Below are 56,267 nucleotides of genomic sequence, written 5' to 3' on the forward strand. Positions count from 1 at the left end.
GCTCCCGACGATCGCGCAAGGGGTTCCTCGAAAAAATATAAGGCCCCGCACGCTACCGCGTGCGGGGCCTTATATAGAGGCAGCCGAAGCGTCAGACCATACGCGCCTGGCGCGCCACTATCTCCATATAGTGATCGAGACCAGGCGTCACCTTGCCCTCTTCCTTCGCGGTATCGTCCCAGCGGCGCAGGCGCAGTGCGTCCTCCGCGAACGGGCGCCGCAAGAACGCCGCCGTTTCCTCTTCACTGAAGATGCCTCCCTGCAGCGCGAGGCTGCGCACCGAATCCGGCGACAGGCTCTCGAAGTAGCCGGCGTCCGTGCGGCACAGGCAACGCTTGGCGTCGACGTGCAACCGGATCGGCTCCAGCACCGCCTCGTTGAACAGCGGCCGCAGAAACGGCAGCACGTAATACTGATGCAGGTCGTCGATCCCCCGCGCGCTCGGCGTCTCGCCCTGCCGATTCAGCAGATGCCCAAGGTCGTGCAGGAACGCGGCCGCAACCAATGCGTCGTCGGCGCCCGCCTCCTCCGCCAGCAACCCGCTCTGCAACGCATGCTCCAGCTGCGTGACCGGTTCGCCGCTATACGCGACGTGACCGTGCTCACGATACAGCCCGTGAATCTCTTCCACCGTCAGTGCCATCCGCTCACTCCCAAGGCAGCGAAAACGTCTTCAGGTTCGTGAAGCTCTTCATCGCTTCCTGAACGCCTTCCTTATAGCCGAGCCCCGAATCCTTGATCCCGCCGAACGGCGACAGCTCGATCCGGTATCCGGGCACTTCCCAGACATTCACCGTCCCGACGTTCAGCTCGTTCACGAACCGCACGACCGCGGCCGTACTGTCCGTACAGACACCCGACGACAGCCCGAATGCCGTGCCGTTGCTGATCCGGATCGCGTCGTCGATCGTGTCGAACGCGATGACGGGCGAGACGGGGCCGAAGGTCTCCTCGCGCACGATCGTCATCGACGGATCGACGTTGTCGAGCACGGTCGGCGAATAGAGCGCCCCGCGACGCACGTTGCCGATCAGCAGGCGCGCCCCCCGCGCGACCGCCTCGCCGACCCGCGCCTCGAACAGTCGCGCCGCCGCGGCGTCGATCACCGTGCCCATTTCATTCGCGGCATCGAATGGATCGCCATATTTCCATGCACGCGTCTTCTCGACGAGCAACTCGGTGAACACCGGCGCGATCGAGCGCTGCACCAGGATCCGCTTGACGGCCGTGCAGCGCTGCCCCGAATTCCGGTACGAGCCGAGCACGGCCAGCGATGCGGCACGTTCCAGATCGGCGTCGTCGAGCACGATCAGCGGATCGTTGCCGCCGAGTTCCAGCACGATGCGCCGATAGCCGGCCCGCGCGGCGATCGCCTTGCCGATCGACACACCGCCCGTAAAGGTGATCAGCGATGCGTGCGGATGCGTGACGAGTTCGTCCGAGATTTCGCGCGGGTCGCCGGTCAGTACCTGCAGCATCGGCTCGGGCAAGCCGGCCTCGTAGAGCAGGTCCGCCAGATAGAATGCCGACAGCGGCACCTTCTCCGACGGCTTCACGATCACGCGGTTGTTGGTCGCGATCGCCGGCGCGATCTTGTGTGCGACTTGATTCATCGGATGATTGAACGGCGTGATCGCGACGATCACGCCGTCGAGCGGCTGCCGCTGCGAAAACACGCGGCGCGCCTTGCCGTGGGGCGTCAGGTCGCACGAGAAGCTCTGCGCGTCGTCGCGCAGCGCCTCCACCGCCGCGAACTTCAGCACGTCGGCAACGCGGCCGATCTCGTAGCGAGAATCCCGTTTCGACAATCCCGATTCGAGCGTGATCAGGTCGGATGCCTCCTCGGTCCGCTCGCGCAGCAACGCCGCCGCGCGTTCGAGAATCTGCGAACGCTCGTAGCGCGTGAGCGCCGGCCGGTACGCCATCGCGTAGTCGAACGCGGCGCGCACGTCATCGACGCTCGCCAGCGGCACCGTGCCGACACGCGTGCCGGTATACGGATCGGTGACGTCGAGAACACGGTCGCGCGTCGCACGCGTGCCGCACCAGCGCAGCGCCTCGGCGCGAAAGGCGGGGTGATCCTGTCGAGGATGAGCCATCATGACGCGACCCGGTTCAGCACGAAATCGAAGACGTCGAAATTGCGCGGACGACGTACAGGATCGTCCCGCTCGATCCGACGGTTGAACAGCAACGGCACTTCCTGCTCGGACACGCCGCCGTGCGAACGCAGCGGCACGGTCAGGCCGGACAGGTCGTGTTCGCGCTCGCGCGTGCCGAGCGTCATGTCGCGCCGTGCGATCACGACGAGGTCGCCGATCCGGTCGGCCGGCAGCTCGAAGCGCGCGGCGGCTTCCGCGTTGTCGAGCACGAGCTCGACGCCGTCGATCCCGCCGACGCGCCACATCGCTTCGGTCCGGTCGACGCCGGGCGCCAGGTAGACGGTCGCGAACGAGCCAAGCGCGCCGTGGTGCACGACGTACGGATCGGTGATCGGCAGGATCACGCGAGCGGCCCGCGCGCCGAACCAACCGTCGAACGCGTCCTGCAGATAGATCACGTTCGGGCGGCCGGTTGCCGGATCGTGCTTCGCGTTCATCCCGTGGTCGGCCGTGAGCCCGATCGCCCAGCCGAGCGCGTCGAGCTGCGCGAGATAGCCGTCCATCATTGCGTAGAACGCGTTCGCGCCGGCACTGCCGGGCTCGCACTTGTGCTGCACGTAATCGGTGGTCGACAGGTACATCAGGTCGACCTGGCGCGTTTGCGCAAGCCGCACGCCGGCCGCGAACACGAATTCGGAAAGCGCCGCGCTGTACACGTCGGGCGACGGCAGGCCGACCCAGTCGAGCACGTCGACGATCCCGTTTTCCGCGAGATTCGCCTGCGCGGCCTTCTCGGCGGAAAAACAGATGCCCTTCATCTGCCAGCCGAGCAGCCGGCGCAGCTTGTCCTTCGCCGTGACGACGGCCACCCGCGCGCCGGCGTCGGACGCCGCCGCGAGCAGCGTGCCGGCGCGCAGGTAGGCCGGGTCGTTCATCATCACTTCGGCACCGCGTCCGCCGTCGGCGGCCGGATCCCAGAAATAGTTGCCGCAGATCCCGTGGACCGCCGGCGGCACGCCGCAGACGATCGACAGATTGTTCGGGTTGGTGAAGGTCGGCACGACGCAGTCGGCGCGCCAGGCCGTGCCTTCCGCGATCATCCTGCCGATGAACGGCGCGACGCCCGCATCCACCGCTCGCTCGAGATAATCGTACTCGCAGCCGTCGACGCAGACGACGACGGTCGGTTCGACCGGCAGCCGGTAGCGCCGGCCGTTGACGTCGACGGAACGCCCCGCGAGATCCGCCGATACCTTGCCGGCGGCCGGTTGCCCGCCGGGCTGCCGCAATGCGAACGCGGCGTTCATGATGCCGCCCGCTTGCCGCGCGGCACCCGCGCGGCGATCAGCAGCAGCGCCGCGAGCGACGCACCGAGCATCAGCAGCGACAGCGCCGACGCCGGAAGGTAGTAGCCGCGCTCGACCTGACCGATCACGACGATCGGCACGGTCGCGAAACCCGGCGGGTAGACGGTCAGCGTCGCGCCGAGTTCGCCGAGCGACAGCGCGAAGCCGAGCGCGAGACTCGCGCGCAGCGCCGGCACGAGTTGCGGCAGCAGTACGCGGCGCAGCACCATCGCGGGCGGCGCACCGAGGCTCGCCGCGGCTTCGCGCAGCACGGTCAGCTCCGGGCGCAGCGCGGCGGCCGCGCAGCGATAGCAGAACGGCAGAATCAGCGCGAGTTGCACGAGCACAACGATCGCGGCGGAACTCGACAGGTCGAGCGGCTTCTGGTGATACGCGATCAGCACCGCAAGCCCGAGCACGACGCTCGGCACGCCGTTCGGCACCATCACGAGCGCATCGACCACCGCGCCGAGACCGCGCCGGTCGCGCCCTTCGAGCGCGAGTGCGAGCCACAGCCCGAGGATCGTGCCGATCGCCGACACGCCGAAGCCGATCTCGAGGCTCGTCAGCAGCGCGTCGTATTCCGGCGAACCGAGCCGCTCGAACCAGCGCAGGCTGTAGCCGGCCGGCAGGATCGTGCCCGACCACTGCGTCGACACGCTCGACAGTGCAACGACGATGACCGGCAGCACGAACAGCCAGAAGCAGGCGAACGCGGCCAGCGCGAGCGCCACGCGCGACGCATGCTTGAGCAGCGTGTCGCCCCAGCCGATCCGATGGCGCGGCACGGCTTGCCCGATACGAAATTCAGCGGACATCGTTCCCTCCCGTCGCACGCCGGTTTACCCGGCGATAAACCGCATAGAGCGCCAGCGACAGCGCGAGCATCACGACCGCGCCGGCCGATGCGGTCGGCAGGTCGAGGTCGACGGTCGCGCTGCTGTAGATCGCGACCGGCAGCGTCACGAGCCGCGCGCTGCCGAGCACGAGCAGGATGCCGAACTCGTTCAGCGTCAGCAGGAAGCACAGCACGGTGCCGGCGGCGATGCCCGGCCACGCGATCGGCAGCACGACGCGGCGCGCGAGCATCCAGCCGGACGCGCCGAGGCTGCGTGCCGCCTCGATCAGGCGCAGGTCGAGCGTCGCGAACGACGCGAGCGTCGGCCGCACGACGAACGGCGTATAGAACACGGTCTGCGCGAGAATCACGCCGCCGATGCCAAACAGGAAATCGAGCGGCGCGGTCTCGAGATGGAACAGGTGCTGCAGCGCGATGCTGATCGAGCCTTGCGAGCCGTACAGGAAGATCAGCGTGAACGCGACGAGGAACGACGGGAACGCGACGTACAGTTCCAGGAAGCGCGTGACGAGCGATGCGCCCGGAAACGGCTTGAAGAACAGCAGCGCGGCCAGCAGCACGCCAAGCACCGACGCCGTGCCGGCGCTCGCGAACAGCACGCCGACGGTCGTCAGCAGCACGTTGCGCGTATCGGGGTTACCGAAGAACGTCCGGTACGCGGCAAAGCTCAGCCCGTGATCGCCGGACACGCTCAGCAGCACGAGCCGCACCAGCGGATAGACGACGAGCGGGCCGAGCACGACGATCGCGAGCGCGGCGAGGTGCAGATCGCCCATGCGCTTGCGGCGCAGCGTGGCGGCGGCATGCGCGGCGGCCGACGCGAGCACGTGCGGCGGCAGGCCGGCTTCAGGGCGCGATAAGGACGACATCGTGTGCCTCGCAATGCAGGGAAACGCGCGCCCCGCGCTCGGGAGCCGCGCCGCGGCCGCGTTGCATCGTGACGCGCACGGGTTCGTCGGGCGCCGCGTCGATCACGACCGCGATCGACAGGTCGGCGCCCTGCCATTCGACCGACGACACCGTGCCGTGCAGGCCACCCGCCGCGAGCGGCATCACGGTCAGGCGCTCGGGACGCACGCATGCGACCTTGCCGCGCACATCGTGACGCGGGTCGCCGAGCGGGAAGATCACGTGCGGCGGCAGCAGGTTGGCCGGGCCGAGATAGCGCGCGACGTAGCCGTCCCGCGGCGCGTCGTACAACTGCTGCGGCGTGCCGAGCTGCGCGATGCGGCCGTCGCGCATCAGCAGCGCGCGGTCGGACAGCACGAGCGCGTCGTCGCGGTCGTGCGTCACGCAGACGACGGTCAGGTTCGGCAGGCGCTCGTGCAGCGCCTTCAGCTCGCTGCGCACCGACGCGCGCAGGTTGGCGTCGAGCGCCGACAGCGGTTCGTCGAGCAGCAGCACGTCCGGCTCGATCACGAGCGCGCGGGCCAGCGCGACGCGCTGCTGCATCCCGCCCGACAGTTGCGCGGGCAGGTGGTGGCCGGCCTCGCCGAGCTGCACGAGCTTCAGCGCGTCGGCGACGCGGCGCGTCACTTCCGACGAGGCCATCCCACGGGCGCGCAGCCCGAATGCGACGTTCTCGAACACCGACAGGTGCGGGAACAGCGCGTAATTCTGGAACAACAGACCGAGATTGCGCTTGTGCGGCGGCGCATGGGTCAGGTCGCGTCCGGCCACGGTCAGCGTGCCGGTCAGGCCATCGGCCTTCACGAACCCAGCGATGAAGCGCAGCAGCGTGGTCTTGCCGCAGCCGCTCTTGCCGAGCACGGTCAGAAATTCACCGGCGCCGATCGACAGCGACAGATCTTCCAGCACCGTGCGTGCGCCGTAGCGCACGCTCAGGTGCTCGATCTGCACGCCGCCCGGCGCGCCGGACCGCAGCGTGGCGCGCGGTTCGGCGGCGCCGAATGCGCCGGGATGGGTCAGGGTGGTTTCCACCGGGTTCATCCTCTTGCTCACTAATACAGGCGGCGTGTGCCGATCACTTCGGCTTGACGACGTCGAGCTGCTTGCCCGAGCTGCCGATCACGTCCTTCTTCCAGCGCTCGATCCACACCGGCTTCTTCGCCATCACCTGCGCCCAGTCGACCGGGATCAGCTTCACGCCCGCGATCGCCTTCTTGACCGCTTCGCCGTTCTTGCCGGCCAGCGGCACGTCCGTGCGGCCCGGGATGCCGTACATGTCCGGCACCTTCGACTGCACGTCCGTCGACATCAGGTAGTCGATCAGCTTCTTGCCGGCATCCTGGTTCGGGCCGCTCTTGACCAGGCCGATGCCGTACGGCAGCTGGAAGGTGGTCGGCTGGTCGCCGTCCTTCGCGGCCAGGAAGATCGGCTTGACGGCCAGCGCGCCGTGCTCGGCGTCGTCGAGATCCATCTGCAGGTCGCCGTTCGCGACACTGATCTCGTTACGCGACAGCAGCACGTTCAGGTAGCCCGTGCCCTTCGTGTGGAATTTCACGCTCTGCGACAGCTTCGCGAGGTAGTCGAACGCCTTGTCCTCGCCCATCAGCGACGTCGTCAGGATCAGCACGGCCATCCCGTCGCCGGCCGTGGCCGGGTTCGAGTACGCGACCTTGCCCGCGTAGGCCGGCGACAGCAGGTCCGCGAACGTCTTCGGCTGGTTCTTCACGACATCCGGGTTGATCGCGAACGAGAAGTAGTTGTTCACGAACGTCGCCCACGTGCCGTCTTCCGCCTTCGCGATCGCCGGCACGTTCTTGTAGTTGACGCTCTGGTACGGCTGCAGCAGGCCCATCTGGCCGGCTTGCTGGATGAACGGCGGCAGCGTGACGATCACGTCCGCCTTCGGCGAGTTCTTTTCGATGTTCGCGCGGTTGACGACCTCGCCGCTGCCCGCCGTCACGATGTTCACCTTGACGCCTTCCTTCTTCTCGAACGCCGGCAGCACATCGCGATAGAGATTCTCGAGACCGTCCGCCGTATACAGCACGACCGCGTTCGCCGCATGCGCGGGCATCGCGGCGCCTTGCAGCAGACCGGCGGCGCAGGCGGCCAGCGCGAGCTTGCGGAACGCGCCGGCAGCGGCGCGCGAGGAATTCTGCAGTGTCATCTCACTTCTCCGTAGGCGGAACACCAAACGGCCGGGGCACGATCCGGCTCCTTTCAGTCGGACAGACCGACGACCGGCCTGCCTCGCTGCCGCGCTGCAGGTGGTCTCGCGCGGCAACCGAAGGATCACAGCGTTCGATGACAACGCCGTGACGCGCGCCACAATTTCCACAAAATGACACATTTTGCCAATATCATGCAAGTCGCCCAGAAATGCCAACCCGGCGTTTCGTCCGATCTTTGCTGGAGAAAAAGCCATGCCCGCCCCGATTCTGCTCACGCCCGGCCCGCTCACCACGTCCGCCACAACACGCCACGCAATGCAACATGACTGGGGCTCATGGGACGCCGCTTTCAATCAATTGACGGCCAGCGTCTGCGCGGATCTCGTCACGATCGCGCGCGGCGGCGACGAATACGCGTGCGTGCCGATGCAAGGCAGCGGCACGTTTTCGGTCGAGGCCGCGCTCGGCACGCTGGTGCCGCGCGACGGCGTCGTGCTGGTGCCGGACAACGGCGCGTATTGCGCGCGCATCCTGAAGATCCTCGGCCGGCTCGGCATCGAGGCGATCGCGCTGCCGTTCGGCGAGGACGCTGCAGTCGCCCCGGCGGCGATCGAAACCGCGTTCGCGCGCGAGCCGCGCATCACGCACGTCGCGCTGGTGCATCTGGAAACGAGCGCCGGCATCCTGAATCCGCTCGACGCGATCGCGGCCGCGTGCCGCCGGCACGGCAAGCGGCTGATCGTCGACGCGATGAGTTCGTTCGGCGCGTTGCCGATCGCGCTGGCGGACAGCGGGATCGACGCGCTGATCTCGGCGAGCGGCAAATGCCTGGAAGGCGTGCCGGGGATGGGGTTCGCCATCGTGCGGCGCGATGCGCTCGACGCGTGCGAAGGCAACTCGCCCTCGCTCGCGCTCGATCTCCATGATCAGTACGCCTACCTGCGCAAGACGGGCCAGTGGCGCTTCACGCCACCGACCCACGTGATCGCCGCGCTGCGCGCCGCGCTCGACCAGTACCTGGCCGAAGGCGGCCAGCCCGCGCGCGGCGCGCGCTATGCGGAGAACTGCCGGACCTTGATCGAATCGATGCGCGCGCTCGGCTTCACGCCGTTCCTCGACGCCAGCGTGCAGGCGCCGGTGATCGTCACGTTCCATGCGCCCGACCATCCGGCCTACGATTTCCGCCGCTTCTACGACGCGGTGCGCGACGCGGGCTTCATCCTGTATCCGGGCAAACTGACGCAACGCGAGACGTTCCGCGTCGGCTGCATCGGCGCGATCGATGCCGACGACATCCGGCGTGCGGTCGCGGCGATCGCGCTCGCGGTCGAATCGCTCGGGATTGCCGTGCAGCGCGCGTGAGCGCTGATGCATGCCCCGGCCCGCAAGCGGGAAACGCAGAAACAAAAAAGCCCGGCGACCCACAGGTCGCCGGGCGAACGCACCGAGAGTGCGTGGAGCCGGTACTTACAGTTCGATCCGCTTGATGTCGCCGACGACGAAGATGTACGACAGCGCACCGATCAGCGCGATCACGCCGATGAACACGAGCGCGCCGACGAACGACCCGGTCGTTGCGACGATGAAGCCGACGACGAGCGGCGTGATGATGCCCGCGAGGTTCGCCGCGAAGTTGAAGATGCCGCCGGTCACGCCGAGCAGGCCGTCCGGCGCGATGTCGGACACGAGCGTCCAGCCGAGCGCGGCCATCCCCTGCGCGAAGAATGCGACCGACATGATCGCGATCACGGCTTCGTTGCTTTGCACGTAGTTCGCGAGAATGATCGTCGACGCGAGCAGCAGGCCGGCGATGATCGGCAGCTTGCGCGCGAGGTTCGCGGACTTGCCGCGGCGCAGCAGCCAGTCGGAGAAGATCCCGCCGAACATCACGCCGACCGACGCGGCGATGAACGGCATGATCGCGAAGAAGCCGATCTTCAGCCAGCCCATATGACGCTCGGTCGCGAGATAGGTCGGGAACCAGGTCAGGAAGAACACGAGCGTCGAGTTGCCGGCGAACTGGCCGAGGCAGATACCCGCGAGCTGGCGCTTCTTCAGCAGCCGGCCGGCCATCGACCAGCTGAACTTGGCCTGTGCGGGCTTGCCACTCTTGTCGCCGTCCTTGCGCGCGCCGTGCACGAGACCGCCGCCCGCTTCGATGTACGCGAGTTCCTCCGAATTAGCGGCCGGATGGTTGCGCGGCTCGTGATAGAACTTCCACCAGACCAGACCGAACACGATGCCGACCGCGCCGACGACCCAGAACAGCGAGCGCCAGCCGAACGCACCCATCAGCGCGAACAATACGGGGCTGAAGAACGCGAGGCCGATGTACTCGCCGACGGTGTAGGTGCCGGTCGCCATCGCGCGCTCGTTCTGCGGGAACCACGTCGCGACGACCCGGCTGTTGGTCGGGAAACACGGCGCTTCCGTCACGCCGAGACCGAGCCGGCATGCGAGCAGCGTCCCGACACCGGGCACGAAGCCCTGCAGCAGCGTGCACAGCGACCACAGCGTCATCGACCAGTAATAAGTGATCTTGCTGCCGAAGCGGTCGAGGAACAGACCGCCGGGCACCTGCATCGCGACGTACGTCCACGAGAACGCGGAGAACATGATGCCCATCACCGCTGCGTTGATGCCGAGCTCCTTGGTGAGCTGCGGCGCAGCCACCCCCAGCACGGTACGGTCGAGATAGTTGATCATCGTGCCGATCGCGAGCAGCGCGAGGATCTTGTAGCGCGCCGAGGTCCGCCGGACCGTACCGGCCGCCGCGGGCGCGGCGTTCGTGTGGGTGGTGTGCTGCATGGTTGTCTCCTGGTCTATTTTTCAGCTAGTCGGTAGAAGGGTCAGCGTGCGACGAGCGACTGAAAGTGTTCGAACATCCGCTCGTCGTCCGGCGTTCGTCCGGTGAAGATCTCGAACGCATCGACGGCCTGGTACACGGCCATCCCGCCGCCCGGCAGCGTCGCGCAGCCGGCCGCGCGCGCGGCGCGGATCAGTTCGGTTTCGAGCGGGAAATACACGATGTCGGCGACCCACATTCCCGCGCGGAGCAGCTCGGCCGGCAGCGGCAGGCCCGGATGCTTGGCCATGCCGGTCGGCGTGCAATGAATCAGGCCGGTCGCGGCCTGCATCGCGGCCGCGAGATCGCTGCCCGGCGTGACCCGGGCGGCCGGGAAGCGCTGCTGCAGCTCACCCGCGAGCGCGACGGCACGCGTGCCGTCGACGTCGAAGATCGTCAGCTCGGCGGCGCCCATCTGCAGCGCAGCATGCGCGACGGCCGCACCCGCGCCGCCCGCGCCCAGCTGCACGACACGCTCGAGCGACGCCTCGGGCAACCCCCGGCGGAACGACTTCGCGAAACCCGACCAGTCGGTGTTGTGGCCGATCCGCTTGCCGTCCTTGAACAGCACCGTGTTCACCGCGCCGAGCGCGCGCGCGTCGTCCGACAGCGCGTCGAGGTGCTCGATCACGCGCTGCTTGCACGGATGCGTAATGTTGAGCCCGTTGTAGCCCATCCGCTGCGCGGCATCGAGCAGCTCCGGCAGCGCGTCGGCGGTCACGCCGAGCACGTCGAGATCGATGCGCCGGTACACGTAGCCGAATCCCTGGCGGAAACCTTCTTCCTCATGCATCGCGGGCGACAGCGAACCGCCGATGCCCTGGCCGATCAGGCCGATCAGAAAAGACGGGCGGCTCATCGTGCGGCTCCCTGCGCAAAAAGGGTCGACAGGCGCTGCAGCGCGAATACGTAGCCTTCGGTGCCGCAGCCGCAGATCACGGCTTCGGCCACCGCCGACACATACGAGTGGTGACGGAATGCCTCGCGACGATGCACGTTCGAGATATGCACCTCGATCACGGGTTTCGCGATCGCGGACAGCGCGTCGGCCAGCGCGACCGACGTGTGCGTATACGCGGCCGGGTTGATCACGATGCCGTGCGTATCGTGACGCGCGGCGTGCAGCCAGTCGATCAACTGGTGCTCGGCGTTCGACTGGCGAAAGTCGATCTCCAGTCCGAGCCCCTCGGCCGCCGTGCGGCAGCGCTGCTCGACGTCGGCAAGGGTTTCCGCGCCGTAGATGTGGGGCTCGCGGGTTCCCAACAGATTCAGGTTCGGGCCGTTCAGCACCAGCACCTTGTGCTTGCTCATGGTGTTTCTGCTCCTAAAACGGGGGCGCATCGCTAGCCGACTTCGCCCCTTGACGTCAAGATTTGGCGCTAGTGTGCGCTTGCGCAAGCGCAATGTCTTTTCGGGTTTTCGCTAATTTGTACCATCTAGTTAGTTTGTATAATTCGCCATACTCCCCTAGTAAATTCGGGATGTGGCGCCCGCAGGTCGTTCAACGACTGGTTCATTCCGGCCCGATCCGGCCGACGCCACGCCCCGCTCACCCGCAGGATTCGCCCATGCAGCGCTCGATCGCCACCGTGTCACTGTCCGGCACGCTCGCCGAGAAGCTCACCGCCATCCAGGCCGCCGGCTTCGACGGCGTCGAAATCTTCGAGAACGACCTCGTCTACTTCGATGGATCGCCCGCCGACGTGCGGCGCATGGCCGCCGATCTCGGCCTCGACATCGTGCTGTTCCAGCCGTTTCGCGACTTCGAGGGCGTGAGCCCGGCCCAGCTCGCCCGCAATCTCGACCGCATCCGCCGCAAGTTCGACGTGATGCACGCGCTCGGCACCGACCGCATCCTGGTGTGCAGCAGCGTGTCGCCCGACACGATCGCGGACGACGCGCTGCTGGTCGACCAGCTCGGCACGCTCGCCGAAGCCGCGCGCCAGGCCGGCGTGGTCGCCGCGTACGAGGCGCTCGCGTGGGGCCGCGTCGTGAACCGGTACAGCCACGCATGGCAGCTCGTGAACGCGGTGAACAGCCCGCATCTCGGCCTCGCGCTCGACAGCTTCCATACGCTGTCGCTCGACGATTCTCCGGACGCGATCGCCGACATCCCGGGCGACCGGATCGCGTTCGTGCAGATCGCCGACGCGCCGAAGCTCGCGATGGACGTGATCGAATGGAGCCGCCACTTCCGCTCGTTTCCCGGTCAGGGCGACTTCGACCTCGCGCGCTTCACGGCCCGCGTGATCGAGTCCGGTTATACGGGGCCGCTGTCGCTCGAAATCTTCAACGACGGCTTCCGCGCCGCGCCGACCGCGATCACGGCCGGCGACGGCCACCGCTCGCTGCTTTATCTGGAAGAACTGACGCGCGCGCGGCTCGCGCAGGACGGCCGCGCGCCCACCGCCGGCCAGCCGCTGTTCGCGCCGCCGGCGCCGCCCGCGCACGTCGGGTTCCAGTTCATCGAATTCGCGGTCGACGCGCAGGCGGCAGCCACCGTCGGCGAATGGCTCGGCCGGATGCGCTTCCGGCTCGCGGGCCGTCATCGATCGAAGGACGTGACGCTGTTCCAGCACGGCGCCGCGTCGATCGTGCTGAACGCCGAGCGCGACTCGTTCGCCGACGCGTTCTTCCAGCAGCACGGGTTGTCGCTGTGCGCGTCGGCGTTCCGCGTCGACGATGCGAAAGTGGCATTCGAACGCGCGGCCGGCTTCGGCTACGCGCCGTTTTCAGGGCGCGTCGGCCCGAACGAGCGCGTGCTGCCGGGCGTGCAGGCGCCGGACGGCAGCCTCGAATACTTCGTCGACGAGACGCCGAACGCGCCAACGCTGTATGAATCGGACTTCGTGCTGACCGACATCGACGGCCCCAGCGAGGTCGGCCCGCTGACGGGCATCGATCACGTCTGCCTCGCGCTGCCGGCCGACGCACTCGATACGTGGATCCTGTTCTTCAAGACCGCCTTCGGCTTCGAGGCCGAGCGCAGCTGGCTCGTGCCCGATCCGTACGGCCTGATGCGCAGCCGCGCGGTGCGCAGCGCCGACGGCTCGGTGCGGATCGCGCTGAATGCGTCGGTCGACCGCCATACGGCCGTCGCCGAATCGCTCGACCGCTATCACGGCACGGGGCTGAACCACGTCGCGTTCCGGACCGACGACATCGTGAAGACGGTCGCCGCGTTCGCGGCCGACGGCGTGCCGTTCCTGCGGATTCCGCCGAACTATTACGACGATCTCGCCGCGCGCTACGCGCTGCCGGACGAACTGATCGAGACGCTGAGCGCCCACCATCTGCTGTACGACCGCGACGACGACGGCGGCGAATTCCTGCATGCGTATACGGAACTGGTCGACAACCGCTTCTCGCTCGAAATCGTCGAGCGGCGCGGCGGCTACGACGGCTACGGCGCGGCCAACGCGGCCGTGCGGCTCGCCGCGCAGGCCCAGCGCAGGAAATAAGGGAGCAAGCGCGGAGGCGAATCGAACGGGAAAACGACGTCGACCCTGCAACGTGCGCCGCGCGGACGCACCGTCGTGGTGAATACCGCGGCGGCGCCCCGCCCGGCAAGGCCCGCCGCTCGGGGCCGAAAACCGCCGCCGGGCGGAGGTTACATCCGGTAACGCACGCCGCACTGCAGCATCGGCCTGGCCACCGCGGTTTTAAGAATCGCTTAAGTCTTCGACGGCACCATCCGCAACCAGTACCGACGGATATCTCGAAAAGGAGGACAGCGATGAGCGCCGTAGATGCACCCGCGGGCCGCCCGGCCGCCCCCCCTGTGAAAAAGACGATGCTGCGCCGTTTGCTCAGCCATCATGAAATCGCGACTCTGCTCGTGCTGCTGCACGCACCGATCGGCGCGAACGCCAAACCCGAATTGCCCGCGCTGCAGGAAGCCGGCCTCGTCGAGATGATCAAGCTCGACGCCGACACGGCACCGAGCTTCCGCCTGACCGAAGACGGCACGGCCGTCCTGAAAGGCCTCGGCTACCGCTGAGCCGCCGCTTTCCCGCTTCCTTTCCCCGCTTCGTACTCTCGCACCGCCCCGATCCTTCAGACCCGCCGGCCCGCCCGGCGCGTCACTTCACCCTGCCCGGTCCTGCAGCATCAGCCGGTATTCCGTCGGCGTCATGCCGACCGTCGCCTTGAACTGGCGCGTGAACGCGCTGTGATCCGTATAACCGCATAGCGCCGCGACGTCGGTCACCTTGTCGTGCGTGACGAGCAGCGCCGTGGCCGCGTCGAGCCGCGTTTTCAGCAGCACCTGGCGCGGCGTCAGGTGAAACACCTTGTGGAAGTAGCGTTCGAGCTGCGCGACCGACATCCCGGCCATCTGCGCAAGCTGCTTCAGGTTCAGCGGCTGCACGTAGTGATCCTGGATGTGCTGCACCACGTCGGCGAGCTTGCTGTAGGCCGGATGCGATCCCTCGTGCGCCTTCAGGTCGCGCGAGATGCCCGCGAGACCGACCACCTTGCCGGCCGCGTCGCGCAGCGGCTCCTTGCAGGTCAGACACCAGCCCGGCTGGCGGCCCGGATACAGATGCAGCTCGAGCTGGTCCATCAGCTGCTGGCCGGCGGTGATCGTCGCCATGTCCTGTTCGAAGTAGGTCCGGCCGAAGCGGCGCGGAAACACCTCGTCGGTCGTCTTGCCGAGCAGGTCGCGCTTGTCCTTGTAGCCGCAGCGCATCGCCAGCGTGCGGTTGACGAGCGCGTAGCGGCCGTTCGCGTCCTTCACGAAGAACGCGACGTCGGGCAGTGCGTCGAACACCGGCTCGAGCAGGCGGAAGTGCGCGAGCATCGCGCCGAGATCGGCGTTGTCGGGCTGGTAGCGCAGCGTATCGGACAGGCTCATGGGCGGTGCGGCAAGAAAGGTCGTCATCCCGGCATTGGCGAAGGGAGTGGCTGATGGCGTCGATTATAGGAGCGCGCTCGAGAACACGTCGTGGCGATCTCGGGCAAGCGATCGGGCGGCGCGATGAACGGCGGTCCGCGCAACGCGCCGCCGATCGGCGACGATCAGCGACGATCGGGGGGCCGCATACGTCGGCGCATCGTACGCCGTGCGGTTGTGCGCGCAACCACTGCGGCGCGCTTGTCGGGCGGCGCCGATTTCGCATCGGCCCGCTGCATGGCGCCGGGCATCCGTCGGCAACGTCGGCGATATCGATGCACCCCGCTGGCGCCGCGACAACCCGCGCCCGGACCCGCCATCCTAGAAATGCCGGCGTGTCGCGTCTTGGCGCGATTGCGCATCCCACATGACGATTTCGGCATATATCAGGGTTATCGACGATATGCCGAAATCGTCGCCGGCCGCGCATCGAACGCGCAAGACGCGCGCATTTTCGCTACCTAGACTTCGATCAACGGTTACGAGACGACATCCCGCCGCCGCCGCACACGCCGATTCCGGCACAACCCGCGCAGCGCATGGCACACACCGCACGGCCGTCGCAACGGCCTGCGGACCGATACGTCTCGCCCGGTTTACCGCACCGGCCCGCTGGCCGGCGGCGGCCCAACCACGCCATCAAGGGGAAGTGAAAGTGAAGCTGAAGGTATCGCACGTCGCGCTGGCCGCTGCCTGCGCACTGTCGGGCGCACACGCCATCGCCGCCGACGTCGTCAAGATCGGTTTCGCCGCACCGCTGACGGGGCCGCAGTCGAACTACGGCACGGACATGCAGAAGGGCGTGCAGCTCGCGATCGCCGATTTCAACGCGACGCATCCGACGATCGGCGGTCAGCCGGTCACGTTCCAGCTCGACTCGCAGGACGACCAGGCCGACCCGCGCACCGGCACGACGGTCGCGCAGCGGCTGATCGACGACAACGTCCGTGGCGTCATCGGCCACTTCAACTCGGGCACGAGCATTCCGGCGTCCGACCTGTACGATCGCGCGGGGCTGCCGCAAATCTCGATGGCGACGTCGCCGCAATACACGGCGCGCGGCTACAAGACGACCTACCGGCTGCTGACGAGCGACGCGCAAGCGGGCCGCATCGTCGGCACGTACGCGGTGAAGACGCTGCGCTTCAAGCGCATCGCGATCATCGACGACCGCACGGCCTACGGCCAGGGTATCGCCGACGAATTCGCGAAGGCCGTGCAGGCCGCCGGCGGCACCATCGTCAAGCGTGATTTCACGAACGACAAGGCGCTCGACTTCTCTGCAATCCTGACCAACCTGAAGGGCATCAACCCCGACGCGATCTTCTACGGCGGCGGCGACGCGCAGTCTTCGCCGATGATCCGCAAGATGCGCCAGCTCGGGATGAAGGCCGCCTTCGTGACCGGCGAGATGTCGCGCTCGCCGACGTTCCTGAAGGTCGGCGGCGAAGCGGCCGAAGGCGCGATCGTCTACATGGGCGGCCTGCCGAAGGAAAAGATGCCGGGCTTCGCCGGCTACGCATCGCGCTACAAGGCACGCTTCAATGAAGACGTGATCACCTATTCGCCCTACTCGTACGACGGCACGATCGCGCTGCTCACCGCGATGAAGGACGCAAACTCGACCGACCCGAAGGTTTACACGCCGTATCTCGGCAAGGTGTCGATCAAGGGCGTGTCGGCGCCGAGCATCGCGTACGACGCGAAGGGCGACCTGAAGGATGCGCCGGTGACGATCTACAAGGTCGAGCACGGCGCGTTCAAGCCGGTCGACACGATCGCCGGCAGCTGATCGAGCAGCCCCTGTCACGCGCGCGGCGCGGCAAGCGGTTCACCCGCCTGCCGCGCCGCGTGCGTTTCGTCCCGACGAAGTCCGAAGCATTCCTCGGCGCGGCCCCGCGCGCACGCATTTCGCGCTCCTGTAGAATCCCCCCACCCGCTTTGACGCTTCGTCTGCGTCGTGCCCCATCCCGGTGCGACGGTGCGTGTCGCGTGCCCATCCGGCGCTCGGCACACGCTCGACGACGCAAGCCGCGCCTTGCCAGTCCATGCCGATAGCGGGTTCTGGAGACGCAGCACCGACAACAACATTCGAAAACCGATCGTCCTGACCATGCAAGCTTCCGAATTGAGCGGCGTGCCTCGCGCCGCCGAACGCGCGCTCACGCGCAGCGACTATAAAACTCTTGGCCTTGCCGCACTCGGCGGCGCTCTCGAGTTCTACGACTTCATCATCTTCGTGTTCTTCGCACCCGCGATCGGACAGCTGTTCTTCCCGCACGACATTCCCGACTGGCTGCGCCAGCTGCAGACGTTCGGCATCTTCGCGGCCGGCTATCTCGCGCGCCCGCTCGGCGGCGTGATCATGGCGCACTTCGGCGACCTGTTCGGCCGCAAGCGGATGTTCACGCTGAGCGTGCTGATGATGTCGGTGCCGACGCTGCTGATGGGCCTGCTGCCGACCTACGACTCGATCGGCATCCTCGCGCCGGTGTTGCTGCTGCTGTTCCGCGTGCTGCAGGGCGCGGCGGTCGGCGGCGAAGTGCCGGGCGCATGGGTGTTCGTGTCGGAGCACGTGCCGTCGCGCCACATCGGCTATGCGTGCGGCACGCTGACCGCGGGCCTCACGGCCGGCATCCTGCTCGGCTCGCTGGTCGCTGCCGGCATCAACAGCCGTTACTCGGGCGCCGAAGTCACCGCGTTCGCGTGGCGCATTCCGTTCCTGCTCGGCGGCGTGTTCGGCCTGTTCTCCGTGTACCTGCGCCGCTGGCTGCACGAGACGCCGGTGTTCGCCGAGATGAAGGCGAAGAAGGCGCTCGCGGCCGAGATTCCGCTGAAGGCCGTGCTGCGCGACCACGGCCGCGCGGTAATCGTGTCGATGCTGCTCACGTGGATGTTGTCGGCGGCGATCGTCGTCGTGATCCTGATGACGCCCGCGCTGCTGCAGAAGCAGTTTCACCTGACGCCCGCCACCACGCTGTTCGCGAACAGCATCGCGACGCTGTGCCTGACGGCCGGCTGCATCACCGCCGGCTCGCTCGCGGGCTGGATCGGCGCGAAGCGCGTGCTCGGCATCGGCGGCCTCGTGCTGGCCGCGTGCTACTACCTGCTGTTCGCGCAGGTCGCGGCCGACGCGTCGACGCTGCCGCTGTATTACGGGATCGCCGGCTTCGCGGTCGGCACGATCGGCGCGGTGCCGTTCGTGATGGTGAAAAGCTTCCCGGCCGTCGTGAGCTTCTCGGGCATCTCGTTCTCGTACAACGTCGCGTATGCGATCTTCGGCGGCCTGACGCCGGTGATCGTGTCGCTGATGATGAAGTCGAACCCGCTCGCGCCGGTCGTGTATGTCGCGACGATCTGCGTGCTCGGCGCGATCGCCGTGCAGTTCTCGAAGGATGCGAAGGACCTGAAGGACGCACGCTGAACCCCGGCGCGCATGCGCCCGTTGAATGAACAAAGGGCCGAATCCCGCGATGTGCGGGATTCGGCCCTTTTGATTTGGTTCAGCGCGGCGCGCGACGCGCGTGCGTCGCGCCGCTCAGCCCGGTTCGACTCAGCGCAGCGCGCCGTACGACGAACTCGGCCGGCGCAGCGCGTCGATGCTCGCGCCGCCCGCGCCGGTCACGAACAGCAGCAGGAAGCCGCCGGCGATCGCGATGTTCTTCCAGAAGTGGATCACCATGTCGTGCTGGACCGCGGCGTCGGTCGCGTCCCAGAAATTGTGTCCGACCATCGCGGTCGCGACCGTATAGAACGCCATCAGCAACGCGAGCGGCTTCACCTTGTAGCCGACGATCAGCAGCAGGCCGCCGAGCGCTTCGATCGTGACGACGACCGGGCCCGTCACCTGCGGATAGGGCACGTTCAGCCCATGCAGATAGCCGATGAAATCGCTGTAGCCGAGCAGCTTCATCACGCCGCCCCACAAGAACAACGCCGCCAGCGCCAGGCGTGCGAAAAAAATGACGCCGGAATCGACGGAACGCGTCATGCCTCTCTCCTCGTATGCAATTCGGCCGTCCGCGCGAGGCGTGCCCGCACGGTTCGGAGCCGCGCGGCCCTGTCGGGCCCGCGGCAAATGGGCCAGCATAGAGGGTCTTTTCGCGGTGTCCAAGAAAAAGGTTGTAGCAAATCTTTACACCGCGGCGGCGACGCAGGCATGACGGCACCACGAAGAACGACGCCCGGCCGCCGCCTCGAATAAAGGGAACGAGCCTTAACCGGCGTCGCTCAGCAGCACGCCCTTCTTGAACAGGAAGCAGCCGTAGCCGCGCAGCTCGCCGGTGACGATCACCGCATACGCCTGCTGCGCACGCTCGTAGAACGCGAATCGATCGACGCCCACGAGCGGCACGGCGCGCCCTTCCGCGCGATCGATTTCCGCCTGCACTTCGCGCTGCACGGGCGGCACCGCGGCCGGGTCGCCGACCACTTCCATCCGCCACGCCGGCGTCTCGACGAACGTATCGAGCGGCAACACGGACAGCACCGCGCGCGCGACGCGCGCCGAGTCGGCGCCGTCGATGCGCAGTGCGCGGCCGACCACCGTGTGCTCGGCGACGGATTCCGCCGGAAAATTCGCATCGCAAATCGCCACTTCATCTCCGTGGCCCATCGCGCGCAGCGTGTGCAGGATGTCGGCGTGCAGCAGAGGATCGAGATTCTTCAGCATGTGGGCAAGTCTCCGGGATCGGGAACGAATGGCATAAGTTACCCGATCCCGGCGGCCGCGGGGCATGCATCGCTCACGTCACGACGCCGCGCCCGGCATTTCGTCGATGAAACCCGTGACCGACTTCAGGCGGCCCGACGCATCGACGGTGCCGAAATCCGAACCCTTCACGATCGCCGCGCCGTCGGGCGACACGAGCGCCCACGAGAAGCGCAGATGCTGGCCGAATCCGTCGACGTCGGTCGTGCGGCGGAATCGGAACGCGGGGAAGCGCGCCTGCACCGCGGCGATCATCGTGTCGATGCCCGCGTGGCCGTCGCCGGCCATCAGCGGATCGCGATAGGCCGCGTCGCTCGCGTAGGTCGCATCGATCAGCGCGCGCCGGCGCGCGACGTCGGGCTCGTTCCACGCGTCGAAATAGCGGTCGATCAGGTCGGCGTGTGCGGACTGAACGGTTTGGGCGGTGTTCATGCGAGGCTCCTGGTCTGGATGAAGGGAGGACAGCGCCGCGGACGTTTCGTGTTCGCGTGCCGCCATCGTCGCCGGCCTCGCATCGGCGGTCGATTACGTTCGAGGTAAGGAAATCGCGTCGCCGCAATCAAAAACGGGCGCCCGAAGGCGCCCGCATCGTCTGCCGTTGCAATCGCGCGCGTCAGGTCACCGGCGCCGGATTGAACAGCGTCAGCGCATTCGCGAGCTTCCATTGCTCGGCCCACGTGCGGCGCTTGCCGCTCGCGACGTCGAGCATCAGCCGGAACAGCTCCCAGCCCACGTCCTCGATCGAGGCCGCGCCGGTCGCGATCTGCCCCGCGTCGAGATCCATCAGGTCGTGCCAGCGCCGCGCGAGATCGCTGCGCGTCGCGACCTTGATCACCGGCACCTGCGCGAGGCCGTACGGCGTGCCGCGGCCGGTCGTGAAAACGTGCAGGTTCATCCCCGCCGCGAGCTGCAGCGTGCCGCAGATGAAATCGCTCGCGGGCGTCGCCGCGTACAGCAACCCCTTCTGCCGCGCCCGATCGCCGGGACGCACGACGCCGGCGATCGGCGCGCTGCCCGACTTCACGATCGAACCCATCGCCTTCTCGACGATGTTCGACAGGCCGCCCTTCTTGTTGCCGGGCGTCGTGTTCGCGCTGCGATCGACGCGGCCGCGCTGCAGGTAGCGGTCGTACCAGTCCATCTCGCGGATGATCTCGCGGGCGACGTCCTCGTTCGCCGCGCGCGACGTGAGCTGCGCGACGCCGTCGCGCACTTCGGTCACTTCCGAGAACATGATCGTCGCGCCCGCGCGCACGAGCAGGTCGGCCGCGAAGCCGACCGCCGGGTTCGCGGTCAGCCCCGAGAACGCATCGCTGCCGCCGCACTGCACGCCGACGACGAGATCCGACGCCGGACAGGTCTCGCGACGGCGGCGGTTCAGCCGCTCGAGATGCGATTCGGCCATCGTCATGATCGAGTCGATCATCGAGTTGAAGCCGACGTGCGCGGCGTCCTGCAGGCACACGACGCCGCCGTTGTCCGTCGCGCCGTCGGCCGCCAGCGGAATCGCGCCGGGCGGCAGCAGGCGCTCGGGCTGCAGCTTCTCGCAGCCGAGGCTCACCGTCATCACCTCGCCGCCGAAGTTCGGGTTCAGGCTGATGTTGCGCAGCGTGCGGATCGGGATGTCGGCATCGGGCGCATCGATCGCGACGCCGCAGCCATACGTGTGCTCGAGCCCGACCACGTCGTCGACATTCGGGTAACGCGGCAGCAGTTCGTCCTTGATCCGCTTCACCGCATGCTCGACGACGCCCGACACGCACTGCACGGTCGTCGTGATCGCGAGGATGTTGCGCGTGCCGACCGACCCGTCGGGATTGCGAAAGCCCTCGAACGTATAGCCTTCGAGCGGCGCCAGCGGCGGCGCGGCGCGCGTGGCGAGCGGCAGGTCGTCGAGCCCCGGCGGCTCGGGCATGCGCATCGTGCGCTCGTTGACCCAACTGCCGCGGCGCAGCTCGGTGAGCGCGTAGCCGATCACGACGTTGTAGCGGACGATCGGGTCGCCGGCCGCGAGGTCGACCAGCGCGACCTTGTGCCCTTGCGGCACGCCTTCGCGCAGCGTCAGGCCGTCGGCGAACGTCGCGCCCTCGGGCAAGCCGCCGTCGTTGACGACGATCGCGACGTTGTCGTCCGGGTGCACGCGGATATAAAGGGGGGAAGCAGTCATTGGAATTCCTGGGAGGCTATCAGCCAAATCGTTAGTCATCATATGACATTCGACGTCAACCCGCGATGCTGCGTAAACCCTTATCCGGAAAGACCCTACCCTTTACCCGCCGGCAAACCGCTTGCGCTGCGCTTTCCTGCGTTGTACGATGACATACAACGACATCGCCAATATGGCTCGGATGGCGTACCCGACGAACCCAGCCCTCGCGCTAGACGGACGACCCAACCATGACCTCACCGCAAGAACTCAAACAGATCATCTCCCACGGCCTGCTGTCGTTTCCGCTGACGGACTTCGACGCGGACGGCAGCTTCCGCCCGACCACCTATGCCGAGCGTCTGGAATGGCTGGCGCCGTATGGCGCGACCGCGCTGTTCGCGGCCGGCGGCACCGGTGAATTCTTCTCGCTCACGCAGCGCGAGTATTCGGACGTGATCCGCGTCGCGACGGAAACCTGCAAGGGCAAGGTGCCGATCCTGGCCGGCGCCGGCGGCGGGACACGCGTCGCGATCGAATATGCGCAGGAAGCCGAGCGCCTCGGCGCGAGCGGCGTGCTGCTGATGCCGCACTACCTGACCGAAGCCAGCCAGGAAGGCATCGCCGAACACGTCGAGCAGGTGTGCCGCGCGCTGAAGATCGGCGTCGTGGTGTACAACCGCGCGAATTCGAAGCTGAACGCAGACATGCTCGAGCGCCTCGCCGACCGCTGCCCGAACCTGATCGGCTTCAAGGACGGCGTCGGCGAAATCGAGAGCATGGTCACGATCCGCCGCCGCCTCGGCGACCGCTTCGCGTACCTCGGCGGCCTGCCGACGGCCGAAGTCTATGCGGCCGCGTACAAGGCGCTCGGCGTGCCGGTGTACTCGTCGGCCGTATTCAACTTCATCCCGAAGACGGCGATGGCGTTCTACGAAGCGATCGCGAAGGACGACCACGCAACGGTCGGCCGCCTGATCGACGAATTCTTCCTGCCGTACCTGAAGATCCGCAATCGTCGCGCGGGCTACGCGGTCAGCATCGTGAAGGCAGGCGCGAAGCTCGTCGGCCACGACGCGGGCCCGGTGCGCGCGCCGCTCGTCGACCTCACCGACGCCGAAATGGCCGAACTGGACGTGCTGATCAGGAAGATGGGCCCGCAGTAAGCGGATACGGCCGGCGCGGCGCCTTCGACGGCACCGCGGCCGGCTCGTTGCCTGTGTTGCATCGCGGCCGGCGCCTGCCGGCCGCGGTCGTTTGCAGCGGCGGCCATGCCACGCATCCCGCCGCGATGCGCGCGGTCACATCTGCGCGATGACGCCGATGATCCGGTGACGCACGTTGCCGAGCTTGATCCGGGTCGCCTCGATCTGCCCTTGCGCGCCCGTCCGCACGCGTGCGTTCGACCCGTCGCCGAGAATCTGCCCCAGCACGTCGCGATCGACGACCGCGTCGAAGAACCGGCCGACCGTGATCGTCGCCGACTGCTTCGCGGTCAGAAGCGCGCTGTTGGCCTGCATCAGCGCTTCGGTGCGCAGGCTCTGGTCGCGGTCGTCGATGTTGCGGCGATGCTCGAGCGCGAACACCAGCGCTTCCATGTCCTGCCGGAAACGTCGCACGGCGAGGCCGAACATGAGCGAATGCGCATCGGAGCCCGTGACGGGCCGCCCCTGGTTGATGGTCACGTCGAATTCGCTGCCGCCCAGGTCGCGCTGGAATTCCAGCAGCGCATTCGCGAGCACGCGCCCTTCGCTGTACTGGCCGATCCGGCTGCGCACCGAATGCGCGACGTCGCCGATCGCCTTCCACAATCCGGCGGCGAACAGGTGGTCGCCGCGCTTGCTGATGTTCATCGGATGGTTCCCTCTTGGAATTTTGTGGTCTCTCAGGCTCGCCTGCGGGCCGGGCGGCCCGAGGCCCCGCTACTGTAGGAGAAATTCCGGCGACGCGGAAGCCATCATGAAAAAAGCGGAGGCAGCCCGCCGGCCGCCCCCGCTTTCAGTCGTTCAGCAAGCGGCCCGGCTTCGCGCCGCGCCGCCGCACCGTCACTCCGCCTTTCCGTCCCGCAGCCGCGGAACGCCGAGCGGATTGCTTTCCTGCAGCCCTTCGGGCAGCAGGTCGTCCGGGAAGTCCTGATAGCACACCGGCCGCAGGAAACGGTCGATCGCGGTCGCGCCGACCGACGTGACCGCCGGGTTCGACGTCGCCGGGAACGGCCCGCCGTGCACCATCGCGTCGCACACTTCGACGCCGGTCGGGTAGCCGTTGACGAGCAGGCGCCCGGCCTTGCGTTCGAGGATCGGCAGCAGGCGGCGCGCGAGCGGCTTGTCGTCGGCGTCCATCTGGAGCGTGGCCGTCAGCTGGCCCTCGAGTGCGTCGAGCACGCGTGCGACTTCGTCGAGATCACGGCAACGCACGATCAGCGATGCCGGCCCGAACACTTCGTGGCCGAACGCCGGCTCGGCCAGGAACGCCGGCGCCGCGACTTCGTACAGCGCGCCGCCTGCCTGGCATTCGGTCTGCGCCGCCTCGCCCACGCCGACTTCGCGCACGCCCGGCAGTTCGGCCAGCTTGCCGCGGCCATTGCGATATGCGTCGGCGATGCCGCTCGTCAGCATCACGCCGGCCGGTTTCTTCGCGAGCGCCTGCGCCGCGACGGACTCGAAGCGGTCGAGATCGGGGCCATCGACCGCCAGCACGAGGCCCGGATTCGTGCAGAACTGGCCGGTGCCGAGCGTCAGCGAATCGACGAAGCCGGTCGCGATCGCGTCGCCGCGCGCGGCCAGCGCGGCCGGGAACAGCACGACCGGGTTGATGCTGCTCATTTCCGCATAGACGGGAATCGGCTGCGGGCGGGCGTTCGCGAGCTGCACGAGCGCCATGCCGCCCTGCCGCGAGCCGGTGAAGCCGACGGCCTGCACCGCCGGATGGCTGACGAGCGCCGCGCCGGTCACGCGGCCGGGGCCGATCAGCAGCGAGAACACGCCGGCCGGCATCCCGCATTTCGCGACCGCGGCGCGGATCGCGCGGCCGACCAGCTCGGACGTGCCGAGGTGCGCCTCATGGGCCTTCACGATCACCGGGCAGCCGGCCGCGAGTGCCGACGCGGTATCGCCGCCGGCCACCGAGAACGCGAGCGGGAAGTTGCTCGCGCCGAACACCGCGACGGGCCCGAGCCCGACCTTCTGCAGCCGCAGGTCCGAGCGCGGCAGCGGCGTGCGCGCGGGCTGCGCGGGATCGATCGACGCGGCGAGGAAGCGTCCGTCGCGCACGACGCGCGCGAACAGCCGGAGCTGGCCGACGGTGCGGCCGCGCTCGCCCTGCAGCCGCGCGACGGGCAGGCCCGTTTCGGCGTGTGCGCGCTCGATCAGCGCGTCGCCGAGCGCGACGATTTCGTCGGCGATCGTTTCGAGAAACGCCGCGCGGGCCGCCAGCGGCTGCGCGCGGTACGCGTCGAACGCGTCGCGCGCAAGCTCGCACGCGCGGTCGACGTCCGCCTGCGTCGCGACGCCGAAGGCCGGCGCATCGATCGGCGCGCCCTTCGTCGGGTCGAACGCGTGCAGGGTACCGGCCGAGCCGGCCACCGCATCGGCGCCGATCAGCATCTCTCCAGTCAGTTGCATGGGGTGTGCTCCGTGTTTCGGTAATGATTGGTTGATTGTAGCTCAACAGATACGATGTCTGCCGACACGATTTCAGGATTCGCGCCGATCGTCGATCCTGCCACACTCTGCGCGAAACCCTTATCCCTTCGGGCTTTGCCCAAATGTTGGCCATTTCACGCCGCTTCGCCAAGGGAAAACCCGAAGTTTCGGGTTCGGCGAGGCCTCATGAACTTTTTGTCATGTCATACGACGACGTACGTTGAAGTGTCCAATCAAACATCCCCCTCGCGATCTTCCGATCGATCTCGCGCGCACCGCCCGCCGCACCGTCGTGCGCTACTGGATCGTGGCGATGCTGTTCGCCGTCGCGGCGTTCAACTAGGCATACGTGCTCGCGCAATTGCCGAGCGGCTGGCAAAGACGACGGCGGCCGCGCATGAGCGGCCGCCGTTTTTACATCGCTCAGGCCGCCGAATGCGCGACGCGCAGCATGTCGTGCACGCCGGACGTCATCAGTGCGAGAAACGCGAGCAGGCCGACGTAGAAAAGCGCGTAAGTCGTTTTCGTCTCGACCGACGTCGTGTAGTACGCGCGGTTCTCCGGCGCGTCGGGATCGTAACGCCAGGCGCGCTTCAACTGCGGCAACGCGAGGATCGCCATCACGATCAGGAGCGGGCTCGGCCGGTACGCGAACAGCGCGATCAGCACGGGCACGCCCGCGAACCAGATGCGCGGCGACAGCACCGCCGTGATGCGCCCGCCGTCGAACGGCGACAGCGGAATCATGTTGAACAGGTTCAGGAAGAAGCCCGTATAGGCGAGCGCGAGCAGCAGGTTGCTGTCGTAGTGCCGCGCGGCCGCGTAGCAGGCCAGCGCGCCAAGCGTGCCGACGAACGGCCCGGCCAACCCGACGTACGCTTCGGTTTCGGCGTCGTGCGGCATCTCCTTCAGCTGGATCCACGCGCCGACGAACGGAATGAACGTCGGCAGCCCGACGTCGAGCCCGCGCCGCTGCGCGGCCACGTAGTGGCCGGCTTCGTGGACCAGCAGCAGCGCGACGAAACCGGCCGCGAAGCGCCACCCGTAAAACAGCGCGTAGACCGCGATCGACGCCAGCATGGTGCCCGCCGACATGAGCACCTTGCCGAGCTTCAGGCCGCCGAAGATCAGCAGCAGCAGCTTGGTCATTCCTTGCGCTCCGTGCCGGACACGGCGGCTGCGTCGGTTGCATCGGCGACGACCGGCACGGCCGCCGGCTTCGGCTTGCGCCCGAAGAAGCGCTTCAGCGCCGCGCCGCCCGCCAGCAACGCGACCGCGCCGATCTTGAAGAACTTCACGGCAAACGCGCCGATCAGCGCGAGCAGCCCGAGTTTCTTCGCGCCGACGCCGACGATCAGCGCCGCGAGCCCGTACTCGGCGACGTGGTCGGTCGACTTGTTGAAATCGGCATAGCGCTTGCCGTCGTTGAAGCGGATGTTCGCGAGCAGGTCGTCGGCCGAAGCCTTGTACTTCGGCAGATCGGCGAGCGTCGACGCCATCGTCAGCGACAGGTAGCCGTCACGGCCGAGCACGAGCGTCCGGTAATTCACGCCGTCGCTCTCCGCGTTCGCGGCCGCCCCCTTGTCGCGGATGATCGCGGACCACACGAGCCGGTGCGTGGCGGCGTCGTACGCGGGCGCCTGCGCCCAGCCGACCACCTCGGTCTCGGGCAGCCCGCGCTCCTTGCGCGCCGGGTTGTTTTCCTCGGTGCCGGCCTGCAGGCTCTTCAGCAATTCGTCGGGTCTCCAGTCCTTCGCGTCGTCGTCGCGGATGTAGCCGCTCGGCTCGAACGACACGACCGAGATCCAGTCGGCGTTCGGGTCCTCGGGCAGCACGAGGCCGACCAGCTTCGATTCGTCGATCGAGTTGCCCATCGAGCGCAGGTAGCGGCCGGCTTCGGCGGCCGGCACGAACGATTCGCCTTCCTTCAGCTTCAGCACGGCTTCGTGCTTGACGTCGATATCGGCCGGCCCCTTCACGACGACCTTGTTGGCGGCCGCGGCGGCGGCCCTCATTTCGACCTGCGCGGCTTCGGTCTGCGCATGGCCGCCGGTTGCGGCGAGCGCAAGCATCGCCACGCTGGCGACGCGGACGGCGATTTTTTTCATTGTTGGATTCCCCTGGAATGCCTTGTTGTGAATGTGCGCGGCATCCGGCCCGGGTGTGGTGGTCGCGGGTCCGGTGCCGCCTCTCAGGTGGCACGAGGGCTATGGTAACGCAGCGTCGGTGCGCATCCGGGATCGAAATGCGGGGGCGGAAGGGCGCCTCGAGCGGAGGCGGGCGGAGTCGGCGATGCACACCCGATGCACATCGATCTGGAATGCTTACCTCGCAGGTAATGCCCGATGCGCGCGGGATTGCCTATCATCCTCGTCATGAACTCGACCGCCGCCCTTCAATCGCTCCCCCCGTCCGCCGGCCGCGCGTCCGGCATCGGCTCGCTGCTGCGCACCTGGCGTCAACGCCGGCGCCTGAGCCAGATGGCCCTCGCGCTGGAGGCCGAGGTGTCCGCGCGGCACCTGAGCTTCGTCGAATCGGGGCGCGCGCAGCCGAGCCGGGAGATGGTGCTGCATCTCGCGGAGCGCCTCGACGTGCCGCTGCGCGAGCGCAACGCGCTGCTCGTCGCGGCCGGCTATGCGCCGCTGTTTCGCGAACGGCCCTTCTCCGATCCGCAGCTCGATGCGGCGCGCCACGCGGTCGAAGCCGTGCTGCGCGGCCACGAGCCCTACCCGGCACTCGCGGTGGATCGCCACTGGACGCTGCTCGCCGCGAACCGGATGCTCGGCGCGCTGGTCGTGCAGGCCGATCCGGCGCTCCTGCGGCCGCCCGTCAACGTGCTGCGCCTGAGTTTGCATCCTGACGGCCTCGCGCCGCAGATCGTCAACTGGCACGAATGGCGCGCGCATATCCTGCACCGGCTGCAACGGCAGATCGACGCGAGCGGCGACCGCACGCTGCATGCGCTGCGCGACGAACTCGCCGCGTATCCGGCACCGGCCGGCCAGCCCGACGACACGCATGCGCGCGCCGACTATGCGGACATCGCGGTGCCGCTGCGGCTGCGCACGGCCGCCGGCGAACTGACGTTCTTCAGCACGACGACGGTGTTCGGCACGCCGGTCGACGTCACGCTGTCGGAACTCGCGATCGAGGCGTTTTTCCCGGCGAACCCGGAAACGGCGGACGCGATGCGCGCGCTGGCGGACGCGCTGCCGGCTCGGTGAGCATCGTCAACGACGCTCGAACGCCAGCTTCACGCCCAGCCCGAGGAGCACCGCGCCACTCACCCGGTGCATGCGGGTCAGGATGCGCGGATTACGCCGGATCGACGTCGACAGCAGGCCGGCGAACAGCGCGACCGGCCCCTTGACGAGAAACGTCAGGCCGGCAAACGTCGTGCCGAGCACGAACAGCGACACCATCGGATGCGCGGCGCCCGCGGGCACGAACTGCGGCAGAAACGCGAGATAGAACAGCGCGACCTTCGGATTCGACACGTTGGACAGCGCGCCCTGCGCGAACGTGCGCCACCCGGACGCCGGCGCGTCGCGACCGCTCGCGAGCGTCAGCTCGCCGGACGAACGCAGCAGCGTGATGCCGAGGTACAGCAGGTACAGCGCGCCGATCATCTTCAATGCAGTGAACAGCCATTCGGATGCCTGAAGAAGCGCGCCCAGCCCGAGCGTCGCGAGCATCGTATGCACGAGCAACCCGACGCTGACGCCCGCCGCGGTCACGAGGCCCGCCCGCGTGCCGCCGGATAGCGTGCGCGACATCACGAGCACCATGTCCTGGCCCGGCGTCAGAATGATCAGAAGGGAAGTGGCCATGAACGGCAACCAGGCTACGTGCGGCATCGGAATTCTCCTGAAAGCGGCACCGGGCGCGACGGACGGGAATCGCACACGCCTCCGGGGCCGGGCAGTCATCGGATTATCGGCAAGTTGCCGTGGAGAATGGCTGCGAAATTGGCTACTTTCGATGCTGGATTTGGAGTTACTCTCCATCATCGACATTCTTGGTAGCCAAAAATGCCAATCAAGCTGGACGCCATCGATCGGCGCATTTTGCGTGCGCTACAACGAAACTCGAACCAGACGAATGCCGAGCTCGCGCAGCAGGCCGGCCTCTCGCCCACGCCCTGCCTGCGCCGCGTTCACCTGCTCGAGGAACAGGGCGTCATCGACGCATACGTCGCCCTGCTGAACCCGGCGGCCGTCGAGCTGCGATTCACGGCATTCGTGCGCGTCACGCTGGAACGCCAGGACAAGACCACCGTCGAACGCTTCGCGCGCGAGATGGAGCAGGCGCCCGAGGTGCTCGAATGCCATCTGATGGCCGGCAGCTACGACTATCTGCTGCGCGTCATCGCGAAGGATCTGGACGATTACCAGCGCTTTCAGATGGAGACGCTCACCCGGATCGAAGGCGTACGCAACGTCGAAACCGAGATCCCGCTGAAGCGCATCAAGCAGACGGTACGTCTGCCGATCTAGGCATGCGGAATGGCGAGGTGCGGCGCACGACGGCGGTGTCGGGCCACGGCTCGTTCGGCGCCGGCGCGGGCGTCGGCTATCGCTGGTAGGCGACACCGGGCTGCGTAGCGTCGGCGGACGGCTTGCCGACGCTACGTATACAGCGACGCCTGCGGCAATTCCCCCGTCAACGCGAACCGGCCGACGTCGCGCAGCCGGTAGTCGAGCGGATCGTGCAGCGTATGCGTGCGCGCGTTGCGCCAGAAGCGGTCGAGGCCGAGCGATGCGGCCGTCGCGCGCGCGCCGCACGCATCGAACAGCGCCTCGCCGTTGTCGAGCGCCGCGCGCTGCGCGACGATCTTCGCGTCCGACACCGCGAGCGCCACTTCAGCACGTTCGCCAGCCGTCAGCGCGTCGCGCCGCGTCCATGCCCGCTGCAACGCGACGGCCGCGCGGTCGGCCAGCGACGCCGCCGCAACCGCCTGCACGCGCATGTCGCCGAAGCGCTGCAGCGTATAGGGATCGTCGCTCGCCTGCGCGACGCCCGAGTCAATCCACGGCCGGCCGTGCGCCAGCACGTATTCGCGCGCCTCGGCCAGCGCGCCTTCCGCAAGCCCGACGAACAGGTTCGTCAACACGAGCTGCGACACCAGCGTGCGCAGCGTCGCGCGCGGCGTCGGCGGCGTCTCGGACCGGTGCAGCACGTCGTCCGGCGCGAGCGTCACGCCGTCGAAGCGCACGCTGCCGCTGTCGGTCTGGCGCTGGCCGACCGGATCCCAGTCTTCGTTGACCGTGATCCCGTCGCGATCGGTCGGCACGACGCCGAACACGGCGCGGCCCGTTTCCGGATCGTGCGCGGACACGGTCATCCGCTGCGAGCCGCGCGTGCCCGAGCAGAATCCCTTCACGCCGTCGAGCCGGTAGCCGCCGTCCGGCGTCGCGGTCGCCACCAGCCGCGTGTCGAGCGGGTTCACGGCATTGCCCCACCACCAGCGATGCTCGACCGTGCCGCGCAGATAGCGTTCGCGCTGCGCCGCACTGCCCCACACGTCGACGCTCACCACCTGCAGGACCTGGAACCCGACCAGATGCGCGAGCGCGCTGTCGACGCGCGCGATCCGCCGGATCGTGTCGTAGATCGCCGGCCACTCGGCCTCCTGTCCGCCGAATTCGCGCGGCACCGCGAGCGTCAGCAGGCCCGCTTCGGCGAGCCGCTGCTTCTCGTCGGCCGCATGACCGCCCGCGCGGTCGCGCGCGGCGGCCGTCGCACGCAGCGCGTCGATCGCACGCGCCAGCGCATCGGCGTCGATCGCGCGTGCGTCGGAGTCCGGCGCCAGCGTCGCCGGGCCGCGAGGATCGTTCATGCGACGGCTTCCTGTGCAACGGTTGCGTGCGCAACGACATCGCTCGACAGCGGCACCAGCGCGCCGAGTCGACGGCCGGTCAGCCGCGACAGGATCTCGCGCCGCCAGTCGTCGTAGATCGCGCGGTATTCGGCGATATCGGCACCGAACACGTGCGCGGTGTGCGCATATTCGTCGTGCAGATAACCGTCGAGCCGTGCCTGCGTTTCCTCGTCGGCCGCGATCACGCGATCGATCAGCGCGTCGCGCTCGGCGGCCGGCAGCGCCTTCAACGTGTCGAACCACCACTGGACGATCTGCACGCGATGCCACTCCTCGTCCGGTCGAATCCGGTTTTCGCCGTGCTCGCGCATCGCGCCGTCGGCGATGCGGCCGGTCTTGCGCTGGATCCACAGCTTCGCGAGGATGTGCAGTTCGTAATGCCACTCGAACGCGAGAAAGCCCGCGACGTCGCGCACCGCGATGTCTCCGATGCGTTTCCAGTGCGCGGCGACGAGCCGCTCGACTTCCGGCAGCGGATCGCGGCCGGTCAGTTCGGTCACGCGTTCGCGACCGATCACGGCGTGCGCGCCGTCGTCGCCGAGCTGACGCGACAGGATCAGCTGGAAATGCGGGTCGTCGCGGAACAGCGTATCGATCGCCTTCGCGACGACCTGCACGATGAACAGGTCGTGCGACGCCATCTTCGTGTAGTAGTCGGCGACGGCGGCCCGTTCGTCTTCATCGCGAGGCTCGCGCGGCGGTGTCGCCAGCTTGTCCGGGAAATCGGGGCGATGGCGTCGCGCGACGTCCAGAAACAGCGCTTCCTCGAATTGTCCGTTCCATTCGCGCGGCGCGCCGGTAGGTAAGGTCATGGGTATGGTTCTCTCAGGGTCTTCAATGAAAAGAGCCGGCGCTCGTGGCGCCGCTCAGGTACGCCGGGTCACGCGTCGGACCAGGCGGTCGCCCGTGATTTGCACGGCCGAAACGAGTGCGATCAGGATCACGATCACGGTCACCATCACGGTGGTGTCGAAGCGCTGGTAGCCGTAGCGGATCGCGAGATCGCCGAGCCCGCCCGCGCCGACGGCGCCGGCCATCGCGGTCGAGCCGATCAGCGCGACGACGGTGATCGTGAAGCCGCCGAGCATGCCGGGCAGCGCCTCCGGCAGCAGCACGTGCCACACGATGTGGCGACGTTTCGCGCCCATCGCAAGCGCGGCCTCGATCAGCCCGCGATCGACTTCGCGCAGGCTCACCTCGGCAATCCGCGCGAAGAACGGAATCGCGGCGATCGACAGCGGCACCACGGCCGCCCACACGCCGATGGTCGTGCCGATCAGCACGCGCGTGAACGGCAGCAGCGCGACGAGCAGGATGATGAACGGCGTCGAGCGGAACACGTTGACGAGCGCGCCGAGCACCGCGTTCACGCCGCGCCGCGCGTAGATGCCGCCCGGCGCGGTCGTCACGAGAATCACCGCGAGCGGGATGCCAATTAGCGCGGCGATCGCGGCCGACGCGGCGACCATCGACAGCGTGTCGCGGATCGCGTCGAGCAATTCGGGCCACCAGAGTTCAAACATAGCCGAGCACCTCCGCGTGGTTCGCATGGCGGCGTGCGCGTTCGAGCAGTGCCGCGACCGCGCCGCCGCGTGCCGGCGGCTGCCCCGCGTCATCCGCGGGCGGCGACGCCGCGATCACGAGACGCCCCTGCGCATGGCCCTGGATCCGCTCGATCCCGCCGTGCAGAAAGCGCACCGAACCGCCGAGCGCCGCCGCGAGCGCGCCGACGTCCGGCTCGCCGCCGCTCTCGCCCGTATAGCGAACGTCGAGCACCACCTGCGCGCCGTCGGGCAGCGCGGCCTGCTCGGGCAACGGCCGCACGCGCGCGGCCAGTTCGGCCGGCAGGTCGTGCACGAGCGTGCTGAGCAGCGCCCGCGTCGCGCCGTGGCGCGGATCGCCGAACACGCGCCACACCGGGCCCGTTTCGACGACTTCGCCCTGCTCGATCACCGCGACCGTGTCGCAGACCGCGCGAATCACTTCCATCTCGTGCGTGATCAGCACGATCGTCAGCCCGAGGCGGCGGTTGATGTCGGCGAGCAACGCGAGGATCGATTGCGTCGTCTCGGGATCGAGCGCCGAGGTCGCCTCGTCGCACAGCAGCACCTCGGGGTCGTGCACCAGCGCCCGCGCGATGCCGACTCGCTGCTTCTGGCCGCCCGACAGGCTCGCCGGATACGCGTCGCGCTTCGCGGCGAGCCCGACGAGGTCGAGCAGCGCCTCGGCCTTGCGCGTGCGCTCGGCTTTCGGCACGCCGGCGATCTTCAGCGGCAGCGCGACGTTCTCGAACACCGTCTTCGCCGACAGCAGGTTGAAATGCTGGAACACCATGCCGGTGCGACGCCGCAGCGCGACGAGCCCGTCCTCGTCGAGCGCGCCGACGTCGACGCCCTGCACGCGCACGCTGCCCGAACTCGGCCGTTCGAGGCCGTTCACGAGCCGCAGCAGCGTCGACTTGCCGGCGCCGCTGCGGCCGATGATCCCGAACACCTCGCCGCGCCGCACGTCGAGCGTCACGTCGCGCAGCGCGGCGGCCTGGCCGCGCGGCGTCGAGAACACCTTGCCGACGTGCGCGAGCGACACGGCGGCGCCGTCGGCGCGTGCGGCCGCTTCGTCAAGCGCCCCATGTGCGTGCGCGCCTGCGCCGGCCCGCGCAGCCGAAGCCTCGATGAAACCCAGCGTATCGAACAATTGCGTCATCGCTTCGCTCCGTCACGTTCATGCATGCGCGGGATGCGCGGGTTCCGTCGCCGGCGCGGCGGTGGGCCGGTGCCGCGCGCCCGTGTGCCAGGCCGGCAGCCGCGCGCCGGCGCCGAACAGTTTCTCGCGCAGCGTCGGGGCGGGATCGTAGTCTTCCTTGTAGACGCCGCGGTTCTGCAGTTCCGGCACGACCCAGTCGACGAAATCCTCGAACGACTCGGGCATCACGGTGCGCGTCAGGTTGAAACCGTCGATGCCCGTCTCGTCGATCCACGACTGCAGTTCGTCCGCGACCTGCGACGGCGAACCGACGATCGGCGCATAGCGGCCGCCCAGCGACATCTGTTCGAGCATCCGGCGCACGGTCCACGTGCCGGTCGTGCTCTTGCGCGAGATCGCGTCGACGGCCGACTGGATCGAGTCGGTCTTCACGTACGAGATCGGCTCGTCGAGGCCGTACTTCGCGAAGTCGATGCCGGTCGAGCTCGCGAAATGCGCGAGGCCGGCTTCCGGGCTCGCGTAGCGCCGGTATTCGTCGAACTTCTCGCGCGCGAGACGTTCGGTCTCGGCGGTCACGACGCTCACGCCGGCGAAAATCCGGATCGATGCCGGGTCGCGCCCCTGCCGTGCGGCGGCCGCGCGAATGTCGAGCGCGGCCGCGCGCGCGGCGGCCTTGCTCTGCCCGTTCACGAACACGCATTCCGCATGCCGCCCCGCGAATTCGACGCCGCGCGCCGACGAACCGGCCTGGTACAGCACCGGCGTGCGCTGCGGCGACGGCTCGCTCAGGTGGATCGCGTCGACCGAATAGAACGGCCCGTCGTGCTTCACGCGCCGCACCTTGCCCGGCTGCGCGAACACGCGCGCGTGCGCATCGCGGATCACCGCGTCGTCGTCCCAGCTCTGTTCCCACAGCTTGTAGACGACGTCCATGTAATCGTCCGCGCGTTCGTAGCGGTCGTCGTGGCCGATCTGCTGCGCGAGGCCCATCCCGCGCGCGGCGCTGTCGAGATAGCCGGTCACGATGTTCCAGCCGACGCGCCCCTTCGTCAGGTGGTCGAGCGTCGACATGCGGCGCGCGAACAGGTAAGGCGGCTCGTAGGTCAGGTTCGCGGTCACGCCGAAGCCGAGATGTTGCGTGACCTGCGCCATCGCGGGCACGAGCAGCAGCGGATCGTTGACGGGCACCTGCACCGATTCGCGCAGCGCGGCGTCCGGGCCGCCGCCGAACACGTCGTACACGCCGACGATGTCCGCGAGGAAGATCCCGTCGAACTTGCCGCGTTCGAGCGTCCTCGCGAGATCGGCCCAGTAGTCGAGATCGGTGTAGTGCGCGGAGCGGTCGCGCGGATGCGTCCACAACCCGTGGTTGATGTGCCCGACGCAGTTCATGTTGAACGCGTTGAGCAGGATCTTCTTGCGGTTCACCGTCGTCATGTCGCCTCCGTCACCACGCGATCGCGTACAGCGAGCCGAACGCGTTGTCGAGCGCCCGGCGCACCGCCGGCGAGTGCTGGTAGATCGCGATGAACTTGCGGATGCGCGCATCGTTCACGCTCTCCGGCCGCACGACCCACTGGATCGCGAAGTTCTTGTTCTCGGTGCCGTCGAACAGCAGCGCGCTGTTCGGGTCGGTCGTGCCGGCGAGCTTGATGAAGCTCGGGTAGCCCTGTGCAAGGTCGACGTCGTCGAGCGAGCGCGCGAGCTGCGACGCTTCCAGCGGGATGATCTTCAGGTGTTTCGGATTCGACACGATGTCGTGCGTCGTCGCGCGGTAGTCGGCGCCCGGTTTCAGCGTGATGAGGCCCGCGCGCTGCAGCAGCAACAGCCCGCGCCCGCCGTTCACCGGATCGTTCGCGATCGCGACGCGCGCGCCGTCCTTCAGCTCGTCGAAGTGCTTCACCTTCTTCGAATAGAGGCCGATCTTCATGATCGTGCCGGGCGCGATCGATACGAAGTTGTAGCCGCCCTGCTTCTTCGCGTTCTCGAGAAACGGGATGTGCTGGAAGTAGTTGACGTCGATGTCCTTGTTCGCGAGCGCCGCGTTCGGCGTATTCCAGTCGGTGAACTCGACGATCCGCACGTCGAGGCCCTGCTCCTTCGCCTCCTTCGCGGCGATCTTCAGCGCATCGATCTGCGGGCTCGTCGAGATGCCGACCTTCAGCGGCGCGGTATCGGCGCGCGCGCCGTTCAGCATCACGACGCCGAGCAGCGCGGCGGCCAGCAGGCTGGCCACGCGGCCGCGGGAAAAGCGGGTGGAAAAGACGGCATGCAGCATGGGAACCACTCTCCTGTCCAAAGACGGTATCGACGGATGAGCGACGCCGCGGCGAACGCGCGGGCGTTCTCCGGATGGTCGTCGTCGCATCGGAAAAGGATCAGTCGATGATAGAGAGCGGCGGGAAGGCGGTCTACGAAGCGATTGTGCGAAGAAAATCGCGTGCGGCGATATGGCGCGCGATCCGCCGCGCGGGCGGCCGCCCGGATGGCCAGTTGGCCGAAATCTCGGCCTGGCCGGCGGGCGAATTCCGAAATCTCGGCCAGCCTGCGGCTGAACCCTTTCCGCAGACGAAACAAATCCGTTATGAATCAATGCATTGAAAATATTCCGGCAGGCCGGATTTCTGGCACGGGGGTTGCGTAATAGACGGCACACGATGCCGCGAAGCCATGCAGGCATTCCAACATCAGGAGACACGTCTTGCAGACCTCAATCCCTACCCCCACCCGTGCCGAGCCGATTGCCGAAGCCGGTCCCGCCACGCGCGAGCGCTTCTGGCCTGAAGGCTGGTGGAAGCTGATGGAAATCCGCATCGGCATCATCCCGCTGCCGGTCTACGTGATCCTGTTCGGGCTGATCGTCGGCTTCGCGGTGACGGGCAAGGTGCCCGGCGAGATCTCGATGGCGATCGCCGTCCTCGCGTTCTTCGGCTTCACCTGCGCGGAACTCGGCAAGCGCCTGCCGCTCTTGCGCAACATCGGCGCGGCCGCGATCTTCGCGACCTTCGTGCCGTCGGCGCTCACCTATTACCACGTGCTGCCGAAGCCCGTGCTGAACCTCACCGTCGAGTTCACGAAGTCGACGAACTTCCTGTATCTGTTCATCGCGTCGATCATCGTCGGCAGCATCCTGAGCATGGACCGGCGCGTGCTGATCCAGGGCTTCGTGAAGATCTTCATTCCGCTCGCCGCCGGCTCGGTCGCGGCCGCGATCGTCGGCACGGCGGTCGGCACCGCGCTCGGCCTCGGCGCGCGCCACACGCTGCTGTACATCGTCGTGCCGATCATGGCGGGCGGCGTCGGCGAAGGCGCGATTCCGCTGTCGATCGGCTATTCGGAACTGATGCACCTGCCGCAGGGCGAGATGTTCGCGATGGTGCTGCCGCCGGTGATGCTCGGCAGCCTGACCGCGATCATCCTGTCGGGCGCGCTCGACATGCTCGGCAAGCGCCTGCCGCACCTGACCGGCAACGGCCGCCTGCAGGTGGGCGAAAGCGGCGACATGACGCCGGAAAGCGAGGAAATCCGCGGCCACGTCGACGTCACGCACATCGCGGGCGCCGGCATCACGGCGATCACGCTGTACCTCGTCGGCCTGATGGCGCACAAGCTGTTCGGCCTGCCCGCGCCGGTCGCGATGCTGTTCCTCGCGGTGCTGGTGAAGCTCGCGCGCGCGGTGTCGCCGCCGCTGCAGGAAGGCGCGTTCGTCGTCTACAAGTTCTTCTCGACCGCCGTCACGTATCCGCTGCTGTTCGCGATCGGCGTCGCGATGACGCCGTGGGACAAGCTGACCGCCGCCTTCACGATCGTCAACGTCGTCACGATCGTGTCGACCGTCGCGACGCTGATGGGCACGGGTTTCGTGGTCGGCCGCCTGCTGAAGATGTACCCTATCGACACCGCAATCGTGAACGCCTGCCACAGCGGGCAAGGCGGCACCGGCGACGTCGCGATCCTGACCGCCGCGAACCGGATGCAGCTGATGCCGTTCGCGCAGATCGCGACGCGCATCGGCGGCGCAATCGTCGTCACGGTGACGCTGATCCTGGTCGCGCACTTCGGATGACGCGCCGCTGCGCGCACCGTCGCGCAGGCTGCTTCGCACGCGCCGCCGCCGGCCCTGCCGGCGCGCGGCGCGCGTCGTTCGGGGCGTCGCTCCGAGGGCCGGTTGCGAATGACCGGTTGCGGACGACCGGTTGCGGGCTTCGATGAGGGCGAACGTGCAGAAGAGCTTCAAGGGAATCCCGTGGTGGGGGTGGGCGTCGGCCGCCGTGCTGTATGTCGGCGTGGCGGGCGCGGCCGTCGATTTCGCGTGGGAACGCGCGATCGACGCGCTCGAGGAAACCGGCGCGCATCGGCTCGACCTGTACGCGTCGAGCCTGAAGAGCGAACTCGGCCGCTTCGAGATCCTGCCCGGCCTGGTCGCCCGCCAGGACGGCGTGCGCACGCTGCTGCGCGCCGCGCCGCAAGACCGGCCCGCGCTCACGCACACCGTGAACACGTATCTCGAAGCCGTGAACCGCGACGCGGGCAGCGGTGCCGTCGACGTGATCGACCTGCAAGGCGAAGTGATCGCCGCCAGCAACTGGAACGAGACGATCAGCTTCGTCGGCACCAACGTGTCGTACCGGCCGTACTTCAAGGATGCCCTGGCGCACGGCAGCGGCCGCTTCTTCGGGATCGGCACCAACACCGGCGTGCCGGGCGTCTACTTCGCGAGCGCGGTGCGCGACGACGGCGTGCCGATCGGCGCGACTGCCGTGAAGATCAGCGTCGACCCGCTCGAGTCCGCATGGCGCGCGCCGGGGGTCGCCGCGATGGTGGTCGACGGCAACGGCGTGGTCGTGATCTCGACCGAGCCGGCGTGGAAATTCACCGCGCTGCGCCCGATCACCGCGCAGCAGCAGCGCGACATCCAGGCGTCGCGGCAATACGCGGGCCGCACGGTCGACGTGCTGCCGTACCGCCACATCGGCGACCGCAGCGCCGCTGCATGGTTCGGCACGTTCCCGGATCCGCGTCACGCCGGCCGCAGCACACGCTATCTCGTGATGTCGCGGCCGGCGCCGCAGGCCGGCGACTCGCTGATGGTGCTGCTCGACATCGCCGGCGCGCGGCGCCAGCAGCAAACCGCGTTCGTGTTCGTCACCGGCGCGTTCCTGATCGCCGCGCTGCTGGTCGGCTACGCGATCCAGCGCCGCCGGGCGATCGTCGCGCGGCTGAACGCGCAGGACGCGCTGCGCCGCGCGAACGACCGGCTCGAGCTGACCGTCGCGCAGCGCACGGCCGCGCTGACGGCCGCGAACGAGCGGATGCAGCGCGAGATCGTCGAACGCGAACGCACCGAGCAGCGGCTGCGCGATTCGCAGCAGGAAGTCGTGCACGCGGGCAAGCTCGCGGTGCTCGGGCAGATGGCCGCGGGCCTCACGCACGAGCTGAACCAGCCGCTCGTCGCGATCCGCACGCTGTGCGACAACGCACGCACGTTCTTCGAGCGCGGCCAGCCGGCGCCGGCATACGCCAATCTCGAACGGATCGGCAAGCTGGTCGACGGCATGGCCGTGCTCACCGGCGAGCTGAAGACCTTCGCGCGCAAGCCCGACGTCGAGCGCGTCGCCGTGTCGCTGAACGAGGCCGTCGCGCACGCGCGGCTCATCTACGATGCGCGAATCCGCGACGAAGGCGTGCAGCTCGACGTGAACATCGCGCCCGGCACGACGGTATCCGCGGAATCGAGCCAGTTGCAGCAGGTGATCGTGAACCTGCTCGGCAACGCGCTCGACGCGGTGCATGACGCGCCCGTGCGGCGCATCGTCATCGAAGCCGACGATGCGGACACAGCCGGCCGCGTGCGCCTCACCGTTGCCGACAGCGGCGCCGGCATCGCGCCGGAGGTGCTGCCGCACCTGTTCGAGCCGTTCGTCACCACCAAGCCGCGCGGCCAGGGCCTCGGGCTCGGCCTCGCGATCACGTCGCGCATCGTCGAGGCGTTCGGCGCGAAGATCGCCGCGACGAACCGCGACGCCGGCGGCGCGCAGTTCACCATCGAATTCGCGGCGGTCACGCCGCAACAAAGGACAGAGCATGGAAGATGAGATTCGCGTGCTGGTCGTCGAGGACGATGAAAACGTCCGGATCGGCGTCGAGCAGGCCGTCGCGCTCGCGGGGTTCCCGGTCGACGCGTTCGCGTCGGCCGCCGACGCGCTCGCGCACGTCGCGCCCGGCGCGCCCGTCGTGATCGTGTCGGACGTGCGGATGCCGGGCATCGACGGGCTGCAGCTGCTCGAACGCGTGATGGCCGTCGATACGCAGATTCCGGTCGTGCTGATCAGCGGCCACGCCGACATTTCGACGGCCGTCGGCGCGATGCAGGACGGCGCATACGACTTCATCGAGAAGCCATTTTCGTCGGACGTGATCGCCGGCCGCGTCGCGCGCGCGGTCGAGAAGCGCAGGCTCACGCTCGAGGTGCAGGGGCTGCGCGCGGCGCTCAACAACTGGCAGGGCATCGAGGCGTTCGTGCTCGGCAAGTCGCCCGCGATGGCCGACGTGCGCAAGAAGATCCTGCGCCTCGCCGATACGTCGGTGTCGGTGCTCATCACCGGCGAGACGGGCACCGGCAAGGAACTGATCGCGCGCAGCCTGCACGACTTCGGCGGCCGGCGCGATGCGCATTTCGTCGCGCTGAATTGCGGCGGCCTGCCCGAGCAGGTGTTCGAGAGCGAGCTGTTCGGCCACGAGGCCGGCGCGTTCACCGGCGCGATCAAGAAGCGCATCGGCAAGATCGAATGGGCGCACGGCGGCACGCTGTTTCTCGACGAGATCGAGACGATGCCGATTCCGCTGCAGATCAAGATGCTGCGCGTGCTGCAGGAACGCGTGGTGGAGCGGCTCGGCGCGAACGAGCTGATTCCGGTCGATTGCCGCGTCGTCGCCGCGTCGAAGGCCGATCTCGCCGAACTCGCGGCCGACGGGCGCTTCCGCGCGGACTTGCTGTATCGGCTCAACGTCGCGCAGATCGAGCTGCCGCCGCTGCGCGAGCGGCGCGAGGACGTGCCGCTGCTGTTCGAGCATTTCGTGCTCGCGGCCGCGCGGCGCTTCGGGCAGCCGGCGCCGGTCGTCACCGCTGCGCAGGTGTCCGAACTGATGACGCATGCATGGCCCGGCAACGTGCGCGAACTGCAGAACGTGGCCGATCGCTTCGTGCTCGGGCTGACCGGCGACAGCCTGCTGTCGTCCGGCGGCGAACCGGCGGCGGGCGGCACGCTTGCCGAGCAGATGGCGTATTTCGAGCGGATGCTGATCGAGGACATGCTGCGGCGTCACAACGGCAACGTGGCGGATGCGAGCGTTGCGCTCGGCATGCCGAAGAAGACGCTTTATCACAAGCTGCGCAACCTGCGGATTCCCGCGCGCGGCGACGCGGCGGCCGACGGCGGCGAATGACGCGAAAGGATACGCACGGCATGGATCGCATCGACATCACCGCACGCGGCCGCATCGACGGCCACCTGATCCGCGGTGTCACCCGCGCACACAAGACGTTCCGCCCGAGCGACTGGCCCGAACGGCTCGCGGGCGTCATCACGCTGTTCGTCGGCGAGCGGCGGCCCGGCTATCCGTGCGCGCTGTCGCGGCTCGCGATGCCGGTCGTCGACGGCGGCGTCAAATGCCTGTTCGTGTCGGACGAATTGCGTGGCGTGTGCGCCGATGCGTTCGAGTTCGCGATGCAGTTCGCCGCCGACAACGATCTTCCCGTCGAGCTTCAGACCGCGCCGGCGTTGGTGGTGCGGTAGAAATTCCTCCGGCGTCTCCATCCAGCTTGCCCGCCGGTATTAGTTGAATGGCGATGGTTTCGGCACAGCCCGGTAGATCGTCGAGCACGCCTTCATCTGGCTGCACCACATCGGACGACCGCACCCGGCTCGGATGTATGGCGCCCCTCTGAAGCGCTCATGAAAAACCCCGCTCGCGTTATCTGCAAAAAACTCCGAAGGGTCGGATCATGTTTTGACTTTTTAGAAGTTCAGAGTCGGATGTCTGATCAGGATAAATATCTCAATAAATCCCAATAATTCTGACAGGCTATCAAGCACCAAAATCAATAACCATCGGCAGATAAACTCATCCAGCACACTTCGTGCATGGAATGTCTTTTGAATTTAATTTTCTTACAAATGCTTGACACTCACATTTCATTTGGTGCACTCTCACATGGCGGGCAACCTCTCAATGAAAAACGAGGATGTGCGCACCACGTTCCCTAAATTTCGTTTCGTTAAAAAGGAGCATCAATATGACGATTTCCTTGAAAAACATAACGAGAAGTAAAGAGTTGACCGCTGCTGAAATCGAGCCGGTCGTAGCCAACGTCAAATACGCGCAGCGTAATGACGTCGAAATCGAGCCGGTCGTGGCCAACGTCAAATACGCTCAGCGTAACGACGTCGAAATCGAGCCGGTCGTGGCCAACGTCAAATACGCTCAGCGTAACGACGAGGAAGTCTCGGCTGTCGCAGAAGCTGCATGAAACCCGCAGTAATACGCATACACCGCTGAATCCGCTCCGTGGGCAAGGGCTTTGGCCTCTTGCTCACCTGCCCATGTTTCGCTGAATGGAGAGTCGAATATGGTCGCGTTGTTGTCGCCGAAATTTGTGAATGAATTATGGGGGAAGCAAGCGGCGGAGCTCACCATATCGCAGATCCCATTCGACGATAAAGATGTGCTGGATGCACTCAAGGAATATTCCACTTGCACGAACGACATTCGATCTCGCAACGCTCATTCTGAAGCCATAACCGCCTTCAATGGAAAGCGCACTCCAGAGCCGCGCCCTGACTTTCTCGTGCTTCCGACCGACACTACGTTTGACGGTTATGTATCGAGAATCGCGCGTCTTGCCGGCGACGACGAATGGACGGTCATGTACTATGGACTTCACGCGGCAAGCCCTGTCATTTGGGACGTCGCAAAGTCCTTCTCAGACCAGCTTGCCTCATCGATAGGCTATCGTCCAGGTGGCCGCGTCGACATTGATTGCTTTATTGGACGATATTCATCCACTTATATCGGAATTCATGCCGATCACGCGCATAATTTCGGATTCACCCTGCGCGACGGGAAAACGATGTTCACCTGGCCTGGAAGCAGGTCGGATCTCGCTGGAATACGATTTCCCGATTACGAACCATTCAAGCCCGAGAGCACTCCGCTCGAGAACAAAACGAATCGAGTAACCTATTTCCCCGAGAACTGGTTGCACGTTGCCGAAACACGATCCGACGTATCGGCAAACGTGAATATCGCTTTTTGGGAAACCGGCAGCGATACGCAGCAAAACGCAAACTACGTGAAGGGCCAGCTTCCGGTGCCCACTCGTACACGCCATGACGTGCGCTCCTCCGGCATCGTAAGCCTCAATCCCGATGACGAGCTGCTGCTTTCGTCCTTGCAGGCCTTGCTCGCCGGTGCATCTCTGAAAAGACGAATGATGATTTCCCAACTCATCTCGGATACCAGTAGCCGCTTGAATGTCGGTCGTCCGATCGTCGAAGTCGATGAACTGGACGACGTCATCTCCCTCAACGCCATCAGCACGCTGCAGTGGATGCCGGTATTGCAGGATGGCGAGATCCTGGTCGCGGCCAATGGCCACTGCAGCAGCTTCCGATACAGTCGCGTAATGCATGACTTTCTGAATCGCTTGTCCACCGGTCAACACGTGAACATTGCGGATATGTCACGCAAGCAAGACCCATCGCTGAATGATGACCTCCTGAGAGTCACCGCTTCGCTGGCGCAATGGGGTGCGCTTTGATGGGGCTCAGAGGTCGATGGGCACTCGTTTTTATCTGTATCTGCCTGTCGTTTGGCAGCTTCGCTGATGAAGCGGCTCAAGTGACCTTTGCCCTGAGACTGGCCGATCACACTTCCTCCGTATCAATGTTGCTCGCCGCGGGTCTCATCGGAGGCATTCTTTCCGGTCCGATCGCTCCGGTGATCCTCGAGCGAAGCGGGCCTCGCCAAACGATTCCTGCGATATTCGTCCTTCAGTCGCTTCTGATCGCGATCGCGTCCCTGGCCAATCAGTTCTGGGGCTACGTCGCCGTGTCAATGGCGCTCGGATCCACCGGGTCCCTGCTGTGGGCGGCAATCATGGTCGCCATTCCGACCTACGCAAGAGACGAACGATACATCGATCGCATCAACCGGATTACGCAGTCCATGCGAAACATGGGTTACGTCGGTGGCCCGGCTCTCGGCGGATTGCTATACGGCATGGCCGAGCGTTCGCGGGGCTTGCTGCTGCTGGCGTTGTTGGTATTGGTCGCTGCGCCCGTCACCGCGCTCTGTTTCAATGCGCTGGATTCCTTCGTTCAAAAATCCGGCCAGTTGCCCAAGCAAGACAAGCAAAAGGGCCGGCTGGACCTGCCGGGCCTCTTTCGCACCGCCGGCGTGACCCGCGCGGTCGCCCCGTTGTGGGTGACTGTCGTGCTGACCTCCACGCTCAACGTTCTGTTGATATTTCGCATTCGAACCGATCTGCAGTTCAGTGCCGAAATATACGGATTGGTTGTCAGCGCGTTGAGTGTGGGGCTCATCGTCGGTCCCGTTGCTTGTTCCGGAGTATTGGCGAGGTTCGGCGATGCAGCTGGCGCGTCCATTGCCGCCGGCGTCATCGGCTTCGGCATCTTGTGGCTCGCGTTGAGCGACACCGCGTGGGTCATCATGTGCGCGACGTTTGTGATCGGCTTGGCTAATGGCATCCAAAACGCGCTCACGTCGAGTTTCATGATGAAGGCGATCCCTCCAAAGCAGCGGGTCAACCTGATGCCGGCCTATATATTCTGCATCCAGACTTCGGTATTTCTCGGTTTCATGAGCGCCGGCATGATCAGTACCGCGCATGTGAGCATGGCCCTCGTAGCAGTTGGAGTCGCAACGGCAATCACCGGTGCATGCGGCTTCGCGTTGAATGTCAGAAACCGACCCGGCATGATGACAAAAGGAGCTTGATGATGGATGCAATAGGACGCTTCGGATCAAAGCCAGGCGATACGAAATCGATCAACCTGCAAGCCCCGTTGGATCGCATCGTGTCATCGGGCGTGGCGAATCTCCGAGTCAGCCATTACTACTTCGACGAACCACTGTTCGACGAGTATGAATCGACAACAGTCCGCGCGACATGGGATTTCGCCGCCGCAGAATCCATCGTCCGGGATGGGTACAGCATTCTCGATCTGGGCTGTGGCGACGGCAGACTGCTCCTGCACCTCGCCGAAAAATTCTCACTGCAGGAGAGTTTTGGCATCGACATCTCCCCCATCGCCATCGATCGATTCGAAGCGTCCATCAATCACGGCCACATTCACGCGCTTCGGGGGGACATATTCGACCTTCCGACATCGATCACGCAACGCCGATTCGACGTCGTCACCTTCGGCGATGCAACCGTCAATTTCATTCTGGACGACAACAAGCTCGAAGCGTTGCTCTGTAGCGCGAAGGCTCAGCTGCGCGACTCCGGGTCGCGGATCATGGTCGCCGTCTTCGGCGACGGTACACCCGAGCGTCTTGCGTTCATGGACAAGCGCTGCACGGTTGTGCCATTTCGGCGCAGCAACGGCGAAGCCGCGCTCATCTGGTGGGCCTACAAATACGACAGTGACAAGCTGATCATGCATCGATCGGTCTTCGCGCAATCAGGACGGAACGAAAGCGGAGATATCGAAGGCGTGGTATGCGATCTTCGAGACCGGATGTGGACCCCCTCGACACTCGCTCCCATTGTGAAGGCAAGCGGCCTCACGATCGAGAAAGTCGTCGCATCCGAAGTGCAGGACGGCGCCGCCGTGGGCATGGCGACGGCAATTGTCATATTGAAATCGGCCTGAACCACCATGAGAACAGATCCGATTCGACCGAACTTCTATCGAGGCACGGGGGGATATGCGTGGCAGCTCGCCGAATATCTCCAGGGCGGCCACGTCCACGCCGACAGCAACTACACCCTCGGCAAATCAATGCCGCCGGAGTTACGGAACCCGCTTGCAACCTATCCGGAGTCCCTGCCCCCGGACTCGTCGGTCAGGTGGGCCAGGTCGGTGCGCATTACTCGCAGTGCGCCTCGACTTGTCGGCGCGCGAGGAATTCGATCGTCGCTTGTCGTGGTCGAAAGCGCGCAGGCGTTTGGAGGATTTCGCGATGAAGACGTTCAGGCGCTCGTCGAAGGAACGACGGTGAAGGCGTTGCCGCGTCTGGAGATCAATGGCGTGCCGCACAAAACCGGCACGCTGCTGATTGCGCTATATCGACACGGGTTCATCGAGACCGACCAGACATTTCCGGCATCGCCTCCGCTCCGCTATCTGATCGAGCCCACCTGTATCGTCTCCGACGCTCCGGGAATTGGACGCGTCGCCATCAACCAGCTCAACGGCCGAACCATCCGATTGAGCGAAGCGTCTCGACGTATCTTCTCACTGGACACGCTCTCGGAAGAGATAACGGAAACGCTGCCCCCCACCGTCGTGCATTTTGCGAAAGCCGGCATGTTGAGATTGATCTCCGGAGGAAACGCCCGTGCAACTGATTAGACCCGGAATGGGTACGGAGAATAGCGCTGCATTGATCTCCGCGCTCATCCGCATGGCCCGCCCCGTTACAGTCGTCGAGATCGGCGCCGGCGACAGCACGGTTTTCATCGCGAAGGCGCTCCAGCAGGCTCGGCAGGATTGGCTGCACGACAAGAATCTACTGGATAGCTCAGCATGGCAGGAGCGCAGCGCGCTTCTTGATCCGACAGGAATCCCCGATGTCTATCAACCCAGGCTGATCACCATCGACGACTTTACCGCGGAAGGCTCCTCGGCCGAAGAAGCGTGGGCTGTATTGAAGAATCACGATATCGACGAGCACCTCGTCACATTCGTCAAAAGCAACTTCTACGCACTCGATGAAGCCACCATCGCGTCATGGGAACCAGTCGATATCGCGTGGATCGATGCGGGCACACCCGCCGACGACGTCCGTTTCGTCGCGACACTGTGGGACCACATCGCGCCCGGCGGATACTTGTGCCTTCACGAGCCGACCATGTTGACCACCGTCAACATGGAGGGAACACAACGTGTTCGCAGAGTCAGAACGCCGATCTGGGAGGAGCTGTTTCGCAGGCAGGACAATTCATTCGAACTCATCACGCTGCCGGAATTGCACAAATACCGCCAGAGCGGCCTGGGTATCCTCCGAAAGCGCCAACAAAGTGAACGTGTGCTCCGTTCGCAACCGCTGCAGTCCGAACTCGTCGCCTTGGGAGAGATTCCGATTCGCAGCAATTATTTGCCGATTGGCGAGGATGCATTGAAACTGCGTCTTCGCAAGGACGCCATCCTTGCCGCGATGACGTCGAGCGAAGCGCGCTCCGTTTACGCTGCGATCGTCCTCGGCAACAATCGTGTTGCCGATATCGAGGAAAAGGTGGGCCTCGATGCGAAGGTCGTCGGCAAAATCCTGACCCGATTGCTGAGCATCGGGCTCATTCAGCGCGACCAGAATGGGTTTTCGGATGTCGGTACGATATGGGGAGAGATGGTCGATCGCCAGCATCGCAGCGCGGAAGATCTGAGCGATCGGCAACTGGAAACAGATATCTCCATCGAGAAGATCGCAACGGCTTTCGCGCCGGATACGCGTTACACCGAATCGGAGATATCCAAGATCTGTCAATTGTTCACAGCCGATTACGCCCGACTGAGGCGCTACCTGGTCGATCGCGGTGTCCTGCGACGTCAAGATAACGTATATCAACGGGTTCTATCGCAATAGCAAGCACTCACCCGATGGATGTCGAATCTGTCGCCGCTAGATGCGGCGTGGCCACGATCGGCCCGTACCAAAACTGGCGTTAGCCGCGGCCGCCCTGCTTGTCACGATGGTTGCCTCTTGAAGGCGCAGGCAATCGTTGCGGCTCTCTCTCGCCCTCTCCTTCCGCGGCGCGATGCGCATCCCCACAAGGCGCCGCATGCTGCCTCCAGCTGCACCCTTAATCATCTGATGATTTGATGCGCTGGCGCACCTTCCCCCTGCGACAAGGGTTTTCAGCCGAACCATCAATAAAATTGATCGTGACGATGAAAATTATGCGTTTTCCTTGCAGCTTGCCGTGAGGCATAGTTGCGACGTGATGACGCACCCATTGAGTTTTCAGTCATGAACATGCGAATCGAGCCGTCGGTGCTCGCGAACCCGGACCTGCAATTTGCGACGCTTTCGTCGGGCATCAGCCTGCCGTATGTCGAGCGGGGGAGCGGCGCGCCGATGGTGTTCGTGCACGGATCGTTGTGCGACTACCGTTACTGGGAGCCGCAACTCGCGTCGCTGTCGGCCCACTACCGCTGCATCGCGCCGAGCCTGAGCCACTACTGGCCGGCCGTCGAAGCGGGCATCCAGGACGAGTTCAGCTGGCAGAACCACGTCGACGAACTCGCCGAATTCATCGACGCACTCGATCTCGGCCCCGTGCATCTCGTCGGCCACTCGCGAGGCGGCAGCGTCGCGTTCAACGTCGCCCGCCAGCATCCGCACCTCGTCGAGTCGCTGACGCTCGCCGATCCGGGCGGCCCGCTGCAGCAGCCGGGCGTGCGCGAAGCCGCTCTGCCGGCCGCCGCGATCGCACTGCGCACGAAGGCCGTGAACCTGATCGGCGAAGGCGAAGTGGAAGCCGGCCTCGAAATGTTCGTCGATTCCGTGAGCCTGCCCGGCGCATGGAAGAAGAGCACGTCGCGCTTTCGCACGATGGCGATCGACAACGCGAGCACGCTGCCGAAGCAGCTTCAGGATCCGCTGCCCGCGTATTCGCAGCACACGGCGTCGGATATCGCATGCCGTACGCTGCTGATCGACGGCCAGCGCAGCCCGAAGATGTTCCGCAACAACGTCGACACGCTGTCGCAATGGATCGGCGATGCGCAACGGCAGACCGTCGCCGGTGCGTCGCACGGGATGAACGCGGCGAGCCCCGCGGTGTTCAACCGTTACGTGCACGAGTTCGTCGCCGCGTAACGCTCGCGGGCGGCATTCGCGCCGCCCGTTGCTTACTCCCCTTTCTCATTCGAAGCGCTGCGATGCGGACTGCCTGCATCGCAGCGCTTCGTCCGCATGCGCGTTCGCGTCACATGATCGGTTCGGGCTTGCGCGTCACCGCATCCGGCAACCCGAACACGCTGTCGAACGACCAGTTATACGCGAACGTGAAGATCGGGAAGAACACGATCAGCACCGCGTCGTACAGGAACGCCTGCACCAGCGACACGTCGAGCCACCACGCGATCAGCGGAATCAGGAACGTCACGAGCGCGACCTGAAAACCGATCGCATGCACGACGCGCCGCGCGACGGTGCGCGTCGTTTCCGCGCGGCGCCGCTCCCACGCCTCGAACCCGAGGTTGTACAGAAAATTGACGATGACGCCCGTCGTCGAGATCATCACGCCGAGCAGGCCGCTCGTCGTCGCGCTCGCGCCGCTCAGCATGCCGAGCACCGACGATGCGACGAGGATGCCGAGCACCTCGAACATCACGACGTAGACTATGCGTCTCTTCCATCCTTGCATGACCCACCACCTTCATATCGAACGAGGTGGCGAGACTACAGCGGGCACTTCGCCCGCAAAAGTCAGGTCCTTTCAATTTTTCTGACAGGAGGCCGCCGATGCTGACCAGCGACCACATCGACATGCTGCTGACCGTCATCGACAAAGGCTCGTTCTCGGCGGCCGCGCGCGCGCTCGGCCGCACGCCGTCGGCGGTCAGCATGGCAATCGCGAACCTCGAGGCCGAGCTGGACCTCGTGCTGTTCGATCGCGGCACGCGCGAGCCCACGCCGACCGCCGCGATGGCCGCGCTGCTGCCCGATGCGCGGTCGATCGCCGAACGGTTGCAGGCGTTGCGCGCGCATGCGCAGCACTTGTCGGAAGGCGTCGAGGACACGCTGCGGCTCGGCCTCGCGGCGGAGCTCGACGGCGCGCCCGTTGCGCGCGCACTGACCGCCGTCGCCGCGAAATATCCGGCGCTCGCGATCAGCATCGTCACCGCGCCGCAGGACGCGATCGTCGACGCATTGCATCGCGGCGCGGTCGATCTCTGCGTCGCGTACGGCGGGCTCGATCTTCATCCGCAGGAACAGATCCACGCGCTGTGGACCGAAACGCTGATCGCCGTCGCCGCGCCCGGCCATCCGTCGATCGCCGAAGCCGCGCATCCCGAGGCGATCGAACGGCTGTCGGGGTTTCGGCAGATCGTCATTGCGGACCCGGAACGGCCGCTCACCGACGTGCGTCCCGTGATCGGCAACCGCACGTGGAAGGTGACCGACATGGCCACCGCGATCGCGCTCGTGAAGGCCGGACACGGCTGGGCGAACCTGCCCGAATCGCTGATCGGCCGGTATGTCGAGGACGGCGAACTGGCGCCGCTCGTGTTCGCGAACATCCGCAACGGGCTGCCGCTGCCCGTGTACCTGCGCCGGCCGAAGTACACGGGGCTCGGCAAGGCGGCCAGCGAACTGGTGCGGGCGCTGCGGGCGGAAAGCGACAACAGGTAAGCGCTGCGGCGGCGAACGCCGCCGCAGCGTTGGTCAACGCCCGACGGCTTGACCGTTAGTTGCAGTTGCTTCGCGTCTTCCGGCAATCCCCCGATTCGCCCTGGGACCTGCAACCGGAGCGACGCACATGGCGCCGCCGCGACAAAAGGTCAATAAAAAACCCGATCCGCGTCACCACGGATCGGGTTCTTCGATCGACCGCCTGTTACGGCAGCCCGTCGCCGGCCGGCATATCAACGCACGGCGACTTCCTGCTTGCCCTTCCCCGCATCGCCGACCGCCGTCGGCGCCGCGCCCCACCCGCCGCCCAGCGCACGGATCAGGTTGACGGTCGACACGGCCTGCGCACCGGTCAGCTGGTTCGCCTGCAATTGCGACTGCAGCACCGACCGCTCGCTGTCGATCACGTCGAGATAGGCCACCTCACCTTCCTGATACTGCGTACGCGACAGCGTCGCCGCACGGCGCGACGCATTGACGGCCGCATCCTGCGCGCGAATCTGGTCGTCGAGCAGACGCAGATCGGCGAGATTGTCTTCGACCTCGCGGAACGCGACGAGCACCTGCTGCCGGTAGTTCGCGACCTGCTCGTCGTACTGCGCGCGCGCCTGCTGCACGCCGGCCGCACGGCGCCCGCCGTCGAACAGCGGCAGCGTCAGCGCGGTGCCGGCGAACGGCCCGAGCAGGAACGTACGGCTCGACCACAGGAACAGGTTGCCGAGCGTCGACGCTTCATAACCGAACGCACCCGTGATATCGAGCTTCGGGAAATACGCCGATTTCGCGAGGCCGATCCGCGCGTTCGCGGCCGCCATCGCGCGTTCCGCCGCCGACACGTCCGGACGGCGTTCGAGCAGCGCGGACGGCAGGCCGGCGGGCACCTTCACCGCGACCGGCACGATCGGCGTTTCCTTGAACGCGAAGTCCGCGGGCGCCTTGCCGAGCAGGATCGCGAGCGCATGCTCGGACGCCGCGCGCCGACGCGCGACGCCGACCGCATCGGCCTGCGCGGTCGCCAGTTCGTTCTTCGCGCGCGACACGTCGAGCTCGCTGATGTCGCCTTCGTTGAAGCGGCGCTGCACGAGCTTCAGCGCCTGGTCGCGCAATTCGACCGTGCGACGGTACAGGTCCTGATCCGAGTCGAGCTGGCGCAGTTCGAAGTAGTTCTGCGCGACGTCCGCCTGCAGCGCGAGCTGCACCGAACGGAACAGCGCTTCGCTCTGCGCCTGGTCGGCGCGCGACGCCTCGACGTTGCGGCTCACGCGGCCGAACAGGTCGGCCTCGTACGACACCGTGCCCTGCGCGCGCCACAGCGTCGCGGTGGTCGGGCCCGTACCCTGCGGCTGGAATTGCGACGCCGACGACAGCCCTTCGCGCGTCGGCCCGAACCCGGCGCCGACCTGCGGGAACCACTGCGAGCGCGCGGTGCGGGTCGCCGCACGTGCTTCCTCGACGCGCGCCGCCGCGGCCTTCAGGTTCTGGTTCGCGGCGAGCGCCTGCGACTCGAGCGAGTCGAGCACCGGATCGCCGAACACCTTCCACCATTCGCCGCGATGCTCGCCGTCCGCCGGCTCGGCGGTCTTCCACGTGCCGGCCTGTTCGCCGGCCGCGAGCGTCGGCGCTTCCTTGAACGCCGCGGGCGTCGACACGTCCGGGCGCTTGTAGTCGGGCCCCACCGCGCACGCGGCAAGCAGCGTCGCGAGCAGGGTGCTCGCGGCCGCCACCTTCGCGAAGCGCATCAGGCCATTCGAGTTGTGCATGTTGTCCATCTTTTTATCCTCAAGCATCCGAAGCCGGTACGCCCTGGCCCGGCACGCCATAGCCGGCGGAGTCCTTGCCGGCGACGTGGATCTTGCCGCCCGCCAGCGTGCGCAGCACGACGTAGAACACCGGCGTCAGCATCAGCCCGAACAGCGTCACGCCGAGCATCCCGAAGAACACCGCGATACCCATCGCATGTCGCATCTCGGAGCCCGCGCCCGTCGACATGACGAGCGGCACGACGCCCATGATGAACGCGATCGACGTCATCAGGATCGGGCGCAGCCGCAGCCGGCTCGCCTCGATCGCGGCCTCGAGCGGCGTCCTGCCGTCATGCTCCAGTTCGCGTGCGAATTCGACGATCAGGATCGCGTTCTTCGCCGACAACCCCACCAGCACCATCAAGCCGATCTGCGTGAAGATGTTGTTGTCGCCCTGCGTGAGCCACACGCCCGTCAGCGCCGACAGAATGCTCATCGGCACGATCAGGATCACCGCGAGCGGCAGCGTCAGGCTTTCATACAGCGCGGCGAGCACGAGGAACACGAGCAGCACGCTGATCGGGAACACCCACATCGCCGAATCGCCCGCGAGGATCTGCTGGTACGTGAGGTCGGTCCATTCGAACCGCACGCCGCGCGGCAGCGTTTCATGCGCGATGCGCTCGATCGCGGCCTGCGCCTGCCCCGACGAGAAGCCCGGCGCCGGGCCGCCGTTGATGTCGGCCGCCGTATAGCCGTTGTAGCGCACGACCATTTCCGGGCCGAACGTCGGCGTCACCGTGACGAGCGACGACAGCGGCACCATCTCGCCACGGTCGTTGCGCGTCTTCAGCTGCAGGATGTCGTCCGCGCGCTGACGGAACGGTGCATCGGCCTGCACGCGCACCTGGTACACGCGTCCGAAGCGGTTGAAGTCGTTCACGTACAGCGAGCCGAGATACACCTGCATCGTGTTGAACACGTCGGTGACCGGCACGCCGAGCTGCTTCGCCTTCACGCGATCGAGATCGACGTTGAGCTGCGGCACGTTGATCTGGTAGCTCGTGAACAACGGGCCGAGTTCCGGCGCCTGCTGCGCGCGCTTGATGAAGTCGTTGGTCGCATCCGACAGCTTCGCGTAGCCGACCGCGCCGCGATCCTCGATCTGCATCTTGAACCCGCCGAGCGTGCCGAGACCGAGCACCGGCGGCGGCGGGAACACCGCGACGAACGAGCCCTTGATCGCGCCGTACTGCTGGTTCAGCGCACCGGCGATCGCGCCCGCCGACAACGCCTTGCCGTGCCGCTCCGAGAACGGCTTCAGCGTGACGAACACGATGCCCGCGCTCGAGCTGTTGGTGAAGCCGTTCACCGACAGCCCCGGGAACGCGACCGCGCTTTCGACGCCCGGCTGCTTCAGCGCGATCGAGCCCATGTCGCGAATCACCTTCTCGGTGCGATCGAGCGACGCACCGTTCGGCAGCTGCGCGAACGCGATCAGGTATTCCTTGTCCTGCGCGGGCACGAAGCCGCCCGGCACGATCTTCGACACGAGGACGGTCGCGCCGACCAGCACGAGGTACACGCCGAGCATCAGCGTCTTGCGCGACAGCACGCCGCGCACGCCACGGCCGTAGTTCTCCGCGCCGCGATGGAACACCTTGTTGAAGCGCCTGAAGAAGCCGCCGAGCACGCGGTTCATCGCGCGCGTGAGCCAGTCCTCCTTGTCGCCATGGCCCTTCAGCAGGATCGCGGACAGCGCCGGCGACAGCGTCAGCGAGTTGAACGCCGAGATCACCGTCGAGATCGCGATCGTCATCGCGAACTGCTTGTAGAACTGGCCGGTCAGGCCCGACATGAACGCGAGCGGCACGAACACGGCGACGAGCGTCAGCGCGATCGCGATGATCGGCCCGCTCACTTCCTGCATCGCCTTGTAGGTCGCCTGCCGCGCGTTCATCCCGCTTTCGATGTTGCGCTCGACGTTCTCGACGACCACGATCGCATCGTCGACCACGATACCGATCGCGAGCACCATCCCGAACAGCGACAGCGCGTTGATCGAATAACCGAAGCCGAGCAGCAGCGAGAACGTGCCGATGATCGACACCGGCACCGCGATCAGCGGAATCAGCGATGCGCGCCAGGTCTGCAGGAACACGATCACGACGATCACGACCAGCGCGATCGCTTCGAGCAGCGTGTGCACCACGGCCTTGATCGACGAGCGCACGAACTGCGTCGGGTCATAGACGATCTTGTAGTCGACACCGGCCGGCATGTCCTGCTTCAGCTCGGCCATCGTCTTGCGCACTTCGTCGGAGATCTGCAGCGAGTTCGCGCCCGGCGACTGGTTGATCGCCATCGCGACGGCCGGCTTGTTGTCGAGCAGCGAGCGAAGCCCGTATTCGGACGCATCCAGTTCGATGCGCGCGATGTCGCGCAGGTGCGTGACGCCGCCGTCCGGCGTCGTCTTCACGACGATGTCGCCGAACTCGTCTTCCGTCTGCAGACGGCCGCGCGCGTTCACCGACAGCTGCAGCGGCGTGCCGGGCAGCGACGGCGACGCGCCGATCACGCCGGCCGCGACCTGCACGTTCTGCTCGCGGATCGCCTGCACGACGTCCTCGGCGGACAGCCCGCGCTGCGCGACCTTCTGCGGATCGAGCCACACGCGCATCGCGTAGTCGCCCGAGCCCCACAGCTGCACCTGACCGACGCCCTGGATCCGCGACAGGCGATCCTTCACGTTGATCAGCGCGTAGTTGCGCAGGTAGGTCATGTCGTAGCGGTTGTCCGGCGAGATCAGGTGGACCACCATCGTCAGCGTCGGCGAGCTCTTCACCGTGGTGATGCCGAGCCGCTGCACGTCTTCCGGCAGACGCGGCAGCGCCTGGTTCACGCGGTTCTGCACGAGCTGCGTGGCCTTGTCCGGATCGGTGCCCAGCTTGAACGTGACGGTGATCGTCATGTTGCCGTCGCTGTTCGCCTGCGACTGCATGTAGAGCATGTCCTCGACGCCGTTGATCTGCTCCTCGAGCGGCGACGCGACCGTCTCGGCGATCACTTTCGGGTTGGCGCCGGGATACTGCGCCTTCACGATCACCGAAGGCGGCACGACTTCCGGATACTCCGAAATCGGCAGCAGGAACATCGCGATCACCCCGCCGAGCAGGATGATCACCGATAGGACTCCTGCAAAGATCGGCCGGTCGATAAAGAATTTTGAAATGTTCATGTGTGGCTCTGTCTGGTTGAACGCGGAAACCGTAGCGGCGGGCCGCTTACGATTCCGCCTTCGCCGGTGCGGCCGGCTTCGCGTTATCCGCGAGCGGCGCGGACGGCGCATCGCCGCCCGTCATCGGGACCATGTGCGGCTTCACCTGCTCGCCCGGGCGCACGCGCTGCGTGCCGTTCACGATCACGCGATCGCCGGCGGACAGGCCGCTCACGATCACGCGCCGGTTGCCGTGCTGCAGGCCCTGCTGCACTTCGCGATACGACACGCGGCCCTGCTGGTCGACGACGAACACGAACTTCTTGTCCTGGTCGGTGTTGATCGCCGCGTCGTCGACGAGCAGCGCCTGGTGCGGCGCGCTGCCGCCCACCTTCACGCGGGCGTAGAGACCCGGGACGAGCGCGCCGTCCGCGTTGTCGAAACGCGCGCGCACGCGGATCGTGCCGGACGACGTGTCGAGCCGGTTGT

At 66.6% G+C, this 56,267-nt stretch carries 51 protein-coding genes and 1 pseudogene (1 of these 52 running past the window's edge); 22 read left to right on the forward strand and 30 right to left on the reverse strand.

Going from position 1 to position 56,267, the window contains the following annotated elements:
• Nucleotides 1-91: 91 nt before the first annotated feature.
• From ACV22V_RS28605 to phnS, 7 genes are read right to left on the reverse strand one after another with little or no spacing between them, the layout of a single operon-like run.
• Nucleotides 92-643, reverse strand: coding sequence for a phosphonate degradation HD-domain oxygenase (locus ACV22V_RS28605; protein ID WP_448016179.1), 552 nt, complete (start codon nt 641-643; stop codon nt 92-94).
• 4 nt (nt 644-647) lie between these two features.
• A complete protein-coding gene (gene phnY, locus ACV22V_RS28610; protein ID WP_448016181.1) occupies nt 648-2,102 on the reverse strand; it encodes a phosphonoacetaldehyde dehydrogenase in 1,455 nt (484 codons plus the stop codon).
• Nucleotides 2,099-3,409 (reverse strand): phosphonoacetate hydrolase, encoded by a 1,311-nt coding sequence (gene phnA, locus ACV22V_RS28615; protein WP_448016182.1) that lies wholly within the window; start codon nt 3,407-3,409, stop codon nt 2,099-2,101. The genes phnY and phnA overlap by 4 nt, the downstream gene beginning before the upstream one ends.
• Nucleotides 3,406-4,266 carry a 2-aminoethylphosphonate ABC transport system, membrane component PhnV gene (gene phnV / locus ACV22V_RS28620; protein ID WP_059692303.1) on the reverse strand — a complete coding sequence of 287 codons (861 nt, stop codon included), beginning with the start codon at nt 4,264-4,266 and terminating at the stop codon, nt 3,406-3,408. Before phnV ends, phnA begins: the two co-directional genes overlap by 4 nt.
• Nucleotides 4,256-5,176 (reverse strand): 2-aminoethylphosphonate ABC transporter permease subunit, encoded by a 921-nt coding sequence (locus ACV22V_RS28625; RefSeq protein WP_448016183.1) that lies wholly within the window; start codon nt 5,174-5,176, stop codon nt 4,256-4,258. Before ACV22V_RS28625 ends, phnV begins: the two co-directional genes overlap by 11 nt.
• Nucleotides 5,154-6,257, reverse strand: coding sequence for a 2-aminoethylphosphonate ABC transport system ATP-binding subunit PhnT (gene phnT / locus ACV22V_RS28630; RefSeq protein ID WP_448016184.1), 1,104 nt, complete (start codon nt 6,255-6,257; stop codon nt 5,154-5,156). The genes ACV22V_RS28625 and phnT overlap by 23 nt, the downstream gene beginning before the upstream one ends.
• Nucleotides 6,258-6,291: 34 nt before the next feature.
• Complete coding sequence (phnS, locus tag ACV22V_RS28635) at nt 6,292-7,383, reverse strand: 2-aminoethylphosphonate ABC transporter substrate-binding protein (protein WP_448016185.1); 1,092 nt, start codon at nt 7,381-7,383, stop codon at nt 6,292-6,294.
• A 256-nt stretch (nt 7,384-7,639) separates the two neighbouring features.
• On the opposite strand from phnS, the gene ACV22V_RS28640 reads away from it, so the two are divergent.
• Nucleotides 7,640-8,749 carry a 2-aminoethylphosphonate--pyruvate transaminase gene (locus ACV22V_RS28640; RefSeq protein WP_448016187.1) on the forward strand — a complete coding sequence of 370 codons (1,110 nt, stop codon included), beginning with the start codon at nt 7,640-7,642 and terminating at the stop codon, nt 8,747-8,749.
• Between the two features lie 105 nt (nt 8,750-8,854).
• On the opposite strand, the gene ACV22V_RS28645 is transcribed toward ACV22V_RS28640, so the two are convergent.
• Genes ACV22V_RS28645 through aroQ form a run of 3 tightly spaced genes read right to left on the reverse strand, consistent with a single transcriptional unit; the run spans nt 8,855 to nt 11,543 of the window.
• Nucleotides 8,855-10,195 carry an MFS transporter gene (locus ACV22V_RS28645; RefSeq protein WP_059697933.1) on the reverse strand — a complete coding sequence of 447 codons (1,341 nt, stop codon included), beginning with the start codon at nt 10,193-10,195 and terminating at the stop codon, nt 8,855-8,857.
• 41 nt (nt 10,196-10,236) lie between these two features.
• Nucleotides 10,237-11,091 carry a shikimate dehydrogenase gene (locus ACV22V_RS28650; protein ID WP_448016188.1) on the reverse strand — a complete coding sequence of 285 codons (855 nt, stop codon included), beginning with the start codon at nt 11,089-11,091 and terminating at the stop codon, nt 10,237-10,239.
• Nucleotides 11,088-11,543, reverse strand: coding sequence for a type II 3-dehydroquinate dehydratase (aroQ, locus tag ACV22V_RS28655; RefSeq protein ID WP_059528374.1), 456 nt, complete (start codon nt 11,541-11,543; stop codon nt 11,088-11,090). The genes ACV22V_RS28650 and aroQ overlap by 4 nt, the downstream gene beginning before the upstream one ends.
• Before the next feature lie 257 nt (nt 11,544-11,800).
• On the opposite strand from aroQ, the gene ACV22V_RS28660 reads away from it, so the two are divergent.
• Both ACV22V_RS28660 and ACV22V_RS28665 read left to right on the forward strand, forming a co-directional pair.
• The gene (locus ACV22V_RS28660) at nt 11,801-13,693 is read left to right on the forward strand and encodes a bifunctional sugar phosphate isomerase/epimerase/4-hydroxyphenylpyruvate dioxygenase family protein (protein ID WP_448016189.1); all 1,893 of its coding nucleotides are present in this window, start codon (nt 11,801-11,803) and stop codon (nt 13,691-13,693) included.
• 275 nt (nt 13,694-13,968) lie between these two features.
• Nucleotides 13,969-14,232 carry a hypothetical protein gene (locus tag ACV22V_RS28665; RefSeq protein WP_059528378.1) on the forward strand — a complete coding sequence of 88 codons (264 nt, stop codon included), beginning with the start codon at nt 13,969-13,971 and terminating at the stop codon, nt 14,230-14,232.
• An 87-nt stretch (nt 14,233-14,319) separates the two neighbouring features.
• Here ACV22V_RS28665 and ACV22V_RS28670 read toward each other — a convergent pair whose 3' ends face one another.
• The gene (locus tag ACV22V_RS28670) at nt 14,320-15,114 is read right to left on the reverse strand and encodes an AraC family transcriptional regulator (protein ID WP_059528381.1); all 795 of its coding nucleotides are present in this window, start codon (nt 15,112-15,114) and stop codon (nt 14,320-14,322) included.
• Nucleotides 15,115-15,781: 667 nt separating this feature from the next.
• Between ACV22V_RS28670 and ACV22V_RS28675 the strand changes: the two genes are divergently transcribed.
• On the forward strand, nt 15,782-16,918 hold the full coding sequence (locus ACV22V_RS28675; RefSeq protein WP_448016190.1) for a branched-chain amino acid ABC transporter substrate-binding protein: 1,137 nt from the start codon (nt 15,782-15,784) through the stop codon (nt 16,916-16,918).
• 321 nt (nt 16,919-17,239) lie between these two features.
• On the forward strand, nt 17,240-18,550 hold the full coding sequence (locus ACV22V_RS28680; RefSeq protein ID WP_448016191.1) for an MFS transporter: 1,311 nt from the start codon (nt 17,240-17,242) through the stop codon (nt 18,548-18,550).
• Between the two features lie 129 nt (nt 18,551-18,679).
• On the opposite strand, the gene ACV22V_RS28685 is transcribed toward ACV22V_RS28680, so the two are convergent.
• The 4 genes from ACV22V_RS28685 to garD all read right to left on the reverse strand — a co-directional run bounded on the left by ACV22V_RS28685 (nt 18,680) and on the right by garD (nt 22,004).
• Nucleotides 18,680-19,117, reverse strand: a complete 438-nt coding sequence (locus ACV22V_RS28685) for a DoxX family protein (RefSeq protein ID WP_059528390.1) — start codon at nt 19,115-19,117, stop codon at nt 18,680-18,682.
• A 225-nt stretch (nt 19,118-19,342) separates the two neighbouring features.
• The gene (locus tag ACV22V_RS28690; RefSeq protein ID WP_059528393.1) at nt 19,343-19,798 is read right to left on the reverse strand and encodes an RbsD/FucU family protein; all 456 of its coding nucleotides are present in this window, start codon (nt 19,796-19,798) and stop codon (nt 19,343-19,345) included.
• Nucleotides 19,799-19,876: 78 nt separating this feature from the next.
• On the reverse strand, nt 19,877-20,269 hold the full coding sequence (locus ACV22V_RS28695) for a nuclear transport factor 2 family protein (protein WP_322039488.1): 393 nt from the start codon (nt 20,267-20,269) through the stop codon (nt 19,877-19,879).
• Between the two features lie 181 nt (nt 20,270-20,450).
• The gene (gene garD, locus ACV22V_RS28700; RefSeq protein WP_059692295.1) at nt 20,451-22,004 is read right to left on the reverse strand and encodes a galactarate dehydratase; all 1,554 of its coding nucleotides are present in this window, start codon (nt 22,002-22,004) and stop codon (nt 20,451-20,453) included.
• A 230-nt stretch (nt 22,005-22,234) separates the two neighbouring features.
• On the opposite strand from garD, the gene kdgD reads away from it, so the two are divergent.
• Nucleotides 22,235-23,149 (forward strand): 5-dehydro-4-deoxyglucarate dehydratase, encoded by a 915-nt coding sequence (gene kdgD, locus ACV22V_RS28705; protein ID WP_059528402.1) that lies wholly within the window; start codon nt 22,235-22,237, stop codon nt 23,147-23,149.
• A 135-nt stretch (nt 23,150-23,284) separates the two neighbouring features.
• Here kdgD and ACV22V_RS28710 read toward each other — a convergent pair whose 3' ends face one another.
• Both ACV22V_RS28710 and ACV22V_RS28715 read right to left on the reverse strand, forming a co-directional pair.
• Nucleotides 23,285-23,836: a hypothetical protein gene (locus tag ACV22V_RS28710; protein ID WP_448016192.1), complete on the reverse strand. Its 552-nt coding sequence runs from the start codon at nt 23,834-23,836 to the stop codon at nt 23,285-23,287.
• A gap of 192 nt (nt 23,837-24,028) precedes the next feature.
• A complete protein-coding gene (locus ACV22V_RS28715; RefSeq protein ID WP_321848658.1) occupies nt 24,029-25,606 on the reverse strand; it encodes an aldehyde dehydrogenase (NADP(+)) in 1,578 nt (525 codons plus the stop codon).
• Between the two features lie 246 nt (nt 25,607-25,852).
• On the opposite strand from ACV22V_RS28715, the pseudogene ACV22V_RS28720 reads away from it, so the two are divergent.
• Nucleotides 25,853-26,051: pseudogene (locus ACV22V_RS28720) on the forward strand (MFS transporter); the annotation flags it as partial.
• On the opposite strand, the gene ACV22V_RS28725 reads toward ACV22V_RS28720, so the two are convergent.
• Entirely contained in the window at nt 26,051-26,776 is a 726-nt protein-coding gene (locus ACV22V_RS28725) for a site-2 protease family protein (RefSeq protein WP_059508586.1), read from the reverse strand. The pseudogene ACV22V_RS28720 and the gene ACV22V_RS28725 overlap by 1 nt on opposite strands.
• The gene (locus ACV22V_RS28730; protein ID WP_448016193.1) at nt 26,773-27,735 is read right to left on the reverse strand and encodes a DUF2167 domain-containing protein; all 963 of its coding nucleotides are present in this window, start codon (nt 27,733-27,735) and stop codon (nt 26,773-26,775) included. Before ACV22V_RS28730 ends, ACV22V_RS28725 begins: the two co-directional genes overlap by 4 nt.
• Before the next feature lie 267 nt (nt 27,736-28,002).
• Here ACV22V_RS28730 and ACV22V_RS28735 point away from each other — a divergent pair, with 267 nt between their 5' ends.
• The gene (locus ACV22V_RS28735; RefSeq protein WP_448016194.1) at nt 28,003-28,851 is read left to right on the forward strand and encodes a helix-turn-helix domain-containing protein; all 849 of its coding nucleotides are present in this window, start codon (nt 28,003-28,005) and stop codon (nt 28,849-28,851) included.
• Nucleotides 28,852-28,857: 6 nt separating this feature from the next.
• Here ACV22V_RS28735 and ACV22V_RS28740 read toward each other — a convergent pair whose 3' ends face one another.
• Nucleotides 28,858-29,484 (reverse strand): LysE family translocator, encoded by a 627-nt coding sequence (locus tag ACV22V_RS28740; protein ID WP_448016195.1) that lies wholly within the window; start codon nt 29,482-29,484, stop codon nt 28,858-28,860.
• Between the two features lie 174 nt (nt 29,485-29,658).
• On the opposite strand from ACV22V_RS28740, the gene ACV22V_RS28745 reads away from it, so the two are divergent.
• A complete protein-coding gene (locus ACV22V_RS28745) occupies nt 29,659-30,123 on the forward strand; it encodes an Lrp/AsnC family transcriptional regulator (RefSeq protein ID WP_082721818.1) in 465 nt (154 codons plus the stop codon).
• 131 nt (nt 30,124-30,254) lie between these two features.
• Here ACV22V_RS28745 and ACV22V_RS28750 read toward each other — a convergent pair whose 3' ends face one another.
• Genes ACV22V_RS28750 through ACV22V_RS28775 form a run of 6 tightly spaced genes read right to left on the reverse strand, consistent with a single transcriptional unit; the run spans nt 30,255 to nt 36,489 of the window.
• Nucleotides 30,255-31,466 (reverse strand): acyl-CoA dehydrogenase family protein, encoded by a 1,212-nt coding sequence (locus ACV22V_RS28750; protein ID WP_448016196.1) that lies wholly within the window; start codon nt 31,464-31,466, stop codon nt 30,255-30,257.
• Nucleotides 31,463-32,320, reverse strand: a complete 858-nt coding sequence (locus tag ACV22V_RS28755; protein WP_448016197.1) for a hypothetical protein — start codon at nt 32,318-32,320, stop codon at nt 31,463-31,465. Before ACV22V_RS28755 ends, ACV22V_RS28750 begins: the two co-directional genes overlap by 4 nt.
• A gap of 54 nt (nt 32,321-32,374) precedes the next feature.
• Nucleotides 32,375-33,031 (reverse strand): methionine ABC transporter permease, encoded by a 657-nt coding sequence (locus ACV22V_RS28760; protein ID WP_047902352.1) that lies wholly within the window; start codon nt 33,029-33,031, stop codon nt 32,375-32,377.
• Nucleotides 33,024-34,211 (reverse strand): methionine ABC transporter ATP-binding protein, encoded by a 1,188-nt coding sequence (locus ACV22V_RS28765; protein WP_448016199.1) that lies wholly within the window; start codon nt 34,209-34,211, stop codon nt 33,024-33,026. The genes ACV22V_RS28760 and ACV22V_RS28765 overlap by 8 nt, the downstream gene beginning before the upstream one ends.
• 18 nt (nt 34,212-34,229) lie before the next feature.
• Nucleotides 34,230-35,648, reverse strand: a complete 1,419-nt coding sequence (locus ACV22V_RS28770; RefSeq protein ID WP_448016200.1) for an LLM class flavin-dependent oxidoreductase — start codon at nt 35,646-35,648, stop codon at nt 34,230-34,232.
• 10 nt (nt 35,649-35,658) lie between these two features.
• Nucleotides 35,659-36,489: a MetQ/NlpA family ABC transporter substrate-binding protein gene (locus ACV22V_RS28775; RefSeq protein ID WP_448016201.1), complete on the reverse strand. Its 831-nt coding sequence runs from the start codon at nt 36,487-36,489 to the stop codon at nt 35,659-35,661.
• Between the two features lie 74 nt (nt 36,490-36,563).
• On the opposite strand from ACV22V_RS28775, the gene ACV22V_RS28780 reads away from it, so the two are divergent.
• The 12 genes from ACV22V_RS28780 (at nt 36,564) to ACV22V_RS28835 (ending at nt 49,280) form a co-directional block, all read left to right on the forward strand.
• A complete protein-coding gene (locus ACV22V_RS28780) occupies nt 36,564-36,812 on the forward strand; it encodes a hypothetical protein (RefSeq protein ID WP_448016202.1) in 249 nt (82 codons plus the stop codon).
• Nucleotides 36,813-36,912: 100 nt separating this feature from the next.
• Nucleotides 36,913-38,277: a 2-hydroxycarboxylate transporter family protein gene (locus ACV22V_RS28785; protein WP_059692283.1), complete on the forward strand. Its 1,365-nt coding sequence runs from the start codon at nt 36,913-36,915 to the stop codon at nt 38,275-38,277.
• A gap of 142 nt (nt 38,278-38,419) precedes the next feature.
• Nucleotides 38,420-40,306 carry a sensor histidine kinase gene (locus tag ACV22V_RS28790; protein ID WP_448016203.1) on the forward strand — a complete coding sequence of 629 codons (1,887 nt, stop codon included), beginning with the start codon at nt 38,420-38,422 and terminating at the stop codon, nt 40,304-40,306.
• A complete protein-coding gene (locus tag ACV22V_RS28795; protein ID WP_223962633.1) occupies nt 40,296-41,657 on the forward strand; it encodes a sigma-54-dependent transcriptional regulator in 1,362 nt (453 codons plus the stop codon). The genes ACV22V_RS28790 and ACV22V_RS28795 overlap by 11 nt, the downstream gene beginning before the upstream one ends.
• A 20-nt stretch (nt 41,658-41,677) precedes the next feature.
• On the forward strand, nt 41,678-42,007 hold the full coding sequence (locus ACV22V_RS28800; protein ID WP_448016205.1) for a DUF3579 domain-containing protein: 330 nt from the start codon (nt 41,678-41,680) through the stop codon (nt 42,005-42,007).
• Nucleotides 42,008-42,507: 500 nt separating this feature from the next.
• Nucleotides 42,508-42,741: a hypothetical protein gene (locus ACV22V_RS28805; RefSeq protein WP_060346242.1), complete on the forward strand. Its 234-nt coding sequence runs from the start codon at nt 42,508-42,510 to the stop codon at nt 42,739-42,741.
• A 99-nt stretch (nt 42,742-42,840) separates the two neighbouring features.
• Nucleotides 42,841-44,031 carry a hypothetical protein gene (locus ACV22V_RS28810; protein ID WP_448016206.1) on the forward strand — a complete coding sequence of 397 codons (1,191 nt, stop codon included), beginning with the start codon at nt 42,841-42,843 and terminating at the stop codon, nt 44,029-44,031.
• Nucleotides 44,031-45,230, forward strand: coding sequence for an MFS transporter (locus ACV22V_RS28815; RefSeq protein ID WP_059528457.1), 1,200 nt, complete (start codon nt 44,031-44,033; stop codon nt 45,228-45,230). Before ACV22V_RS28810 ends, ACV22V_RS28815 begins: the two co-directional genes overlap by 1 nt.
• Nucleotides 45,230-46,111: a methyltransferase domain-containing protein gene (locus ACV22V_RS28820; protein WP_448016207.1), complete on the forward strand. Its 882-nt coding sequence runs from the start codon at nt 45,230-45,232 to the stop codon at nt 46,109-46,111. Before ACV22V_RS28815 ends, ACV22V_RS28820 begins: the two co-directional genes overlap by 1 nt.
• Before the next feature lie 6 nt (nt 46,112-46,117).
• The gene (locus ACV22V_RS28825) at nt 46,118-46,813 is read left to right on the forward strand and encodes a hypothetical protein (protein WP_223962644.1); all 696 of its coding nucleotides are present in this window, start codon (nt 46,118-46,120) and stop codon (nt 46,811-46,813) included.
• A 7-nt stretch (nt 46,814-46,820) separates the two neighbouring features.
• A complete protein-coding gene (locus ACV22V_RS28830) occupies nt 46,821-48,044 on the forward strand; it encodes a DUF2087 domain-containing protein (RefSeq protein ID WP_448016219.1) in 1,224 nt (407 codons plus the stop codon).
• Between the two features lie 384 nt (nt 48,045-48,428).
• On the forward strand, nt 48,429-49,280 hold the full coding sequence (locus ACV22V_RS28835; protein WP_448016208.1) for an alpha/beta fold hydrolase: 852 nt from the start codon (nt 48,429-48,431) through the stop codon (nt 49,278-49,280).
• Between the two features lie 109 nt (nt 49,281-49,389).
• On the opposite strand, the gene ACV22V_RS28840 is transcribed toward ACV22V_RS28835, so the two are convergent.
• Complete coding sequence (locus ACV22V_RS28840) at nt 49,390-49,830, reverse strand: PACE efflux transporter (protein WP_059528471.1); 441 nt, start codon at nt 49,828-49,830, stop codon at nt 49,390-49,392.
• Between the two features lie 98 nt (nt 49,831-49,928).
• Here ACV22V_RS28840 and ACV22V_RS28845 point away from each other — a divergent pair, with 98 nt between their 5' ends.
• Nucleotides 49,929-50,819 (forward strand): LysR family transcriptional regulator, encoded by an 891-nt coding sequence (locus ACV22V_RS28845; RefSeq protein WP_448016209.1) that lies wholly within the window; start codon nt 49,929-49,931, stop codon nt 50,817-50,819.
• 233 nt (nt 50,820-51,052) lie between these two features.
• On the opposite strand, the gene opcM is transcribed toward ACV22V_RS28845, so the two are convergent.
• The 3 genes in view from opcM to ceoA are tightly spaced (at most 46 nt apart) and all read right to left on the reverse strand, a layout consistent with a single transcriptional unit that may run on beyond the window.
• Nucleotides 51,053-52,588 carry a multidrug efflux transporter outer membrane subunit OpcM gene (gene opcM, locus ACV22V_RS28850; RefSeq protein ID WP_059528478.1) on the reverse strand — a complete coding sequence of 512 codons (1,536 nt, stop codon included), beginning with the start codon at nt 52,586-52,588 and terminating at the stop codon, nt 51,053-51,055.
• A gap of 10 nt (nt 52,589-52,598) precedes the next feature.
• Complete coding sequence (gene ceoB / locus ACV22V_RS28855) at nt 52,599-55,799, reverse strand: multidrug efflux RND transporter permease subunit CeoB (RefSeq protein ID WP_448016210.1); 3,201 nt, start codon at nt 55,797-55,799, stop codon at nt 52,599-52,601.
• A 46-nt stretch (nt 55,800-55,845) separates the two neighbouring features.
• Nucleotides 55,846-56,267, reverse strand: the 3' portion of a protein-coding gene (gene ceoA, locus ACV22V_RS28860; RefSeq protein WP_059528484.1) for a multidrug efflux RND transporter periplasmic adaptor subunit CeoA. It continues 796 nt past the right edge of the window; only the last 422 of its 1,218 coding nucleotides appear in the window; its start codon lies beyond the right edge, outside the window — the gene reads right to left on this strand; the stop codon is at nt 55,846-55,848.

The organism is Burkholderia sp. AW33-5, from assembly GCF_053427615.1.

Bases quoted from the DNA above. Each gene is read 5' to 3' on its own strand.
- aroQ (WP_059528374.1), bottom strand. From the start codon at position 11,543: ATGAGCAAGCACAAGGTGCTGGTGCTGAACGGCCCGAACCTGAATCTG.
- ACV22V_RS28820 (WP_448016207.1), top strand. From the start codon at position 45,230: ATGATGGATGCAATAGGACGCTTCGGATCAAAGCCAGGCGATACGAAA.
- ACV22V_RS28800 (WP_448016205.1), top strand. From the start codon at position 41,678: ATGGATCGCATCGACATCACCGCACGCGGCCGCATCGACGGCCACCTG.
- ACV22V_RS28625 (WP_448016183.1), bottom strand. From the start codon at position 5,176: ATGTCGTCCTTATCGCGCCCTGAAGCCGGCCTGCCGCCGCACGTGCTC.
- ACV22V_RS28650 (WP_448016188.1), bottom strand. From the start codon at position 11,091: ATGAGCCGCCCGTCTTTTCTGATCGGCCTGATCGGCCAGGGCATCGGC.
- ACV22V_RS28645 (WP_059697933.1), bottom strand. From the start codon at position 10,195: ATGCAGCACACCACCCACACGAACGCCGCGCCCGCGGCGGCCGGTACG.
- ACV22V_RS28710 (WP_448016192.1), bottom strand. From the start codon at position 23,836: ATGAACATCAGCAAGCGCGGCGACCACCTGTTCGCCGCCGGATTGTGG.
- ACV22V_RS28755 (WP_448016197.1), bottom strand. From the start codon at position 32,320: ATGACCTTACCTACCGGCGCGCCGCGCGAATGGAACGGACAATTCGAG.
- phnV (WP_059692303.1), bottom strand. From the start codon at position 4,266: ATGTCCGCTGAATTTCGTATCGGGCAAGCCGTGCCGCGCCATCGGATC.
- kdgD (WP_059528402.1), top strand. From the start codon at position 22,235: ATGACCTCACCGCAAGAACTCAAACAGATCATCTCCCACGGCCTGCTG.
- ACV22V_RS28840 (WP_059528471.1), bottom strand. From the start codon at position 49,830: ATGCAAGGATGGAAGAGACGCATAGTCTACGTCGTGATGTTCGAGGTG.
- ACV22V_RS28695 (WP_322039488.1), bottom strand. From the start codon at position 20,269: ATGAACACCGCCCAAACCGTTCAGTCCGCACACGCCGACCTGATCGAC.
- ACV22V_RS28845 (WP_448016209.1), top strand. From the start codon at position 49,929: ATGCTGACCAGCGACCACATCGACATGCTGCTGACCGTCATCGACAAA.
- ACV22V_RS28825 (WP_223962644.1), top strand. From the start codon at position 46,118: ATGAGAACAGATCCGATTCGACCGAACTTCTATCGAGGCACGGGGGGA.
- ACV22V_RS28775 (WP_448016201.1), bottom strand. From the start codon at position 36,489: ATGCTGCATGCCGTCTTTTCCACCCGCTTTTCCCGCGGCCGCGTGGCC.
- opcM (WP_059528478.1), bottom strand. From the start codon at position 52,588: ATGGACAACATGCACAACTCGAATGGCCTGATGCGCTTCGCGAAGGTG.
- ACV22V_RS28750 (WP_448016196.1), bottom strand. From the start codon at position 31,466: ATGAACGATCCTCGCGGCCCGGCGACGCTGGCGCCGGACTCCGACGCA.
- ACV22V_RS28670 (WP_059528381.1), bottom strand. From the start codon at position 15,114: ATGACGACCTTTCTTGCCGCACCGCCCATGAGCCTGTCCGATACGCTG.
- ACV22V_RS28735 (WP_448016194.1), top strand. From the start codon at position 28,003: ATGAACTCGACCGCCGCCCTTCAATCGCTCCCCCCGTCCGCCGGCCGC.
- ACV22V_RS28795 (WP_223962633.1), top strand. From the start codon at position 40,296: ATGGAAGATGAGATTCGCGTGCTGGTCGTCGAGGACGATGAAAACGTC.
- ACV22V_RS28780 (WP_448016202.1), top strand. From the start codon at position 36,564: ATGGTCGTCGTCGCATCGGAAAAGGATCAGTCGATGATAGAGAGCGGC.
- garD (WP_059692295.1), bottom strand. From the start codon at position 22,004: ATGACTGCTTCCCCCCTTTATATCCGCGTGCACCCGGACGACAACGTC.
- ceoB (WP_448016210.1), bottom strand. From the start codon at position 55,799: ATGAACATTTCAAAATTCTTTATCGACCGGCCGATCTTTGCAGGAGTC.
- phnA (WP_448016182.1), bottom strand. From the start codon at position 3,409: ATGAACGCCGCGTTCGCATTGCGGCAGCCCGGCGGGCAACCGGCCGCC.
- ACV22V_RS28790 (WP_448016203.1), top strand. From the start codon at position 38,420: ATGAGGGCGAACGTGCAGAAGAGCTTCAAGGGAATCCCGTGGTGGGGG.
- ACV22V_RS28605 (WP_448016179.1), bottom strand. From the start codon at position 643: ATGGCACTGACGGTGGAAGAGATTCACGGGCTGTATCGTGAGCACGGT.
- ACV22V_RS28830 (WP_448016219.1), top strand. From the start codon at position 46,821: ATGGGTACGGAGAATAGCGCTGCATTGATCTCCGCGCTCATCCGCATG.
- ACV22V_RS28810 (WP_448016206.1), top strand. From the start codon at position 42,841: ATGGTCGCGTTGTTGTCGCCGAAATTTGTGAATGAATTATGGGGGAAG.
- ACV22V_RS28725 (WP_059508586.1), bottom strand. From the start codon at position 26,776: ATGACCAAGCTGCTGCTGCTGATCTTCGGCGGCCTGAAGCTCGGCAAG.
- ACV22V_RS28805 (WP_060346242.1), top strand. From the start codon at position 42,508: ATGACGATTTCCTTGAAAAACATAACGAGAAGTAAAGAGTTGACCGCT.
- ACV22V_RS28640 (WP_448016187.1), top strand. From the start codon at position 7,640: ATGCCCGCCCCGATTCTGCTCACGCCCGGCCCGCTCACCACGTCCGCC.
- ACV22V_RS28730 (WP_448016193.1), bottom strand. From the start codon at position 27,735: ATGAAAAAAATCGCCGTCCGCGTCGCCAGCGTGGCGATGCTTGCGCTC.
- ACV22V_RS28760 (WP_047902352.1), bottom strand. From the start codon at position 33,031: ATGTTTGAACTCTGGTGGCCCGAATTGCTCGACGCGATCCGCGACACG.
- ACV22V_RS28770 (WP_448016200.1), bottom strand. From the start codon at position 35,648: ATGACGACGGTGAACCGCAAGAAGATCCTGCTCAACGCGTTCAACATG.
- ACV22V_RS28660 (WP_448016189.1), top strand. From the start codon at position 11,801: ATGCAGCGCTCGATCGCCACCGTGTCACTGTCCGGCACGCTCGCCGAG.
- ACV22V_RS28685 (WP_059528390.1), bottom strand. From the start codon at position 19,117: ATGACGCGTTCCGTCGATTCCGGCGTCATTTTTTTCGCACGCCTGGCG.
- ACV22V_RS28665 (WP_059528378.1), top strand. From the start codon at position 13,969: ATGAGCGCCGTAGATGCACCCGCGGGCCGCCCGGCCGCCCCCCCTGTG.
- phnT (WP_448016184.1), bottom strand. From the start codon at position 6,257: ATGAACCCGGTGGAAACCACCCTGACCCATCCCGGCGCATTCGGCGCC.
- ACV22V_RS28690 (WP_059528393.1), bottom strand. From the start codon at position 19,798: ATGCTGAAGAATCTCGATCCTCTGCTGCACGCCGACATCCTGCACACG.
- ACV22V_RS28815 (WP_059528457.1), top strand. From the start codon at position 44,031: ATGGGGCTCAGAGGTCGATGGGCACTCGTTTTTATCTGTATCTGCCTG.
- phnS (WP_448016185.1), bottom strand. From the start codon at position 7,383: ATGACACTGCAGAATTCCTCGCGCGCCGCTGCCGGCGCGTTCCGCAAG.
- ACV22V_RS28765 (WP_448016199.1), bottom strand. From the start codon at position 34,211: ATGACGCAATTGTTCGATACGCTGGGTTTCATCGAGGCTTCGGCTGCG.
- ACV22V_RS28680 (WP_448016191.1), top strand. From the start codon at position 17,240: ATGCAAGCTTCCGAATTGAGCGGCGTGCCTCGCGCCGCCGAACGCGCG.
- ACV22V_RS28745 (WP_082721818.1), top strand. From the start codon at position 29,659: ATGCCAATCAAGCTGGACGCCATCGATCGGCGCATTTTGCGTGCGCTA.
- ACV22V_RS28715 (WP_321848658.1), bottom strand. From the start codon at position 25,606: ATGCAACTGACTGGAGAGATGCTGATCGGCGCCGATGCGGTGGCCGGC.
- ACV22V_RS28740 (WP_448016195.1), bottom strand. From the start codon at position 29,484: ATGCCGCACGTAGCCTGGTTGCCGTTCATGGCCACTTCCCTTCTGATC.
- ACV22V_RS28835 (WP_448016208.1), top strand. From the start codon at position 48,429: ATGAACATGCGAATCGAGCCGTCGGTGCTCGCGAACCCGGACCTGCAA.
- phnY (WP_448016181.1), bottom strand. From the start codon at position 2,102: ATGATGGCTCATCCTCGACAGGATCACCCCGCCTTTCGCGCCGAGGCG.